Raw genomic sequence first — 55090 nt, forward strand, 5'->3', positions numbered from 1 at the left:
TTCCAGAAGGAAGGCTGATGGGCGCGCCCGCGCCAGAGGCAGGCGGCGTCAAGACGCTCTACGACGCGGCGCAGATCTCCACGCGGGTGAACGAACTCGCCGCGCAGATCGCTGACGCCAAGCTCCAGCGGCTCGTCATCGTAGCCGTTCTGAAGGGCAGCTTCATCTTCGCCGCCGACCTCATCCGGGCGCTCCATGTCCGCGGCCTCGCGCCTGAGATCGATTTCATCTTTCTTGCAAGCTACGGCGCCGGGACGACATCCCAAGGCAGCGTCAAAGTGCTGCGCGATGTCGGCACGCCGCTTTCGGGCCGGGACGTTATCCTGGTGGACGACATTCTCGATTCGGGGCGCACGCTGGCCTTCGCCAAGGATCTGCTGCAGCAGCGCGGGGCAAACCGCGTGATGACCTGCGTGCTCATCGACAAGCAGGGTGTGGAGCGGGTCGTGCCCATCGAGGCCGATCTCATCGGCTTTTCCTGTCCGCCCGAATTCGTGGTCGGCTACGGGATGGATCTCGCTCACCGCTATCGTGAGCTGCCCTTTATCGGGGTGGTTGCGGAGGAGACTGCCGCGGCTTTGGAGCCCGAGGCGACCGCCGATGCCCCGGAGAAGGCCGAGACCTGAGGGTCTGTCGCTTAGAGTAGGACCGTCCTAGTAGGACCGGATCAGCCGTTCCAGATATTCCAGCTCGATCATGGGGCGCTGGGGATCGCCCAGGCGACGCCTGAGCTCGTCCAGCACCTGGCGGGCGCGCTGGATGTCGATCTCGTCGGGCACCTTCACCGATAGGCCGTAATCGGGCTGATTGTTCTTGTTGGGACGGCCTAGGGGATCGCGGTTGGTCTGGCCTTGGGCCTGGCCCTGCTGCTGGGAATTGCTCTGCATGGCCTGCTCGGCCATGGATTTCGCCCCTTCACGCATATTGTCGAGCGCCATGCCCTGCTGTTGGGCGGCATTGCCGAGCTGGTTCTGACCCAGGGCATCCTGAGCATCACCCATTGAGTCTCCGGCATTGCCCAGCTCGCTCGGCGCCTCGGAGCCGCCGATCCGCATGGCGTCCATGAGCTGTTGGAGCTGATCCATCAGATCGCCCTGGCGCTGGGCGAGATCGTTGTTCTGGGGCCCTTGGCCCTGACCCTGCTGACCGCGCGGCCCTTCGCCTTGCTGACCTTGTTGTCCCTGCTGGCCTTGCTGCCCGGGCTGCTGCTGTTGGCCCTGCTGCTGCTGACCCATCTGGCCCATCTGCTGCTGGCCCTGGTTCTGGGGCGGCTGACCGAACAGCTCGGGGAACATCTGCCGGCCATACTGCATGGGCTGACCGGGCGGGCTGACCTCGAACTGCTCGTTCTGGCCGGGTCCCTGCTGCTGGTTCTTCTTGAAGGTCTCGTCCATCAGCTGCTGCTGCTGATTGATGAGATCGCCAAGCTTCTCCATGGCCTTCTGCATCTGTTGCTGCTTGGCGTTCTCGGAGAAGGTGCCGGTCTGCAGGCGATTGAGCACGTCCTCGAGTTGGGAGAGCATCTGCTCGGCCATCTCGTTGGAGCCGGCCTGGGCGAGCTTCTTGATGTTGTCCAGCATCTGATCGAGATTCTGCTGGGACATCATCTGCTCGCCGCTCTGGGGCTGGGCATCCTTCGGCAGATTGCCCTTCTCCTTCGCCTGCTGGGCGAGTTGCTGCATGTATTTCTCGAGCTTGTCGCGGAGGTTGTCGACGAGCTGCTCGATCTCCTCCGGCGAGGCGCCGTTCTTCAGCGCATCTTCTAGCGCCTTCTTGGCGGCCTTCATGGCCTGCTCGGCGGCCGGCAGATCGCCGTCCTCGATGCGGAGCGCGATATCCCAGAGTTGATTGGCCACGGTGATGAGGGAGTCGCGCGAGGTATCGTCCTCAAGACGCCAGTAGGCGCTGCGCAGGCCCAGAAAGACGCGGAAATCCTCGTTCACTTTGTCGGCGCCCAAAGTCAGCGCATCGAGGGCCAGGGCCACCTGATCGGCCTGATCTGGGTGGCGCACGAGATTGCGGCGCTGCTCGACGACCGCCTTGGCGAGCGGCTTGGTGAACTGCCGTTCCGGCAGGATGAACTCGTAGATCTCGCTGCGGCCTTCCTGACCGGCCTGGTCCTTGGCGACCAGGGTCATGGCGACGCGCAGGCCCGCCCAGGGGTGCGCGGTCAGATCCGTGGTGGAGGTGCCGGCAGCCTGCTTGGCGTTCGCCTTGGGCAGCTTCAGCGCCATTTCCGGCGGATCGAAGAGCGGGTCCTTGTCCGGGTCAATGCCGGAGAGAGCGATGGGGAAGCTGCCGTCTTCGGTCTGCTGCAAGAGCTCGAATTCGGCCGCGGCGCTGGCGACGCCGAAATCGTCGGAGGCTTCGTAAGTGAGGCGAAGCGCGCTGCGGGGCGTCTTGGTGGGCTCGCCCTTGAGGTTGACGGTGGGGGCGAGATCGTCAGCCAGGGAGAACTGCCAGCTCGCCGCGGTCTGACGGTCGATCTCGACCGTGGCCGTAGCCGATTTCTTCAGCGGCACGTGAAATTCGATGAGCCCATCGCGGCCTTTCTCCGGCTCGATGGTCTTAGGCTTGCTGGCCTTCGCTTCCTTGCGGTCCTTGCCGTTATTGCCTTCCTTGACGATCGGGCCTTCGGTCAGGGTCAGCCGCACGGGCTCGCCTTCCGGCGCGTGGGCCCGGACGATCAGCTCGCTGCGCTCCGGCACGGTGAGGGCACGAAAGACCTCCGCGCCGGCGCCGACGCTTTCGCTGCCGTCGGCCAGCACGATGGGCGCTTCGCCCGTATAGACCGGCGGGGTCACCCAGGCGTCGAGGCGGAGCAGGGCTTGGGATTCGGTGGGCGCGAGCACGAAGGCCTGTTTGATGCGGTTGAAGGTGTCGGGCCCGGCGATGACGATGGCGACGAAGACCATGAGCAGCAGGCCGGCGCGCACCGCATAAGGATCACGGCGGTCGTTGCGGGGCTCGGGCCAGGAGGGCCGCAGCTTCTGCAGCAGATTGGCGAGGCGGCGGCGATGGGCGGCCCAGAGCGCGTCGGTCTCGGGATCGGCGTAACCGGAGATCGTGTCTTCGTAGGAGGACGCCGGACGATGCTTCACCCCGGCATTGCGCTCAAGCCGGCGGACGGCTTCCTGACGGGAGGGCCATGAGAGGCGGGCGAGGGGGAAGAGCGAGGCGAGCAGCGCGATGGCGAACGCGGCGAGGGCCACGCGATGGGCCATGGGCGGGAAATAGGCCCAGAGCTGCAGCAAGCTCATCACCAGGAATGCGCCGACGACGATGCCGGGCCAGAGCAGGGCTTCCCAGATGCGTTCGGCCGTCATGGCGAGCCAGCTCAAGGTGACGCGGCTTTCGAAGCTGCGCGAGAGCGCAGCGTCGGCTTCCGCCCGCTCGCGCATTTCTCTCCGGGTCTTGAGGCTGTTCTTCCGTCTGGATACCACCGGCATCCTCTCTAGGTAACGCGCAAGGGGGCTATGACGCGCAAGCGAGCTTAGCTGCACTTTCGCTTCGGCCAAAGCCGAACTCGCGCAGATGTGATGGGCTGAATGCCGCGTTCTTCGCTTTGCGGATTACGCCTTCAGCCAGTCCGGCATGCGTTCGGCCGCCAGCATCGTCTCGTAGGTCGGACGGGGCCGGGTCGCGGCATAGCGGTCGCCCGAAACCAGCACCTCCGGAACGGCCAAGCGACTATTATATTGGGACGACAATACGGCGCCGTAAGCCCCCGCCGTCATCACCGCCAGCAGATCGCCGGGAGCGAGCTTCGGCAGAGTGCGATCCTGGGCGAGGAAGTCGCCGCTTTCGCACACAGGCCCCACGATATCGGTGGTCTCCATGGGCGTGTCGGCCGTCGGCTCCTGGACGGGCCAGATCTCGTGATAGGCCTCGTAGAGGGTCGGGCGCATGAGATCGTTCATGGCCGCGTCCACGATGGTGAAGCTCTTGGCCGCGCCTTCCTTCTCGTAGATCACCCGGGTGACGAGGATGCCTGCATTGCCCGCGATCATGCGACCCGGCTCGAAGAGAAGGCGGCAATCGAGGCTCTTCACGCTTTCGCGCACCAGGGCTGCGTAATCGAGGGGCAAGGGCGGGGCGGGGGCGTCACTGCGATAGGGAATGCCCAGCCCGCCGCCGAGATTGACGAAATTGATGGTGAAGCCGTCGGCGCGGAGCTTCCGGACCAGCTCGGTCAGCAGCGCGAAGGCGTTGCGGAACGGCTCCAGATCGGTGATCTGACTACCGATATGCATATGCACGCCTTCCGCCTCGATCCCCGGCAGGTCGCGGGCGAGGCCGTACAGCTCGAGCGCCTGATCGAAGGGGATGCCGAACTTGTTCTCCGCGCGGCCCGTGGCGATCTTGTGATGGGTCTTGGCGTCTACATCCGGATTGACCCGCAGCGCGATGCGAGCGGTGACGCCCTGCGCATCGGCCACCTCACTCAAGGCCCGGAGCTCGGCTTCGGATTCCACGTTGAAGGCGAAGATGCCTTCCTGGAGCGCGTAGGCCATCTCGTCCTTGGTCTTGCCGACGCCTGAGAAGACGATGCGCTCCGGCTCGACGCCGACGGTGCGGGCACGGCGGAGCTCGCCTTCGGAGACGACATCCATGCCGGCCCCGGCGGCAGCCAGGGTCGCCAGCACGCCGAGATTGGAGTTGGCCTTCACGGAATAGCAGACGAGCGCGTCAAAGCCGTCGAAGGCCTCCGCGAAGACGCGGTAGTGGCGCTGAAGCGTCGCTGTGGAATAGCAGTAGAACGGGGTGCCCACCTCCTCCGCGAGATCGACGAGACTGACCTCCTCGGCGTGGAGCACGCCCCGCCGGTAGGCGAAGTGGTGCATCTTATCGGCTCGGAAGCGCTATTCGAGGAACCCGTCGATGATCAGGCGGCGGTCGGGCGCCTTCTGCATTTTGGTTTCGGGATCGGCCTGGGTCGTCGGCACGGGCGAGGGCGGACGCTCCAGCGAGCCCTTACGGCCGCAGGCGCTGAGACCCACGCTCATCAGCAGAGCGACAATGACGAGAAGGCGCCACGCGCTGTCCATGGTCTTGAGTCCCATGGTTCTGCCCTTCCGATCCGGTTTCGTTCGGCGCGTCACGCGAAGGACGCGGCCAGCTTCAGACTATCTGTATCAGATACTGCCTTGTTCTATCCTGTCGGGGCCTCTTTCGCCAACCGCTTTATCCAGCGCTTCGCCTCGCGGCGCACATTGGACGGGGCGGTTCCGCCATAGCTTTTGCGGCTTTTGACGGAGGCTGCGACGGAAAGCACGGAATAGACGTCCTCTGTGATCTTGGAATCGATGGCCTGAAGATCGCTTAACTCCAGTTTCGCCAGCGGTTTTCCCTTCTCTTCGGCAAGCGCGACGATGCGTCCCGTGACGTGGTGGGCGTCGCGGAAGGGAAGTCCTGCCTCGCGCACCAGCCAGTCCGCCAGGTCGGTGGCGGTGGAGAAACCCTGGCCGGCGGCGCGCTTCATGGCCTTCTTGTTGGGCTCCATATCGCCCACCATCCCGGCCATGGCCGCGATGCCGAGCTTCAGGGAGGCGAGGGCGTCGAAGACGGGCTCCTTGTCCTCCTGCATGTCCTTGGCATAGGCGAGCGGCAGGCCCTTCATCACCATGAGAAGCGACTGGAAGGCGCCGGCGATGCGGCCCGTCTTGGCGCGGATCAGCTCGGCGGCGTCGGGGTTGCGCTTCTGGGGCATGATGGACGAGCCGGTGGAGAAGCGGTCCGACAGCTTGGCGAAGGAAAACTGCGCCGAGGCCCAGTTGACGATCTCCTCGGCGAGCCGGGAGAGATGCATGGCCGCGATGGTCGCCGCAGCCATGGTCTCCAGTGCGAAGTCCCGGTCTGAGACAGCGTCCAGGGAGTTGGCCGTGGGCCGGTCGAATTGAAGTGCCTTCGCGGTCATCTCTCGGTCGATGGGAAAGCCCGTGCCGGCGAGCGCCGCGGAGCCAAGGGGCGATTCGTTGAGCCGTGTGCGGGCATCGGCGAAGCGGCCCCGGTCGCGGCTCAGCATCTCCACATAGGCGAGGCAGTGATGGCCGAAGGTCACTGGCTGGGCGGTTTGGAGATGGGTGAAGCCCGGCATGACCGTTGCGGCGTGCTCCACGGCCTGCTCGGCCAGCGCCAGCTGCAGGGCGGCGAGACCGGCATCGATCTCGTCGATCTCGTCGCGGACATAGAGCCGGAAATCGGTCGCCACCTGGTCGTTGCGCGAGCGCGCGGTGTGGAGCTTGCCGGCGGTGGGGCCGATCAGCTCCTTCAGCCGGTTCTCGATATTGAGGTGGATGTCTTCGAGTTCTCGCGAGAAGTTGAATTCCCCCGCCTCGATCTCCTTTGCGATGGTGTCGAGCCCGCCCACGATCTGCCGCTCTTCGTCGGCAGAGATGATGCCGGTGGCGGCAAGCATGGCGGCATGGGCTTTCGAGGCCAGAATGTCCTGGCGCCACAGCCGCTTGTCGAAGCCGATGGAGGCGTTTATCTCCTCCATGATCTGGGCGGGGCTTAAATCAAACCGGCCGCCCCACATGGTATTGGCCATTTGTTGAGCCTTACTCCATTGGGCGAAGCCAAAAACAGGCGAGGAACCAAGTGAGCGACAGCAAGAGCCAGGGCCGAAAGCCATCGCCGCTCGGGATTGGGGTCGTCGCGCTTATAGCGGCGATTGCGGGTTTTGGCATTATTTTTTGGGTTTTTGGACCGAAAAACCCTGAATCCGACGTGAAAACGGCCGATTCGGCCGAATCCGCCGCAGACACGCCTGCGGCTTCGAGCAAGGGAAGCGGCCCGCTTGCCGGTCTCAACAAGGGCGATATGGCGGCCTTCGTGATCAAGAAGGAGCCGGAGCCTCTGCCGCCCATGCCCATGGAAGGGGCGGACGGCAAAGAGGTCGCCATGGCCGACTTCAAAGGCAAGGTCGTGCTTCTGAACATCTGGGCGACCTGGTGCCATCCCTGCCGTGAGGAGATGCCGGCGCTGGACAAGCTTCAGAAGGAACTCGGCGGCGAGGATTTCGAGGTCGTGGCGATGAATATCGACCGCGGCAGCCCGGACAAGGCGAAGGACTTCCTGAAAGAGGTGAAGGCTGAGAACCTCGCCTTCTATCGCGACCCGTCCAGCAAGCTCTTCACCAAGCTCAAGGCCGTGGGCATGCCGACCACCTTGCTCGTCAACCGCGACGGCGAGGAGATGGGCCGCTTGGTCGGGCCAGCGGAATGGGATTCGCCGGAAGCCGTGCGTCTGATCAAGGCAGCGATTGCCGCGAATGGCGATGCGGCGGACCCCGGCGACGCCCCGGAAACCCAGTAGAGGCGAGGGGGCGGTCGTGATCTATCTCCGCCTCTTTTCGCGCTCCCTTCTCATTGCTCTTTGCGCAGCCGGCGTGATTTCCGCCTGCACGGATGCGCCTCCTGTCAGAGAGGTGCGCGCCGGCACGGCGCTGGAGAAAGCACCAGCGCTCGATCCGGCCCAGGCGCGCGATGCGATCAATGTCTACAGAAAAGCGAAGGGGCTCAAGCCGCTCGCCGTGAGTGCGAAGCTGAACAAGGCGGCCATGGTGCAGGCAGAGGATATCGCCAAGCGCGGTCGTCTCGATCACAACGGCTCGGACGGGTCCACCGCCGGCGATCGCGTGAAGCGTGCCGGTTACGACTCGGCTCTCACGGCGGAGAATATCGCGGCCGGACAAAGAAGCTTCGAAGAGGTGTTCCAGGGCTGGAAGAAGAGCCCCGCTCATAACCGCAATCTGCTGTTAGCGGACGCCAAAGATATGGGAATCGCGGTGGCGTTCGCGCCGAACAGCGGATTCAAGGTTTTCTGGGCCCTGGTGCTGGCAGCGCCGCCGAGCGCAGAAACCAGGTCCAACTGGGAATAGGACCAACTGGCACCGGGGTGGATTAACCCCCGCAGATCTCCCGCCTGAGATGAGCAGGCTGATCGCTGAGCGAGGCCTGCATGGCGAGCCCGTCGAGGGTCGTGCCGAAGAGGGATTTCCAGAAATAGCGCTTGAAGCCGTTCTCAAGGAGATCGGTGACGCGGTCGCGCCTGGCCGGCACGGAGACCTCACCCAGCACCACGGCCACGAGGCGGCGGCCATCTCGGGTGGCGCTGGCAACGATGTTGAAGCCGGAATCGCAGATGAAGCCGGTCTTCATGCCGTCGGCGCCTTCGAAGTCGCGCAGCAGACCGTTATGGGTCCGCAGGATCTTGTCGCCCACCTTCACGTGGCGGAGCTTGAAGATGTCGGCGTATTCGGGAAATTGCAGGATGATCGCCCGGGCGAGACGGCCCATGTCGCGGGCCGTGGTCACCTGATTCTCGTTGGGCAGGCCGTTGGCGTTGGCAAAGCGGGTGTTGGTCATGCCCAGATGCTGGGCTGCCGCATTCATGCGGACCACGAAGGCCTGCTCGCTTCCGCCACCGAGCGCCTCCGCCAGCATGACGGCCACGTCGTTGGCGGACTTCACGATGATGATCTTGATGGCAACTTCCAGAGTCAGCTCGCCGCCGACCGGCAAGCCTAGCTTGGTGGGCGCCTGAGACTGGGCGTGAGCAGAGCATTGGATCTTCGTGTCCATGGTCACCCGGCCCGCCCGCAGATCGGAGAAGGCAATATAGGCGGTCATCAGCTTGGTGAGCGATGCGGGGAACCACGGCACATCCGGGTCCTCGGCGTAGAACACGGTGCCGTTATAGGGCTCGAAGACGAGCGCCGGACCGGCATGGGCGAGATTTGGGGGCAGCAGCAGCGCTACGGTGAGCAGCGCGGCGGCAAGACGTCTTAGCATCATCAAAGCTTCCCTCACCGGGGCCTTACTCGGCATCGCCGCGATCGGCCCGGGCGCTATTCGCTTGGGGACCTGCCGTCTGGCTGAGGCGCGTGGCGCTCGCTCAGCCTCCGAGGCACCCCGTGTCTTACGAACACAGACGAGTCCGGACACAGATAAGTCGGACGGCTCGGCATCACAGGCTTCGTTCGCTTCGATCTCAGCCCCGAACACCCTCGAAGCAACCGGCGAACGCCGAACAGCGGCAAATCAATTGCCGCTGGATGCGAAGACTAGCGGTTGGGCCTCAATCTTCAACTGTGAAGTTGCTGCTTCGACCGCGTCTTCTTGTACTTACGGCTTGTCGACCAGAATCGCCCGGAAGTCGTTCACATTGGTGCGGGTCGGGCCGGTCACGACAAGGTCGCCGATGGCGGAGAAGAAGTTGTAGCCGTTGTTGTCGGCCAGATAATCCTTGGCGCTCACACCCTTCTCGGCGGCGCGCTCCAGACTGTCGGGGGTGAGGATGGCGCCGGCATTGTCTTCGGTGCCGTCGATGCCGTCGGTGTCGGCGGCAAGGGCATAGATTCCCTCATGGCCGTCGAGTGCCACAGTGAGCGCCAGCAGGAATTCCGCGTTGCGTCCGCCGCGGCCGTTGCCCTTCACGGTGACGGTGGTCTCGCCGCCGGAGATCAGCACGCACGGTGCTTTCGTGGGCTGGCCGAACTCGGCGACCTGCCGGGCGATCCCGGCATGAACCAGGGCCACGTCGGAGGCCTCGCCCTCGATGCAGTTTGACAGGATCATCGGCGTATAGCCTGCCTCTTCGGCCACCTTTGCCGCGGCCTCCAGGGAATCCTGGGGCGTCGCGATCATGATGTTCTCAACGGATGCCAGGCGCGGATCGCCGGGCTTTGGCGTCTCGTTCGCCTCGTCCTGGAGCACGGCGAGGACATTGTCCGGAATGTCGATGTCGTACTTCTTCAGGATGGCGATGGCGTCGGCGCCGCTGGACGGATCGGCGACGGTGGGGCCAGAGGCGATGATCGAAGGATCGTCGTTCGGCACGTCGGAGATCATCAGCGAGACGACCTTCGCCGGTGCCGCGGCCATGGCCAGGCGGCCGCCCTTCACGGCGGAAAGATGCTTCCGCACGGAGTTCATCTCGCCGATGGTGGCGCCCGACCGCAGCAGGGCCTTGTTGATCGCCTGCTTGTCTTCGAGGCTCACACCTTCGGCCGGCATGGCAAGCAGCGCCGAGCCGCCGCCGGAGATCAGGCAAAGCACGAGATCGTCCTCGGTCAGGCCTCCGACCATCTTCAAAATACGGGTCGCGGCCTCGCGGCCTGCGCTGTCGGGCACGGGGTGGCCGGCCTCGATCACCTCGATCTTTTCGGTCGGGAGTCCATGGGCGTACCGGGTCACGACGAGGCCTTCCAGGGGCCCGTCCCAATGGTCCTCGACGGCCTTGGCCATGGCGCCTCCGGCCTTGCCGGCGCCGATCACCACCGTCTTGCCCTTGGGCGGTTCCGGCAGATGCTCAGGCACGCAGACGGCAGGAGAGGCTGCCTCCACGGCAGCAGCAAACATCGAGTTCAGAAGCTCTTGCGGTGTCATGGATATTACTATCGAGGGTATATTCAAGGAGATAGTCCCGGCACTTAGGCGAGGTAGAAACTGCACATAGGATTGTCAGAAGGCAAGCGCTTGAATTAAGTTGCAACCCTTGATAACAGCCCCGCCTTCGAAGTGGGCAACGAATAAGGTTGAGTGGGGGAGGAAGCGTATGTCTAAAGGCTCGAACGAGCAGCACGTCAATCCGAAATCCGATATCGAGATTTCGCAAGAGGCGGATATGCGGCCGATCATCGAGGTCGCGGAAGAAAAGCTCGGCCTCACGCCGGACGATCTGCTGCCCTACGGCCACTACAAGGCCAAGGTCTCCCTCGACTACATCGAGAGCATCAAGGACAAGCCCGACGGCAAGCTGATCCTGGTCACCGCGATCACGCCGACGCCCGCCGGCGAGGGCAAGACCACGACGACGGTCGGCCTCGGCGATGCCCTTAACCACATCGGCAAGAAGGCGATGATCTGCGTGCGCGAGCCTTCGCTCGGCCCCTGCTTCGGCATGAAGGGCGGCGCGGCCGGTGGCGGCTATGCCCAGGTCGTGCCCATGGAGGACATCAACCTCCACTTCACCGGCGATTTCCATGCGATCGGCGCGGCGAACAACCTGCTCGCGGCCATGATCGATAACCACATCTACTGGGGCAACAAACTCGACATCGACTCCCGGCGCGTCACCTGGCGCCGCGGCATCGACATGAACGACCGCGCGCTCCGCAACATCGTGACCTCGCTGGGCGGGGCGGCCAACGGCTTCCCGCGTGAGGCCGGCTTCGACATCGTCGTGGCCTCCGAGGTGATGGCGATCTTCTGCCTGGCCACGGATCTGGCCGATCTGCAGCGCCGGCTCGGCAACATCCAAGTGGGCCAGACCCGCGACAAGAAGCCCGTCATGGCCAAGGAGCTGGAGGCTCCCGGCGCCATGGCCGCGCTTCTGCGCGATGCGCTGGCGCCCAACATGGTGCAGACGCTTGAGAACAATCCTGCCTTCGTTCATGGCGGCCCGTTCGCCAATATCGCCCATGGCTGCAACTCGGTGATCGCCACCAAGGCGGCGCTGAAGATGTCCGATTATGTGGTGACGGAGGCCGGTTTCGGCGCCGATCTCGGCGCGGAGAAGTTCCTCGACATCAAGTGCCGCAAGGCTGGGCTTTCGCCCGACTGCATCGTGGTGGTCGCGACGATCCGTGCGCTCAAGATGCATGGCGGCGTCGCCAAGGACGATCTGAAGGCGGAGAATGTCGAGGCGGTCGAGAAGGGCTTCTCCAACCTCAAGAAGCACGTCGAGAACATGCGCAAATACGGCGTGCCGGTGCTCGTGTCCGTGAACCGGTTCTCCGGCGACACGGAAGCGGAGATGGCCAAGCTGCAGGAGCTTTGCGACACCATCGACGTCGAGTGCGAGCTTTCCGATCACTGGGCCAATGGCGGTCCGGGCGCGGCCAATGTGGCGGAAGCGGTGGTCCGCATCTGCGACGAGGGCAAGGCCGACTTCAAGCCGCTCTATCCGGATGAGACCCCGCTCTGGGAGAAGATCCAGACCGTGGCGAAGGAAATCTACGGTGCGGACGACGTCACGGCCGACAAGAGTGTGATGAACCGCATCAAGGAGCTGGAGGACCAGGGCTTCGGGCACTTCCCGATCTGCGTGGCCAAGACCCAGTACAGCTTCTCCACCAATCCGGATGCCAAGGGCGCGCCGACGGGATTCACTATCCCAGTGCGCGAGATCAGGCTGTCGGCGGGCGCGGAGTTCATCGTGGTGATCTGCGGTGACATCATGACCATGCCCGGCCTGCCGCGGGTTCCGGCGGCCAACAACATCAAGCTCGACGAGCAGGGTCACATCACCGGCCTCTTCTAGAGGCCGGGTTGGAACTCAAGGGGTTGCCAGTTTCGGCGCCCGACGCTACCACGCTTGCCCTTCAGCGTGGCTGCAAGCTATAGGTACGCCGAAATTTCGTCGGAGGAGGCAATGCCCGAAGGATTCCGGCCGGGACGCAATTTCCTGTTCGTCCCAGGCCCTACAAACTTGCCGGAGAGCGTCCTGCGGGCCATGCATGTGCCCAGCGAGGATCACCGCTCGCCGCGGTTCCCGGAGCTGACCAAGCCTCTGTTCGAGGATCTGAAGAAGATCTTCAAGAGCAAGGACGGCCAAGCGTTCATTTTCCCGTCCAGCGGTACCGGCGCTTGGGAAGCGGCCATCACCAATACCCTGTCGCCGGGCGACAAGGTGCTGGCGCCGCGCTTCGGCCAGTTCAGCCACCTCTGGATTCAGCTTGCCCGCCGTCACGGCCTGGATGTGATCGTTCAGGAAGAGGAGTGGGGCACGGGCGCCGATCCGGAGAAGATCGAGGCCGCGCTCTCCGAAGACAAGGCCCACGAGATCAAGGCGGTCCTGATCGTCCATAACGAGACGGCGACCGGCGTGACCTCCGACGTGGCTGCGGTTCGCAAGGCGATCGATGCCGCCTCCCACCCGGCGATGCTGTTCGTCGACGGCGTGAGCTCGATCGGCTCGATCGATTTCCGCATGGACGAGTGGGGCGTCGACATGGCTATCACCGGCTCTCAGAAGGGTCTGATGCTGCCGGCGGGTCTCGGCATTCTGTGCGCGAGCCAGAAGGCGCTTTCCATGCGCGATAGCGCGAAATGCGCCCGTGGCTATTTCGAGCTCGGCGACTACATCGCCGCCAACGAGAACGGCTATTTCCCGTATACGCCGGCGGTGGCGCTGCTGCACGGGCTGCGGGCGTCGCTCGACCGTCTGTTCGCCGAGGGGCTGGACAATGTCTTCGCCCGGCACCATCGCCTGGCCGGCGCGGTTCGCGCGGCGGTCGATGCGTGGGGCCTGGAACTCTGTGCCAAAGAGCCGAAATGGCACTCCGACACGGTCTCGGCGATCATGGTGCCGGAAGGCGTCAACGGCGGCGACGTCATCAAGATCGCCTTCGAGCGCTACAATCTTTCGCTCGGCGCCGGCCTGTCCGAGGTGGCGGGCAAGCTTTTCCGTATCGGTCATCTGGGCGATTTGAATGAGCTCATGGTGTTGAGCGGCGTCACGGGCGCCGAGATGGCGATGGCGGATGCCGGCATCGACGTCACGCTGGGCAAGGGCGTGGCGGCGGCGCAGGAGCACCTGCGCAAACCGCACGATCAGCAGCAAAGCAGGATCGCGGCGGAATAATCGACTTTATGTTTAGGATGGCCGGTTCCGGGCGAAGCGCGAAAATGCGTCACCGGGACCGATTAGGAGCAACACGCGTAAGCGAGTAACCCGGGGGGTATCCAAGGTGGCACACAAGATCGTCTTCCTCGATCGCGAGACTCTCGACGCCAACGTTCGGGCGCCGAACTTCGAGCACGAGTACGAAGAATATGACGTGACCACGGTCGATCAGATCGTGGATCGCCTGAAGGGCGCCGACATCGCCATCATCAATAAGGTGCCGATGCGCGAGGAGACCCTGAAGCAGCTTCCGGATCTGAAGCTGATCGCGGTCGCCGCGACCGGCACCGACGTGATCGACAAGGATTACTGCAAGGCGAACGGCATCACGATCGTCAACATCCGGAACTACGCCTACAACACGGTGCCGGAGCATGTGATCGCGCTGATGTTCGCGCTGCGCCGGAGCCTGGTTCCCTATGTGCTGTCGGTGCGCGACGGCGACTGGAACAAGGCGCGCCAGTTCTGCTATTTCGACTATCCCATCTACGACATCGCCGGTTCGACTCTGGGCATCGTCGGCTTCGGCGCCCTGGGCCAGTCCATCGCCAAGCGCGCCGAGGCCCTGGGCATGAAGGTGCTCGCCTACGATGTGGCGCCGAAGGACGGCCTGGTCGATCTGGAGACCATCTATAAAGAGGCCGACGTCATCACGCTGCACGCTCCGCTGACTCCGGACACCCGGAACATGATCGGCGAGAAAGAGCTTAAGATGATGAAATCGAACGCGATCCTGATCAACACGGCGCGCGGCGGCCTGGTGGACGAAGAAGCGCTGGTTCAGGCGCTGAAGGATGGCGAGATCGGCGGTGCCGGCTTCGACGTGGTGACCAAGGAGCCGCCGAAAGAGGGCAATGTCCTGATCGACGCGAACCTGCCGAACCTGATCGTGACGCCCCACGTGGCGTGGGCGAGCCAGGAGGCGATGCAGGTCCTGGCGGATCAGCTGGTCGACAATATCGAGGCATTCGTCGCCGGCAATCCACAGAACGTCGTCGAGTAGAAGAGGCCTATAAGAGGCGATAGGCCGACAACGCGTATTCAGGAAGGGTATTATGGATAAGTTGCTGTTTATGTTCGACACGGACCCGCATCCCAGCGTGTTCGATACCGTGGTGGCCTATGACGGCGGCGCCGACCGTGTGGCCGGTTATGCGGATGTGACGCCCGACAATGTGGGCGCACTGGTCGACGGGACGATCTACACCCGCGGCGGCGACGAGAAGAAGAATACCGCGATCTTCATCGGCGGCGGCTCCATGGCAAAGGGCGAGGAGCTGCTGGAATGCGTGAAGAAGCGCTTCTTCGCCAATTTCCGCGTCTCTGTGATGCTGGATTCCAACGGCTCCAACACGACGGCCGCAGCCGGTGTGGCGCTGCTGGCCAAGACCGGCGACCTGAAGGGCAAGAAGGCCGTGGTGCTTGCGGGCACCGGTCCGGTCGGCATGCGTGCCGGCGCCATGCTCGCCAGCGAGGGCTGCGAGGTGGTGCTGACGTCGCGCAAGCAGGACCGCGCCGATGCGGCCGCTAAGCAGATCTCTGAGCGTTTCGACGTGAAATGCTCCGGCTTCGAGGCGTCCAATCCGGATCAGTTCGCCGAGGCCGTGAAGGACGCCAATATCGTGTTCGCCGCCGGCGGCATCGGTATCGAGCTCCTGAAGGAAGACGCCTGGAAGGACAATCCGAATATCGAGCTGATCGCCGACTGCAACGCGCAGCCGCCGCTCGGTGTCGAGGGGCTCGAGGCGACCGACAAGGGCAAAGAGCGCCACGGCAAGACCGTGTTCGGCGCGCTCGGCATCGGCGGGCTTAAGCTCAAACTTCACCGTGCGCTGATCGGCAAGCTCTTCGAGTCGCAGGACAACGTCTTCGACGCCGAAGAGATCTACGCTGCCGCAAAAGAGATGGCGTGAGGTCCGGCGTGAAAGGCGAGATCAAAGACAGCTCGATCGAGACGTTCCTGGAGGAGCTGGCGTCCCACGCGGCCACTCCGGGCGGCGGCAGCGCTGCGGCCATCATGGGCGCCATGGGCGCGGCCCTGATCAGCATGGTCTGCAACCTCACCATCGGTAAGAAGAAGTATGCCGAGGTGGAGGACGAGATGAAGGCCGTGCTGGAGAAGTCGGAATCCTTGCGGGTTGCGCTGACCGGCATGATCGCAGACGATGTGATGGCATTCGATCAGGTGATGGGAGCCTATGGAATGCCCAAGGAGACGGACGAAGAGAAGGAAGCGCGGAGCGAGGCTCTCCAGGCGGCACTCAAGACCGCCACGGATGTTCCGCTGCGTTGCTGCAAGGTCTCGCGCGAGGTCATCGACCTCGCTCAGCTTGTCTCCGACAAAGGTAATCTCAACGTGATCAGCGATGCTGGCGTCGCTGTTCTCGCAGGCAATGCGGCGCTGCGCAGTGCAGCGTTGAACGTCTTGACCAACGCGAAGATGATAAAGGATAAGGACTTCGCTCAGGCCAAGCTCAAGGAATTGGAAGAGCTTCTTTCCGGTGCAGAGGCAGCGACGGAGGGAGCTTATGGAGTCGTCGAGGGTAAGCTAAGCTAGGCTCACTCGAAGGGCTCGCCGACCAGTCAAGGGAGGACGACAAGGTGGACGTACACGAGTATCAGGCGAAGGAACTGCTGTCGCAGTTCGGGGTGGTTGTTCCGAAAGGCGCCGTGGCCTTCAGTCCCGACCAGGCGGTCTATGCGGCCACCGAGCTTGGCGGTTCGTTCTGGGCGGTAAAGGCTCAGGTTCATGCGGGTGCGCGCGGCAAGGCCGGCGGCATCAAGCTTTGCAAGACCTACCACGAGGTCCGCGACGCGGCCGCCGATCTTCTGGGCAAGAACCTGGTGACCAACCAGACCGGTCCCGAGGGCAAGCCCGTGCAGCGCGTCTATGTGGAGCTGGCCGAGCCCTTCGAACAGGAATTCTATCTCGGCTTCGTGCTCGACCGTAAGGCGGAGCGCATCCGGGTGATCGCCTCCAAGGAAGGCGGCATGGAGATCGAGGAGATCGCCGACGAGAATCCGGACGCGATCATCCAGGTCATCGTCGAGCCGGCCGTGGGTCTCCAGTCCTTCCAGGCCCGCGAGATCGCCTTCGATCTCGGCCTCAACATCAAGCAGGTGCAGCGCGCCACCCAGCTCATCATGAACGCCTATCGCGCTTTCCGCGATTGCGACGCCATGATGCTGGAGATCAACCCGCTTGTCGTGACCAAGGACGACCGCGTTGTAGCGCTCGACGCCAAAATGTCGTTCGACGATAACGCGCTGTTCCGCCGTTCCAACGTGGCAGACATGCACGATCCGTCTCAGGAGGATCCGCGCGAGGCGAAGGCCCAGGAGCACAATCTCAACTATATCGGTCTCGACGGCGAGATCGGCTGCATCGTGAACGGTGCGGGCCTCGCCATGGCGACCATGGACATGATCAAGCATGCCGGCGGCAACCCGGCCAACTTTCTGGACGTGGGCGGTGGCGCCTCGCCGGAGCGTATCGCGACCGCGCTGAAGCTGGTGCTGTCGGACGAGAACGTGAAGGCGATCCTGGTGAACATCTTCGCCGGCATCAATCGCTGCGACTGGGTCGCCAAGGGCGTGGTCCAGGCCTGCGAAACCGTCGACATCAAGGTGCCGCTGGTGGTTCGCCTGGCCGGCACCAATGTCGAAGAGGGACAGAAGATCCTGGCCGACAGCGGTCTCGATCTGATCACCGCCGATACCCTGGCGGAAGCAGCACAAAAAGCGGTCGAAGCTTGCGGCGCCAGCCCCGAGCTCGAAGCGGCATCGGCGTAACGGGAGGCAGCGTCATGAGTATTCTTATCGATGAGAAGACGCCGATCGTCGTGCAAGGCATGACCGGCGACAAGGGCAGCTTCCACACCAAGGAAATGCTGGATTACGGCAGCAACATCGTTGCCGGCGTGACCCCCGGCAAGGGCGGCACGGAGCATCACGGTGTGCCGGTGTTCAACACCATGAAGGAAGCCGTGCGGGAGACCGGGGCGACGACCTCGATCACCTTCGTGGCGCCGGCGTTCTGCGCCGATGCGATCATGGAAGCGGCCGATGCGGGCATCCGGCTGATCTGCTCGATCACCGACGGCATCCCGGCTCAGGACATGATGCGGGTGAAGCGCTATCTCTACCGCTACCCGAAAGAGAAGCGGCCGATGATGGTCGGCCCGAACTGTGCCGGCATCATTTCGCCCGGCAAGTGCATGCTCGGCATCATGCCCGGCCACATCTATCTCAAGGGCTCCATCGGCGTGATCTCGCGCTCCGGCACCCTGGGTTATGAGGCGGCGGCGCAGCTGAAAGAGCATGGGCTCGGCATCTCCACCTCCGTCGGCATCGGCGGCGATCCGATCAACGGCTCGTCCTTCCTGGATCACCTCCAGCTGTTCGAGGACGACCCGGAGACGGAAGCCGTTCTGATGATCGGCGAGATCGGCGGTCCGCAGGAAGCGGAAGCCTCGGAGTGGATCCAGAAGAACATGAAGAAGCCCGTCGTCGGCTTCGTCGCAGGTCTCACGGCGCCGAAGGGCCGCCGCATGGGTCATGCGGGCGCGATCATCTCGAAAGAGGGCGATAGCGCAGCCGAGAAGGCGGAGATCATGAAGGCCTGCGGTCTGACCGTTGCGCCGAATCCGAGCGAGTTCGGCTCGACCATGGCGAAGGTTCTCCAAAACGGAGGCCGTCAGGTCGCGTAAGGCATTACGGCCGGCCGGGCATCGGTGAAACCGATGCTTGGCCGGCGGTGTTTTCCAAGACCGGAAGGGGCTAGCTCAGGGACGATCCAGAGACGTGGGCACGACTGCCTGCATGGGTGAGCTATTTCCGGGGATCTGAAACGATCGTTGCAGTCGGGAGGCTCACCAGTTCCATGGACCGGGATCTGAACCAGACGTCACGCTCCGCCGAGCCGGCGGGCAAGCTACCGATCATTTCCGGGACGTCTGCGCAAGAGGCGGCGGACATCCTCTTCAAGCTGCTGCTCGACGTCACGCGGCAGCATCAGCCCGAAATCGAATCCGTTCTCAGGGGCGGGTCGAACTTCTCCGAGCTCAGCCCGGAGCTGATGTCGCGTGCCCTGCAGGCGCAAGGAATCTGGTTCCAGCTCCTGTCCATCGCCGAACAGAACGCGGCCATGCGCAGCCGCCGTCATATCGAAAAGACGCGCGGTCGCGACGAGCTGAAGGGCACCTTTGCCAGTGTGCTGTCGGAGGCCGCGCGGGACGGGATCGATGCGTCGGAGATCCAGCACCTCCTGAAGAACCTGCGCATCCGGCCCGTGATCACCGCCCATCCCACCGAAGCGAAGCGCGTCACAGTGCTGGAGAAGCTCCGCAAGGTCTATCTGTTGCTGCGCGAGCTGGAGCTGACCCGTTGGACGGAGCGGGAGCGGCGGCGCCATCTGGATGCGCTGCGCGATCAGGTCGAACTGATCTGGATGACCGGCGAGCTGCATCTGGAGAAGCCGACGGTCGACAAGGAAGTTTCCTGGGGCCTGCACTTCTTCGACGAGACGATCTTCGACCGTGCGCCGGAGATGCTGCATGAGTTCTGCGAGGTGCTGGAGCAGTACTACCCGCACCAGGATTTCGAGATCCCGCCGTTCTTCCAGTTCGGCTCGTGGATCGGCGGCGACCGGGACGGCAATCCCTTCGTCACCTCGGACGTGACCCGCGTCACGCTGAAGGAGAATGCCCTGGCCAGCATGCGCTACTATCGCGGCCGGCTGAACGATCTGGTGCGGATGCTGTCCATCAGCAAGCGCGTCAGCCCGATCTCGGACAAGTTTGCCAAGGCGCTGGAAGCGGAGCTCGCGGCCAGCGGACGCGAAGCGCAGATCGAAGCGCGCAATCCCGGCGAGGCGTACCGCCAGTATCTGACCTGCGCCTTGCGGAAGCTGGAAGCCACGATCGCCCGCACGGAGCACAATAAGCAGCCGGACGGGCCTTACTATACCAATGCGGATGAGCTGATCGCCGATCTGAGGACCCTGGAGACGGCGCTGATCGATGCCAACTCCGCCTCGATCGCCGTGGACATGGTGCGCCCCGTGCGCCGGGCGGTCGAGATCTTCCGCTTCTCGACGGTGCGGCTCGATCTCCGCGAGAACTCCACGCGGACCACGGGTGCGCTGCAGTCCCTTTGGAAGGTGATCGAGGGCAAGGACGGCGGGGAGCCGCCTGCGCCGGATTCCGACGAGTGGAAGAAATGGCTGGTCACCGAGCTCGGCCGACCCAAGCACTCTGAGCGCGACCTGGATGCGCTGTCCGAAGATGCGGCCGAGACGCTCTCCACGCTGCGGCTCGTGGCCGAGATGCGCGAAGGCCTCGACCGCGAGGCGTTCGGCGGCTTCATCCTCTCCATGACGACATCCGTGGCCGATATCCTGGGCGTCTATCTCCTCGCTAAGGAAGCCGGCGTGTTCCTGGATGCCCAGGGCACGGAGATCTGCCCGCTGCCAATCGTACCGCTGTTCGAGACGATCGAGGATTTGCGTGCGGCGCCGGCCATCATGAAGGAGCTGCTCGACGTGCCGGTGGTGCGCCGGAGCACGCGCTGGCAGGGCGGCGTGCAGGAAGTGATGATTGGCTATTCCGACTCCAACAAGGATGGCGGCTTCGTCGCCTCCAACTGGGAGCTTTCCAAGGCTCAGTCGCGCCTGACCAAGCTTTCCGACGACGCGGGCATTCCGATCGCGTTCTTCCACGGGCGCGGCGGCTCGGTCTCCCGTGGCGGTGCGCCGACGGGGCGGGCGATTGCGGCTCAGCCGGCAGGCTCCATCCGCGGCCGTTTCCGGATTACGGAGCAGGGCGAGGTGGTCTCCTTTAAATACGCCAATAAGGGCACGGCGCTCTATCAGATGGAGCTGCTTGGTGCTTCCGTCTTCGCGCACGCGCTGAAGTCGGAGCGGGAAGAGGCGCTGGTGCCGCGGGCGGAGTTCGAAGACGCCATGGAGGCGCTCTCCGGGGCCTCCCGGGCCGCCTACAGCAAGTTCCTGACCCACCCGGATCTGGTGACCTATTTCCAGGCGGCGAGCCCGCTGGAGGAGATCTCGCTACTCAATATCGGCTCGCGTCCGTCGCGCCGCTTCGGCGCCAAGTCGCTGAGCGATCTGCGGGCGATCCCGTGGGTGTTCGCCTGGTCGCAGAACCGCCACGCCATCACCGGCTGGTACGGTGTCGGCAGCGGTATCAAGAGCTTCCTGGAGGTGCGGGGCGATAGCGGCGAAAAGCTGCTGCGCCGCATGTTCTCAGATTCCCGTCTGTTCCGGCTGGTGATGGACGAGGTTGAGAAGATGCTCCTGATCGTCGATCTCTCCGTGGGCCGCAGCTATGCGAGCCTGGTTTCGGACGAGAAGGCGCGGGATGCCATCTTCTCCATGATCGAACGGGAATACCGCCTGACCACCGAAATGGTCCTGCGGATCAGCGGCGACGACCAAATCGCCGAACGTTTTCCTGATTTCAGCCGGTCCCTGAAAGGCCGCTTGCCGACCATCAACGAGGTCAACCGCGAGCAGGTCGAACTGCTGAGGCGCTTCCGAAGCGCCGAAACTGAGAGCGAGCGGGAGGAATATAAAGTCCCGCTGCTCATGTCGATCAACTGTATTGCCGCTGGTCTGGGAGCCACCGGTTAGGTTCAAAACGGAAAGGAAAAGTACGCATGAGTTTCACGATCATCGAGCAGGCGAGGCCCCGCCTTCACCGCTCCGAGCTGGCCGTGCCGGGCTCCAATACGAGCTTGTTCGAAAAGGCGGCCAAGTCCGCTGCCGACGTCATCTTCCTCGACGTTGAGGATGCCGTTGCGCCGGACGACAAGGAGCAAGCCCGGAAGAACATCATCGAGGCCCTGAACGACATCGACTGGGGCGACAAGACCATGATGATCCGCATCAATGGTCTCGATACGCATTACGCGTATCGCGACGTCATCGATGTGATCGAGAAGGCACCGCGCCTCGACATGGTGCTGATCCCCAAGGTCGGCGTTCCGTCGGATGTCTATGCCATCGACATGCTGATCACCCAGGTGGAGCAGGCGATCGGCCGCGAGGAGAACCCGGTCGGCATCGAGGTGCTGATCGAGACCGCGCTCGGCATGGCGAACGTGGAAGCCATCGCTCAGTCCAGCAAGCGTCTGGAGGCCATGTCCTTCGGCGTTGCCGACTACGCCGCTTCGACCCGCGCGCGCACCGTCGGCATCGGCGGCCCGCACCCGGATTACGGCGTGCTGACCGACAAGAAGGAAGGCGAGGACGATTCCCAGCGCGAGTACTACTGGGGCGACCCGTGGCACTTCGCTCTGTCGCGCATGATGATCGCCTGCCGCGCTTACGGTCTTCGTCCGATCGACGGTCCGTTCGGCGACTATTCCGATCCGGAAGGCTTCAAGTCGGCGGCGCGCCGCGCGGCCGTGCTCGGACTGGAAGGCAAGTGGGCCATTCATCCGTCGCAGATCGACCTCGCCAACGAGGTGTTTAGCCCGTCGGATGAAGAGGTCAACAAGGCCCAGCGCATCCTCGACGCCATGGAAGAGGCCCGTAAGGCCGGCCGCGGCGCCGTCTCGCTGGACGGCCGCCTGATCGACATCGCGTCGATCCGTCAGGCCCAGGCCCTCATGGACAAGGCCAACGCGATCAAGAAGTAAGGTCTTCTCTCACTTGAGAGACGCGAAAGGGCGGGCCCGCGGGTCCGCCCTTTTTTGTTGGCTCAGGCCGGCTCGTCTTAGCCTAGCCTTGTTGGAATCTGAGGCCACAGTTCTTCTGCACCGAGACCTGCTGAATTGTCTGAAATTCACCCTTGAGGCGCGCAAGCTCGGCCGTTTGAGCATCGTCGCCATTCACAAGGAACGCCGCAGGCCAGAAGACGATGACCGCCGCCGTTGTGGTGACCGTGTCTCGAGTGCGTTTTTTGTTCTGCACTCCGGACAGTTCAGCGGCACGCTGCGATACACGCTCCGCTTCGGCTGCCAATTGCTGGCAGTTGTAAGGCTGGTAGGTCAGAGGCGAGACGTAGGCCGCTGGAACGTCCTCCGCCTTCTTGGCGCAACTGCCTACCAGGAAACCAATCAGCGCGAGCACGACCAGCGCGGTACGCGAAACCATAACTACCCCCAAAACGCGATACATAAGTGCGACGCACACCTTGCAAATTGCATTCTGCGGAGTCACGCCCTTTTAGTTGTCAGATTCTAGTTTTTGGAGAGCGTGATGAAAATGCCCGCTGCTGAGGCCGGTTCTCTACAGACTGACCTTCCAAAGGGGCTGCAGAGCCAAGAGCTCTTCGACGTTCTGGTCGAAAAGGGCGATGTGCGGGTCGAGCGGATCGTCTCCACCGGCCAGGCGACGCCGGAGGACGATTGGTACGACCAGGAGACGGACGAGTTCGTGCTGCTGGTCTCAGGCGCTGCGGCGCTGGAGATCGAAGGGGAGGCGGATGAACGCGAGCTCGGCCCCGGCGACTGGGTCATGCTGCCGGCCCATTGCCGCCACCGGGTGGCCTGGACCCAGAGCGAGCCGCCCACCGTCTGGCTCGCCGTGCATTTCTAGGAAGCAGCTGAGCGTAGGCCGATCCTTCGAGGCTCGACGCGTGACGCATCGAGCGTTTCCGGATGATGGTCTCTTTGCACGCACATTGCCGAGAGGCCAAGCCGCAAAAGAAATGGGGGGCCGCGCCGGGCCCCCCAGATCTGTCCCTCGAATTTTGAGGCGTGAGGCTTACGCCGCAGCAGTCTCCGCGCCCGAGGCCTCGACTTCCGAAATGGTCTTCAGGATCTGAGAAGCGATGGCGTAGGGGTCGCCCTGGGAGTTCGGGCGGCGATCCTCGAGATAGCCCTTGTAGTCGTTCTTCACGAAGGAGTGGGGCACGCGGATCGAAGCGCCGCGATCGGCCACGCCATAGGAGAACTTGTTCCATGGCGCCGTCTCGTGCTTGCCGGTCAGGCGCATGTGGTTGTCCGGACCGTAGACGGCGATGTGGTCTTCCAGGTTCTTCTCGAACTGGGCCATCAGCGCCTCGAAATACTCCTTGCCGCCGACTTCACGCAGATAGGCAGTGGAGAAGTTGGCGTGCATGCCGGAGCCGTTCCAGTCGGTGTCGCCCAGCGGCTTGCAGTGGTATTCGATGTCGATGCCGTATTTCTCGGTCAGCCGCTCCAGCAGGTAGCGGGCCATCCACATTTCGTCGGCGGCCTTCTTGGAGCCCTTGCCGAAGATCTGGAATTCCCACTGGCCCTTGGCCACCTCGGCGTTGATGCCTTCGTGGTTGATGCCGGCCTTCAGGCAGAGATTGAGGTGCTCCTCGACAATCTCGCGGGCGACGGAACCGACGCTCGAATAGCCGACGCCGGTGTAATACTTGCCTTGCGGCTCCGGATAGCCATCAGCCGGGAAGCCGAGCGGGCGGCCGTCCTTATAGAAGAAGTACTCCTGCTCGAAGCCGAACCAGGCGTCGTCGTCATCCAGGATGGTGGCGCGCTTGTTGGACGGGTGCGGAGTGCCATCGGGCAGCATCACTTCGCACATGACCAGCACGCCATTTTCGCGCGCGGCATCAGGGAAGACGCGGACCGGCTTCAGGATGCAATCGGAGTTGCTGCCGTCGGCCTGCTCAGTGGAGCTGCCGTCAAAACCCCAGAGCGGAAGATCATCGAGGGACGGAAACGTCTCATATTCTTTGATCTGGGTCTTTCCACGAAGATTCGGTACCGGTTCGTAGCCATCGAGCCAAATGTACTCGAGCTTATACTTGGTCATTAGCTTATCCCTTGTCTGCTGAAAGCGCAGTGCGCCATCCCTAGCCCTAGCGGCCGCTGAGCTCAGGGCCTCGTTGACCCCCCTCCAGACGCATTAAATGTGCCAAACCGGCCGCGATTTACTGCCTCAGCCGCCCTTTGAGCCAGGTCTGGCCGGACACCGGGCGGCGCCGTTTCACATTTGTTTAATAAACAAAAGGACTTCGGGGTTTCGGACGGGGGCGCGACGCGCCAGGAGGCCGCACCGGGCAGGCGCTAAAAAAGAGTCAGTTTTGCTGTCCTACCCGAATGCCGAATGGGCAGGCAGAATAAAGTACGCTGAAATATTGGGCGAATGGCCATTTTCTTATGCAAAAGGATGAGGCGACTCCTATATACGGGAACTTACCCCTGTGTCGGCGGAGTTGTTTGCTGGCGGGAGTATTGAAGAAAGGAAATAGCTATGAATGCTTTTAGGGAGAGCGCTGAGATAATTCAGTTCCCTGCTGGCGGACGTGCTGGCTTCGAGCGGCGCGAACGTCGAGCGGCTGTGGAGCAGGGTTACACTGCTCACGTCGAGATGGCGTCGGGTGGCGCCTGGTATCACGAAGAAGCGATCCGGGAAGCCAACCGTGCCAACAACAGCTGACGTAGACCGATGTTGCCGCGAAAGCGGCTGCAAATCGTGAAGAGGGTCGTGCTTCGATAAAAGCCCGGCCCTCTTTTTTTGTCTGGAGTTCGCACCTCTCTCCTCTGCAACTGTCGAATCGACATCGCAAGGCAGTCGCCATAAGGTTTTTCCGTTCTTGGCTGTGGGGGGTCTCGTGAAACGTTTATTCTTCTCTTTCGTCGTTCTCGGTCTGGCTTGGGCCTATGCGATGCCGGCCAACGCCGAGTCCTGCCAGGCGGAGGTGGATGCCATCGTCAAGAGCACCACCACGGATCTGTTGCGCCAGGCGATCGCAGACAAGCCGGAGCTCGCCGAGCTCGAGGAAAAAGAGCTGGTCTTGCGGAGTGGGCAGACTTTGCTCACGGCACCGCGCGGAGACATCAAGGCTTACGGGTGGATGATGCTGCTTTGGTATGGCGGTCCCGAGGGGCGCAATATCGTGGTGGAGTCCGGCCCCACGCTGGAGACCGAGGAGGCTCGGGCGCATCTCTATTATGTGATGGCGCTTTGGCAGCTGCGCGCCGACGACCCTGAGACCGCCGCCAAGGGGCGGGATCTGCTGTCCCAGGTGCGCGATACGGGCAAGGTGACCTTCGCGCCCGACGAGATGTGGACGCTGTTCCTCGAAGAGTGCTCCCTGCCGGAGTAGCGCAATACGATTGCGTGCCGCAAAAGCCCGACATACCGGCGAACGCCGGTATCCAATCGTAGACTCTTTCCCGCGGTGCTAGATCCCGGCTTTCGCCGGGATAACGCCGAGTGTGAGATGAGCTCTCTGGAATTACCGGCGGAACGCGCCCTTGAACCCCGATTCCTCCCTCGTCTTGTCCGAGTGCCGGTTGACCGCTGGTCTGCGCCGTAGCAGGAAATGAGCATGATAGAGCGAGCATCAGAGACTGCCGGCACAGAACACTCCGATGGCCAAGAGGCGGACGACGCGGCCCCCCAGCAGGCGGAGAACCCGGTTAAATATTCCATGTCGCCGGGGCTTTCGGGTTTTCTCGGGGCCAACAGGATTTCGCTGGCGATCTCGTCCTACCAGTCCGGCAAGTTCTACCTGCTCGGCCAGAATACCGATGGCGGGCTGCTGGTGGACGAGCGGCTGTTCCGCAAGGCGATGGGCATCGCGGTTCCGGACAAGGACACGCTGCTGCTGGCCACGCTGTTTCAGATCATGCGGTTCAAGAACGTTCTCGGCCCGGACCAGCAGGTCAATAATCTGTTCGATCACTGCTATGTGCCGCGGCAGATCTACGTCACCGGCGAGCTGGACGCCCACGATGTCGGTCAGCTGAAGGACGGGCGGATCGTCTTCGTCAACACGCTCTTTAACTGCCTCGCCACGCCGTCGGACCGGCACAGCTTCACACCCATCTGGAAGCCGCCCTTCATCTCGAAGATCGTCAAGGAAGACCGCTGCCATCTAAACGGTCTGGCCATGGAAGACGGGGTGCCCCGCTATGTCACGGCAGTGAGCAAGTCCGACACGATCGACGGCTGGCGCGATAGGCGCTTCGACGGCGGCATCCTGATCGATGTCCAGAAGAACGAGGTGGTGCTGGAGGGGCTGGCCATGCCCCATTCGCCGCGGCTCTATGACGGGAAGCTCTGGGTGCTTAATTCCGGCACCGGCGAACTCGGCTGGGTCGAGGGGTTGGAGGATGGAAAGGCCGAATTCAAGCCGTTCGTCTTCTGCCCCGGCTTCGTGCGGGGGCTCGCCTTCCACGGGAACTATGCCTTCGTCGGCCTGTCCAAGCCGCGTTACGAACGCTTCGAAGGGCTAGCGTTGGACGAGCGTCTGCGGGAAGCGGATTCCGAACCCTGGTGCGGCGTCCAGGTGATCGATCTGAAGACCGGGGCGTGCGCCCACTGGTTCCGCATCGACGGCGCCATCGGGGAGCTCTACGACCTTGCCATCGTGCCAGGCGTGATACGGGGCATGTCCTTGAGCTTCGCCACCAACGAGATCATGGGGCTGATCACCCACGATCCGCTGGAGGAGGGGGCGTAAGAGACGGCCTGCTGGCGACCGGTCGCCGCACCGGTATCGCCCGAAACCGCTTCCACCGCACCCATCTCGCCTGACTGGCTCAAGCTCAAATCGCTGAAATCTTGCGGTTTTCCGGCTGCAATGACTGCATGACCTAGCATATCATTGATACGATCAATGCTCACTATGCATAGAACGTTGTTTTAGCCAATGCTCTTTGGCGGCAACATCGGGGCATGAGCGCAAACGATACGCCTTCGGCTCCTTTGGCCGCGCAGCAGAGCGGTGAGCCACTCGACGTCGCCGATCTCGACGGGGTGTGGCAGCGCACGCTGCTGCTTCAGCCGGACGGTACCTCCGACACATCGACGGAGGTCTATTGGCTCCAGCTCAATACGCTGTTCGGGGATATCCGGTCTCCGGCCGCCATCGGTCCGAAAGATGGCCAAGTGCGGCGGTGCCTGTGCGCGTTCGCCGGGACATTGCGCAAGCGCGACGGCGAGATCTTCCACTGGGATCAGGATTGGGATTGCGGACTGCCGGCCGATGGCTGGCCCGACGAAGGATTCTTGCGCTGGGAAGGCGAGGTCCTGCGCGAGGACGGGGTTCACGAGCCCTATATCGAACATTGGAAGCTGGTGGCCGAGCCTGGCGAAGACGATTTCGCCTGCTGGCTCGATGACGCTTCCGGGAAACGCGCCGGGCTGCTGATCCGCATGGGCGCCTTCGCCTACTGCGTCTCGCAGACGAGCGACAATCCCGAGACCTTGCGATTTCTTCTTTTCAAGCAGAACGCCGACGGCTGGTTTCTGGCCGCGACGAATGGAGGGGACGACCCCGCCGGTGCCGGCCTCACATCAAGAGGCCTGACTTGGCCCCAGGTGCTCGATCTGGCCGGCATCAAAAAGCCTGAAGCTGAAGAGGGTGAAGCGGACGACCGGTCACTCTCGATGAATTTCGAAATTCAAGGAGCGTGAGAACCATGAGTTCTTTTCAGGAAATTCCCGTCATCGACATCACCGATCTGGGATCGGACGATGCAGAAAAGCATAAGGCGGTCGTCGCCGCGATCCGCGATGCAGCCGAGAATGTCGGCTTTCTGACCGTGACCGGTCACGGCATCCCGCAAGAGACCATCGACGGTCTCCTCTCCGAGACGAAGAAGTTCTTCGCCCTGCCGGAAGAGGAGAAGATGAAGGCCTATATCGGCAACTCCACCAATCACCGGGGCTACGTGCCGGAAGGCGAGGAAGTCTTCGCCAGCGGCAGCAAGGACATGAAGGAAGCGTTCGATCTTTCGGTCGATCTTCCGGCCGACGACCCGGACTACGTGGCGGGCAATCCTATGCTCGGTCCCAATCAATGGCCCGAGGGCAGGCCCGAGTTCAAAGAGAAGGTGATGGCGTATTACAACGCTGCCTTCGAGCTCGGGCAGCGCCTGACGCGCGGCTTCTCCGAAGCGCTCGGCCTGGAGCCTGAAGCGCTCGACAAGTATTTTGAGAAGCCGCCGTCACAGCTTCGCTTGATCCATTACCCCTACAATCCGGATGCGCCGGAAGACCGGCCCGGTATCGGGTCTCATACGGACTACGAGGCCTTCACCCTGCTGCTGCCCACGGCACCGGGTCTTGAGGTCATGAACGACGAAGGCGAGTGGATCGACGCGCCACCGGTGCCGGGCGGGATCGTCATCAATATCGGCGACATGATGGAGGTCTGGTCGAACGGCCTCTTCACCGCCACCTCCCATCGGGTGCGCAAGGTGAAGGAAGAACGCTACTCCTTCCCGCTGTTCTACTCCTGCGGCTACTGGACCGTGGTCGAGCCGCTGCCGCAGTTCGTCGACGAGGATCATCCGCCGGCCTATGAGCCGGTCACCGCGGGCGAGCATCTGCACGCCCAGACGGTGCAGACCTTCACCTATCTCAAAGACAGGCTGGCCCGGGGCGAGATCACGCTTCCGGAGAATAGCCGCGCCTTGTCGTCCTTCGGTCAGGAAGCGAAACGGAAGGCCTCGTGACGACAGACACAGCATCTGTCCTGAACCAACCAAGCTCCGTCGGAGCGGGGGTGCTGCCGGGTTTCCTGCCCAAGCTGGAGATCTACGGCACCATCTCGGCCCGGCGGCGCATCCTCCTCGGCATCCTCGGGGTCATCTCGTTTCTGACCCTGTGGAGCCTGGCGAGCTGGCTGGAGTTCGTGTCGCCGCGCCTGCTTCCGCCGCCCTGGAAGGTGGTGGCGGCGCTCTACGAGCTGCTGCAGAAGGGCTTCGTCTACGACATCCTCACCAGCGTCTATCGCATCCTGTTCAGCTTCGCGCTCGCCGTGGCCTTCGCCTATCCGATGGGCTTGCTGATCGGCACATCGGCGTCGGTCTCCGGCTTTTTCGCGCCGCTGGTCTCGGCGTTCCGCTATCTGCCTGCGCCGGCCTTCGTGCCGCTGCTCTTGATGTGGCTCGGCGCCGGCGATGGCCAGAAGATCGCGCTGCTCTTCCTCGGCGTTGTCTGGTTCCTCATCACCATCATCGCCGACCATGTACGGGCCGTGCCGCGGGACTTCGTCGATACGTCGCGCACACTCGGTGCCGATACGCGGCAGATCTACTTCACCGTCATCGCGCCGGCCTCCTGGCCGCGGGTCTGGGATGCGTTACGCCAGATGCTGGCGGTGAGCTGGACCTATCTCGTCATCGCCGAGATCGTCGCCGCCACGGATGGCATCGGCGCCATGATGATGCGCGCCCAGCGCTTTGTTCGCGTCGACGACGTGATGGCCGGGATCCTGACCATCGGCATCCTCGGCGTCTTCTTCGATTTCCTTTTCCGCTTTGTCGGCAAGCGACTGTTCGTTCACGAGACGATCGAGCAGGAGCGCGGCTGACATGAATACCGTCTCGTCAAACAGGAGTAAGCCAGTGTCCAAACCATTCCTTGCGTCCCGCTTGAAGCGTCTGGTGGCGCTTCCCGCTCTGCTCGCTTTCGCGCTTGTGCTGGGATTCAGCCCGATCAATTCCGCCAAGGCCGCCGACCCGACGCCGGTCCGCGTGGCGATGTTCTCCTGGCCGGGCTACGCCTTCTGGTTCCTCGCCAAGGAGAAGAACTTCGTTCCGGAGATCGAACTCGATATCCAGATCATCGAGGACCCCTATCAGAGCTTCGGCCTGATGCAGGCGGGGCAGCTGGATGTTGCGTCCAGCACCGCCGAATACGGACCGCTGGCGGCTGCCGAAGGCAACGACATCCGCCTCGTCGCCTACACGAACCCGTCCCACGGTACGGACCAGATCATCGTACGGCCGGAAATCGAGTCGGCGAAGGATCTGAAGGGCAAGAGCGTTGCCGTCATGGAAGGCGGCCTGACCCAGATCTTCATGGGCATCTGGCTTGAGCAGAACGGCGTCTCCATCAAGGACGTGACCTTCAACAACCTGATCATGGACGACGCCATGGCGGCGATGATCTCCGGTCAGGTCGATGGCGGCGAGTTCTGGGAGCCTTATGCGAAGAACGTGAAGGAGAACCTGGAAGGCGCCAAGCTGATGGCCGATTCCTCCACGCCGTTCTGGAGTAAGAACGGTCTGCTGGCGGACGCCATGTATATGCGCAAGGGCTTCATCGAAGAGGATGACGGCAAGATCGCCGCGCTCACCCTGAAAGCCTATTTCGAGGCGGTGAAGTTCTGGCGCGAGAACCCCGAGGAAGCCAACGAGATCATGGCCAAGGCCCTGCAGTTCGAGATCGAGGATGTCGAGCTGGTCGTCGGTGACGGGTCCGAGGTCGGCGGCATCGTGATCTACGGCTTTTCCGACAGCGCCAAGTTCATGGGCGCCATGGACGGCGATCCCGAACTCGAAGAGCTCGGCCAGCACAACGGCCAGATCAAGGATCACTACGATCTGGTTTCCGACTGGTGGGTGAAGTTCAATCTCATCGACGAGAAGCCCGCCTTCGAGGATGGCGTTTCCATGAAGCCGATGCAGGTGCTGGTCGACAGCGGTTACGAGGGCGAATGACCTCCAAGACGCTCAAAGACGCGGGCAAGCCGGTTGCGGAGGACTCCTTCGCCGCTCAGCTCCTGAAGGGAGATGGCGGCGGGAGCGAGACCAAGGGGCAGACTTGCCTGCGGGTCGTCGACGTCTCGAAGGTCTTCCCGGCTTCCGGGTCCGCCTCCGAGCCGATTACCGCGCTTGAGCCGACGAGCTTCGACGTGCCCGAAGGAAGCATCACCGTGCTGCTCGGGCCGTCGGGCTGCGGCAAGTCCACGATGCTGCGCATGGTGGCCGGGCTGACGGAGCCGACCTCCGGCTTTATCGAGCTGGAGGGAAAGCGCGTCGAAGGGCCGGGCGCGGACCGGGGGATGGTGTTCCAGAGCTACACCTCTTTCCCCTGGCTGACCGTGCGCCAGAATGTGGAGTACGGCCTGCGGATCGGCGGCGTCGATCGCCGGATGCGCCGGTCCGAGGCCGAAGAATTTCTGCATCTCGTCGGGCTCACGGAGTTTGCCGACGTCTATCCGAGCCAGCTCTCCGGCGGCATGCGCCAGCGCGTGGCGCTCGCCCGGGCCATGGCGCCGGGACCGAAGATCCTGCTTCTCGACGAGCCCTACGGCGCGCTCGACTACGAGACCCGGTGGAAGATGCAGGATCTGCTTTTGGAGATCGTGGACAAGACGGGGCTCACCGCCCTGATGGTGACCCACGATATCGAAGAGGCGCTCTATCTGGCCGACAAGGTGGCGATCTTCAAGCCGCATCCCGGCCGCTTGGCGGAGGTGGTCTATCCGGACGTTGGCCGCGACGAGCATGAGGGCAAGGAGACCCTCATCGTCTCGGAGGCCTTCATTCACTGGCAGAAGCATCTTCTGGCGGGCCTGCGCCACTAAGGCGCGAAGCGCTTCTCTCCAGCCATCCTGTTCCGGCTTGCCCGTTCGGGTAAGATCGCTGCCGCAATGACCTTCATTGCAAGGCACAGGATCTGAGCGATGCATCCGAACGAAATGTTGTGGCGGCGGCTGGACTGGAATTTGATCCGGCTGTTCCACGAGATCGTCCAGCATGGCGGCGTGTCGGCCGCGGCGCGCAATCTCGGCCGTCAGCAGCCGGCCACCAGCCAGGCGCTGTCCCGGCTCGAGGACCAGCTTGGCGTGAAGCTTTGCGAGCGCGGACCTGCGGGCTTCTCGGTGACGCCTGAAGGCAAGATCATCTTCGAGATCGCCTCTGAGATGGTCGAGCTGATGCGTCAGGCGCCGGATCTGCTCGCCCAGACGGCGGGGTCGGTGCGCGGGTCCTTGCGGGTCGCGATCATGACCCAGGTGATCGATCCGGAGTTCGATGCGGTGCTGCAGGCGATCGCGCGGCGTCATCCGTTGCTGGAGATCACCATCGATACCGCGCCCTGGCAGACGATCCTGGACCGGGTGCGGGTGGGCGATGCGGATCTCGGCCTGTCCTACGTGCAGATCCTCGATCAGGTGCTGAGCTACGAGCCGCTGATGAGCGAAACCCAGCAGCTCTATTGCAGCACGACCCATCCGCTCTACGGGCGGAGTTTCGACAATCCACGCGCGCTTTCAAACGAGAGCTTCTTCCTCACCGGGCGGGACGAGCCCCTGGAGCTGGTGAACTATCGCCGGCAATACGAGCTGGGAAAGAAGGTCCGGGGCGGGTCGGAGGATCTGGGCGAGCTAAAGCGGCTGATCTTCACCGGTGCTGCGATCGGCTTCCTGCCGACCCGTGTGGCGGAGGCCGATGTGAAGGCGCGCAAGCTTTGGCCGTTGCTCACCGATTCCCTGCTGCCGACCTATCCCGTCTACATCGTGACGCGGCCCGTTCAGTCGCGCAGCCAGCCTGCCCAACTCACCCTCGACGAGGCGCGGCGGCGCCTGCGGGCGGTCGGCCCCGGACGGGCGTAGGAAAAGCTGCTCGCGGTCAGCTAGGCTTCTTTCTTCGCCCGCTCGATGGCTTCGGTGATCAGCTTCTTGGCCTGCTCGGCATCGTGCCAGCCACCGATCTCCACCCACTTGCCGGGCTCTAGATCCTTGTAGTGCTGGAAGAAGTGGCGGATCTGGTCGAGCAGGGTCTTGGGCATGTCGGTATAGTTGGTGACATGCTCGTAGCGGCGGGTCAGCTTCGGGGTCGGTACGGCGACGATCTTCTCGTCCAGACCGGAATCGTCCTCCATCATCAGAACGCCGATGGGCCGGACATTGATGACGGCGCCGGGAAAGATCGGCCGGGTGCTGGCGACCAGCACGTCGATGGGGTCGCCATCTTCCGACAGGGTGTGGGGCACGAAGCCGTAATTCCCCGGATAGCGCATGGGGGTGTAGAGGAAGCGGTCGACGAAGAGGGTGCCGGCTTCCTTGTCGAGCTCGTATTTGATCGGCTCGCCGCCGATGGGGACCTCGACCACGCAATTCACGTCTTCGGGCGGGTTCTTGCCGATGGGGACCGCATCTAGGCGCATGGTTTCGCTTCTCTCGTTTTCTTGAATGACCGGGCCGGATAAAACGTGGCTGCGCCCTGCAATGCAAGGCGCTTGCTCCAAGCCGCCAGGGTTTTGCGCCGAAACGCGGCGATTTTGCGCACCGGCTCTCCCCCTCTCAAGGTGCGCCTCGGCGATGTCTGCTCCCCTCTGGAAACCTCGCTTCGTGTCAGGTGACCGCTGACCCCTCGGAGCGCGCCGCCCAACTTGTCCCCGTCCCACTTACACCGCTGACAATGGGAGCGGCATGATGGTCGTCGGATGAAAGGTCAGGCTCGATGGGACGTGGGGCAAAACTCGATAAGACGCGCCACGGCGTTGCGTTAGGTCGAGGAAGTGCCGTGTGTTGTAAGGCGTTCGAGGCGTATCTGCGGTACGGGACGCCGATCGATTTGGCGGCAAAGGCGGCGGCCAAAGAGGCGCACCCGACCACCCACTATATTTGGCGAACCCAGCGCGACGGCAAGGTGCGGCCCTCCCACCGGGAGAACGCGGGCAAGATCTTCGCCTGGGACGATCCTCCGCCGACCGGTCATCCGGGCGAGGATTACGGCTGCCGCTGCTGGGCGGAGCCTTACGCTCCCGCCGCCCAAGAGTATTTCACCATCACGATGCAGGATGTCTCCGACGAGGGGTCCCCCTGGGGAAGCGCCGACTTCGTCTATCACTATTTCTTTGGCGGCGGGCGGACGGTCACGCTGCGAGAGACGGGGACTTTGCGTGCGGTGGTCGCGGAATTCCGGAAGCTGGCGGTCGATGTTCCCACCAAGCTGCCGGGACAGATCGCCGACAAGGCGCGCGAGGGTTCCAGTGGGAGCTTCGAGGACCGCTTCGGCAGGTCGTACCAGATGCAAAAGATCGTCTTCAGCCTCGGTGACACGACTATCGAAGGCCCTTTCAAGGGAGCTGCAAAGAAAACACACGCTATGCTAGAATTGAATGGTGAAATCACTTTCGAGCAGAGCGACAAGTTTCGGGACCCGGTCGATGTGGAAGAGATACTTAAGCCCTTCCTTGAACGGATCGATATGCTGATCAGGCAGGCCGAAGCCGACAATATCGTCGGGTCGGGGGCGATACAGATCTACGTAGAAGCACTCTTGGGGAGGACTTGCCTTGGGATTAGGCCCAATTCCCGCTCTTCTCAGTCATTACATCGGAGCCCGGATCAGAGAAATCTTGAGAGATCCGGACAGCATCCCCACCGAGCCAGGCGGGACGCCATACGATATTGTCGATCAGTGGCGCGGGACGTTTTCGGGCAGAGTGTTGATGGACTGAGACAAGAGCCAGTTCAAATATGAAGGTTAGTAGACTTCTGGGGTGGATCGCTAGATTTATTCGAAACGTGCTGATTTTTTGTTTTGTACTAGCACTCCTCGGCGCTTCCTATATTGCGTGGGTATATGCTGGAAGGCGCGGAGACTGCATCGTGCTCCCGAATGGATACCTGCTCGGGTATGCGATGACGATACCGTCTCACGCATATGCTTCCGACGACATGATCTTGAGAGATCCGTCAGGGACGATAATTGTGAGAACGGATTACGATATCCGTCTGAAGCGTGTGCCCGGGAAGCCGAACCACGTAGAGGTGATCTATCGTGGCGGTGCGATGGAGATGGACGGCACCGAAATGATGCCGCTGGTTTGGGACAGATTTCCCTCCGCTCGCAATGAGCGAAAATGGAATGAGCCCAGGCCTGGATACCCAGATTCATTGGGTATCATTTATACGAGTTTTTGGGACATCTATCTGGCTCTGAAACCCAGTCCCGATTTTGAAAAGGTCAGCTGCGGCACGCCGTGGTTCGATTGGGGCGATTCAACACGCCAGTACTGCGCGCCTGGAGACTGCCAGTAGCGATTGTGGGTATCGCCATTCGAGTGATGTCGTCGGCGACGAGTGGCGCGCCTTCGTCTAACGCATGTAGGTATAGCTGGCGCAGATGCCGGGCTGATCCATTTCGTCGGAGGCGGGCGGCACGTCGTTGGTGTCGAAGACCTTGAGATAGAGGGTCTCATCATCGCCGTCGGCTTTCGGGCGGCCGAAGACCAGGAAGGTCGGCGGCTGATTTCCGCAGAGCTTGTTCCCATTCAGCAGCGTCGGGTTGGCCTCAGGGGTCACCACGAAGACGCCGGGCTCGTCGTCGCCAACGGGGCGGAGGCCCAGGCTCTCTCCATTCTTGAAGGTGATCTTCTCGTCTTCCACGGTGATGTCGCCGGTGATGGACATGGCCGTGGTGCTGACAGCTTCCCATTCTTCAGCCGCCTGGGCAGGCGCGGCTGCGAAGGCGAATGACAGGGCCGCCGAAGCGGCGATCAAGAGTCGTGGTGAGGGAAACATGAGAACTCCTTAGGCGATGAGGTTGGGGGGGGGATCAGTTAGCGGAGTTGAAGGTGCAGGTCACGCCGCCGCCAGCCTTGTCTTTCACCTGGGCCACGTCGATCTCGCAATCGAGATTGGCGAGGGCGTACCAGACATTGCCGGCGCCCGGATCGGGCTCCACGCCTTCCTCGGCCAGGGTGGCGAGAAGTTCGTGAGCGGCGCGACCCTTCAGGGTCGTGTCCTTGCCGCCGAAGGTGAGGGTGCAGTCATGGGCGGTCAGGTCGATATTGCTCGTATGGCATTTGATCGCCTTGGCCGTGACGGCGATCTTCTCAGCCTTCTTTGACGGGAAGCTTGTGTTGCCGTCGAGGAGCTTGGCCAGCGCCTGCTTGTCCGCGTCGCCGAGGTCAGGCGAAAGCTGGCCGACGATGGCGGCAAGCGCCAGCGCGCCGGAGTCGCTCACTTCAGTTGCCGATGCAGTGCTCGAGGGAACAAGCAGCAACGTGAGGACGGGGATCAGCGCTATCGGCCTCATGGCGACACCTTCCGAGATCACGAACGTGAACGGGAAGCCTAGCGGCCGACGCTGAGGAGTTCATTAAGATTGGCGGCCGGATTTAGCCGGTTCGCATCGGATATTTCGGGAGATGGTGCCCCAGGCCTGACTCGAACAGGCACGTCCTTGCGGACAGCAGATTTTGAGTCTGCCGCGTCTACCATTCCGCCACTGGGGCAAGCCGCGCGGATCATGCTTTAAGCCTTGCAGCCGGTCAATGGCGCGACCTGTCGTCTTCCCGTAACAATTGTTGCTTGCCGCCATTCGATCTCCGGGCAATTCTGGGGCACCGGGGGAAAGGCAGGACAATAGTGATGGCGTTGAATTTTTCGGGCATGCGGGCGGGGTTGGTCCTGGCGGTATTCCTCTGGGCAAGTGCCGCTTTTCTTCCTGCCGCCCATGCGGACGAAGCCGAAATCCCGGAATCCCTCTTCACGTCGGTCGGCCATCTGAAGGTCGAGACCGCCGTGGACGGGCTCAACTATCCCTGGAGCCTGGTCTTCCTTCCCGATGGCGAGATGCTGGTTTCGGAGAAGCATCCGGGGCGGCTGCGCCGGATCTCCAAGACGGGCAAGATCTCGCCGCCCATCAAGGGGCTGCCCGAGAACATCTACGCCAAGGGCAATGGCGGGCTGCAGGGCCTGGCGCTCGACCCCGATTTCAAGACCAACAAATACGTCTATTTCGCCTTCGCCGAGCACGACGAGGACAATCCGGAGAATGCTGCGATTTCGGTGGCTCGCGGCAAGCTTGGCAAGGACCGGCTCACGGATGTGGAGATCCTGTTCCGCCAGGGGCCGCGCTTCGAGGACGACCGGGAGTTCGGTGGGCGGTTGGCCTTCCTGCCGGACGGCACGCTTCTGGTGATGACCGGCGACCGCTATCAGCACGAGCTGGTGCAGGACACGAGCAACACGCTGGGCAAGGTGATCCGCATCAACCGTGACGGCAGCGTGCCGGACGACAACCCCTTCGTCGGCAAAAAGGGATACGACCCGCGGATCTATTCCCTCGGCCACCGGAATATCGGTGGCGGCATCATTCATCCCAAGACGGGCAAGCTGTGGATTGAAGAGTTCGGACCGATCGGCGGCGATGAGATCAACGTGGTCGAGCCGGGCAAGAACTATGGCTGGCCGCTCGCCAATTGGGGCGTGCACTACACGCGGGAAGACATTCCCGATCCCACGACCCGGCCGGACCTGGCAGCGCCCATCTATTTCTGGAATCCGTCCATCTCGCCTTCGGGCATGGTGTTCTACACGGGCGACGAGATCCCGGGCTGGAAGAACAGTCTGGTGGTCGGGGGGCTCGCGTCTCAGTCGGCCACCCATCTCACCTTGAAAGGCGAGCGGGTGATCTCCGATGAGCGGATGGATTTCGGGGTGCGCATCCGCGACGTGGCGCAAGGGCCGGACGGTGCGCTTTATCTCCTGACGGACCAGCGCGCGCCCGACGGGCGCATTCTGCGCCTGACCCTGGAGAAGCCCACCGCGGAGACCAAGGCGGCGAGCACACTGGAGACGACCAAGCAGTAGCCGGCCATCTTCAGCGCGAGTGAACGGCCGATCAGCCGTTCACGTGCTTCTCGATCTCATCGACGGGAAGATTGACGAGATCCTTGTCGATCTGGGTGTCGATGACCTTCGTCACCTTGTCGGTGAGATGATCGCGAATGCGGCCCAGGGCGCGGGGCGGGGCGACGAGCACGAGATGTTTGATCTCGTGAGTGTCGATCATTCCGTCCAGCTTTTCGGCGATCTTACCTAAGAACTCGATTTCCGCACGCTCGTGCCAATCGGTCTGTTCCATGGCGCTCCGCCCCGTAACGGCGGATTCCTGCACGCGTCCGGGCTTATCCGTGCCCAACTCGTGGGTGGCGGCATGTTCTTCTTCGAAGACCTCGACGACCTTCAGGTTAATGAGCTCGGCATCGCCTTCGTTCTGTAACATCAGGGCTTTAGACCCGTCACAAACGACCACCCATCCCTTCCAGGGAATTCCGTGCCTGGCCATACCACCTCCCGTTTTTCAGTTTCCGTTGTCGGTCTTCTCATTTGCGGTGCGGGGAATGGATATGCAAGCCCGCGATTGTCCGCGTCGGACTGACGCGTTCCGAAGGCGGCCAATCTTCATGATCTTTTGAAGGTATGAGGGCAGGACGGCAGGGTGGGGGAACAACCGACGGGAGTTTTCGACGATGAATGCACCGATCACCAATGCCCCGACCGGAAAGCCTTACGAGGCGACCCCGCCTAAAGAGGTGTCGCGGCCGTTTCATGCGCCGTTCGGGCATATGGAGCATCAGAGCTTCCGGGCGCTGGACCGCATGGCCAATGCCTGGGTGGCGCGGGCGACCGGCGGGATCTCGCCGCAAGCGCTGAATCTCGCTTTCGCCGACTGGGCACTGCATCTCGCGGCCGCCCCGGGCAAGCAGATGGAGTCGGTCGTCGAAGGCTGGCAGAAGGCGACAGAGCTTGCCGCCTTCGCCGCCGAATCCCTTTACGACGCGCAGACGTCCACTCCCGCCGAGGCTGCTCCGGGCGATCACAGGTTCGACCGGGATGGGTGGCTGAAAGACCCCTACCGGCTTTGGGCGCAAAGTATTCTGCTCATCGAGGAGTGGTTGAACGGGGTGACCCGCGGCGTGCCGGGTGTCTCCCGCCATCACGAGAACGTCGTCTCCTTCACCCTGCGCCAGTGGCTGGATGTCTGGTCGCCGAACAACATCCCTTGGGCGAACCCGGAAGTGGTCGAGCGGACACGCGCGACCGGCGGGTCGAACCTGCTCTCCGGTTTCCAGAACTGGCTAGAGGATTGGAGCCGTCAGGTCTCGGGCCAGCCGCCGGTGGGGACCGAGGCTTTCCAGCCGGGCCGGGACGTGGCGGTGACCCCGGGCAAGGTGGTCTACCGCAATCATCTGATCGAGCTGATCCAGTATTCGCCGCAGACGGACGCCGTGGCGGCGGAGCCTGTGCTGATCGTGCCGGCCTGGATCATGAAGTATTACATCCTCGACCTTTCGCCCCATAACTCCTTGGTGCGCTACTTGGTCGAGAAGGGGCACACGGTGTTCTGCATCTCCTGGCGCAATGTCACGGAGGAGGACCGCGACCTCTCGCTCGAAGACTACCGGCGCATGGGCGTGATGGCGGCGCTGGATGCGGTCTCGGAGATCGTGCCGGACCGGAAGGTGCATGCTGCCGGCTATTGCCTGGGCGGCACCTTGCTGGCGCTGGCCGCGGGCGCCATGGCTGAGGCCCGGGACAACCGGCTGGCCAGCATGACGCTATTCGCCGCGCAAACGGATTTCACAGAGCCCGGCGAGCTAGAGCTCTTCATCGACGACAGCCAGGTCTCGTTCCTGGAAGGCATGATGTGGGATCAGGGCGTGCTGGAATCCCATCAAATGGCCGGAACGTTCCAGCTGCTGCGCTCCAACGACCTGATCTGGTCGCGCATGGTGCACGATTATCTGATGGGCGAGCGGGCGCCGATGATCGACCTGATGGCGTGGAACGCCGATGCGACCCGCATGCCGTTCAAGATGCATTCGGATTATCTGCGCAAGCTCTTCCTGCGGAACGAGCTGGCGACGGGCTCCTATGTGGTCGACGGCCGGCCTGTGGCGCTGCAGAATCTCCGGGTGCCCATCTTCGGGGTCGGCACGGAGCGCGACCATGTCGCCCCTTGGCACTCGGCCTACAAGATTCATTACTTGGTTGAGACGGACGTGACCTTCGTGCTGACCAGCGGCGGGCACAATGCGGGCATCGTGAGCGAGCCTGGCCACAAGCACCGCCATTTCCGGCTGCGGGAAACCAACGTCACCGATCCGGTGCTGAGCGCGGAGGAATGGTTCGATGCGACCACGCCGCAAGAGGGCTCCTGGTGGCCGGAATGGGAAGCCTGGCTGACGGCGAATTCGAGCCCGGACAAGGTGGCGCCGCCCTCCATGGGCGCACCGGAGCGCGGCTATCCCGTGCTCGGCGATGCGCCCGGCACCTACGTGCTGCAGCGCTGAACCCAAGCCGCAATGAAGCGCGCGAACCGAAACCAAACGGGCGAAAAGATGAGTGTCGAGATGACAAAGCCTTTGCTGCGCAACCGGACCTTCGACGAGATCGCGGTCGGCGATAGCGCTTCGCTTGTCCGGGTCGTCGGCGAGGACGACATCAAGATGTTCGCCGCCGTCTCCGGCGATGTGAGCCCCGCCAATCTCGATGCGCAATACGCGGCGCGCGCCCAGGACGGTCATGTGGTGGCCCACGGCATGTGGACCGGCAGCTTGATCGCGAGCCTGCTGGGCACGGAGCTGCCGGGGCCGGGCACGGTCTATGTGGCCCAGGACATGAGCTTCAAGGCCGCCGTGGCCCCGGGCGACACGATCACCGCGACGGTCACGGTCAAGGAGAAGCTGGCGGAAGGCCATCGCGTCATCCTCGATACGGAATGCGTCAACCAGCAAGGTGAAACCGTGCTGTCGGGACTCGCCACGGTGATCGCGCCCACGGAAAAGATGACCATGGCGCGCATGGCCGTGCCCGACGTCACGCTGAACCGCCACGACCGGTATGAGCGCTTCATCGAGAAGGCCAAGCAGCCGCCGCCCCTGGCCACGGCAGTCGTGCATCCGTGCAGTGCCGGCGCCCTTCAGGCGGCGATCGAGGCGCGGGACGAAGGGTTGATCGCCCCGATTCTGGTGGGCCCTGAGCAGAAGATTCGAGAGGCGGCGGAGAAGGCCGAGCTGTCGCTGGACGGCATTCGCATCGAATGCACCGAGCACAGCCATGCGGCCGCGGCGCTTGCCGTGCAGCTTGCCGCCAATGGTGAGGCGGACGCCCTGATGAAGGGCAGCCTGCACACCAACGAGCTTCTGGGTGCCGTGGTGGCGCCGGACTCAGGCCTGCGGACCGACCGGCGCATCAGCCATGTCTATGTGCTGAACGTGCCCCATTATCCGAAGCCGCTGGTGGTGACCGACGCGGCCATCAATATCGCGCCGACGCTGGCCCAGAAGAAGGACATCTGCCAGAACGCCATCGACTTCATGCATCGCCTGGGCAATGAGCAGCCTTTGGTGGCGGTGCTGGCGGCGGTGGAGACGGTCGATCCGGCCATGCAGGCAACCCTCGATGCGGCGGCGCTCACGGTGATGGCCAAGCGGGGGCAGATCACCGGTGCGCTGGTGGAAGGACCCCTCGCCTTCGACAATGCGATCAGCCCCGATGCGGCGCGGATCAAGGGCATCGATTCCCCGGTCGCCGGAAAGGCGGATATCCTGGTGGTGCCCGATCTCGAGGCCGGCAACATGCTCGCCAAGCAGCTCATCTATCTGGGCGGCGCCGATGCGGCAGGGCTGGTGCTGGGTGCGCGTGTGCCGATCATTTTGACCAGCCGCGCCGATACGGTGAAGGTAAGGCTGGCCTCAAGCGCGCTTGCCAAGCTCGCGGGCGTGGAACGGCCGGCCGGTTTCCCAGGCGAATAACGGGGCGTCATGACGGGACATATCCTGCTCACCTTCAATCCCGGCTCCTCCACCATCAAGCTCGGCCTCTATCACTTCGAGAAGGGGCATCCGGAACGGTTCGGCGGCGGGGCGATCGATCTGCGCGATGCGCCGTTGCGCCTGCGGATCTCGGAAGAGGGGCGACAAGAGGAGATCCCGCTTCAGGCCGAGATCACCGAAGATTTGCATGATGTCGTGGCCGAGGTGCTCGATTGGCTGAAGCATCATTTCCCGGCCGGCGAGATCACCGGGGTGGGCCATCGCGTGGTGCATGGTGGCGATCTCTTTACCGGCCCTGCGCTGATCACTGAAGAGGTGGAAGACAAAATCGCCGAGCTGACGCCGCTGGCGCCGCTCCACCAGCCCAAGAGCCTGCGGCTGATCCGGGCGGTTCGGAAGCTCTGGCCGGATGTTCCGCAGACGGCGTCTTTCGATACCGCGTTCCATCAGCATCAGTCGGATGTGGTGCGCCGCTTCGCTATTCCCCGTGAGTTGTTCGACGAAGGCATCAAGCGCTACGGCTTTCACGGGCTGTCCTACGCCTCCATAGCCAAACGGCTTCAAAAGGAAGCGCCGGAGCTGGCCAAGGGCAAGGTCGTGGTCGCCCATCTGGGCAGCGGGGCGAGCCTGTGCGGGCTGGACGGCGGCGTGAGCCGGGACACCAGCATGGGGTTCTCCACTCTCGACGGCATTCCCATGGCGACCCGGTGCGGGGCGCTGGATCCTGGCGTGCTGCTGCATCTCCTGGAAGAGCAGGATATGCCGCTGAGCGAGCTGGACGACATGCTCTATCACCGCTCGGGCCTGCTGGGGCTTTCGGGCATCAGCGCCGATTCCCGCGATCTGGTGGAGAGCGATGCGCCCGCTGCTGGCGAGGCGCTGCAGGTCTTCGCCCATCGCATCGCCCAGACCGTCGCGGCTCTCGCCACGACCTTGGGCGGCATTCAGGGGCTCGTCTTCACCGCCGGGATCGGTCAGCATCAGCCGCTGGTGCGGTCTCTCGTCTGCGGCCATCTCAGCTGGATGGGTGTTGCGATCGACGCGGAAGCGAATAGCGAGAACCGTTCGCGGATCGACGGCTCGGGCGCTAAGGTCGCCGTGCTGGTCATGCCGACGGACGAAGAGCAGGTGATCGCCGAGGAGGCGCTCGCGGTTCTGCCCGGATAATTCTTCAAGGCAAGGCTGCAAAGTAACACTGGTCCCAACCAGCGATGGACAGGGACGATGTGCGTCGCTAATGAGGCGCGATGCTCAGACGCCTCTACGACAAGATCATCGCGCTCGCGGCCACGCCTTATGCCTTTGTCGTTCTGGGCGCGGTCTCGTTCGCCGAGAGCTCCTTCTTCCCAATTCCGCCCGATGTGGTGCTTGTGCCCATGGTGCTGGCGGAGCCTGCCAAGGCGCGGCTCTACGCGCTTTGGTGCACGGTCACCTCCGTGGCGGGCGGGCTGGTCGGCTATGCCATCGGCGCGCTGCTCTGGGATACGGTGGGCGCGTGGCTGATCCAGGCCTATGGCTATGGCGACAGCTTCGACACCTTCCGGGAGGCCTATGCGGAGTGGGGTGCCTGGATCATCCTGATCAAGGGTCTCACGCCCATCCCCTACAAGCTGGTAACCATCGCGTCCGGCTTCGCGGGCTACGACATCTGGGCGTTCATCATCCTCTCGCTGATTACGCGCGGCGCCCGGTTCTTTATCGTCGCCGAACTGCTACGCTATTTCGGCGAGCCGATCCGCGAGTTCATCGAGAAGCGGCTGACCCTGGTGACCACGGTGTTCATGGTCACGGTGGTCGGCGGCGTCGTTCTGGCCAGGTATGTGTTCTGATGATGACCCGACTCAAAGCCCGCGGGCCGCTGGCGATCTCCAGCCTGCTCGTTTGCGCAATCGCCCTGATCACGATCCTGAGCGCTCTGGCGTTCGAGCATATCGGCGGCTATCCGCCATGCCATCTCTGTCTGCAGGAGCGCTACGCCTACTACTTCGCGGTGCCGGCGGCGGCGTTCGTCTTCGGGATGACGACCAATTGGGCCGGCTTGGCGCGGGTCCTGCTGGGCATCGTCGCGCTTGCCTTCGCCATCAACGTGGCGGTGAGCGTCTACCATGTGGGTGTGGAGTTCAAATGGTGGGAAGGCCCTGCGGCCTGCACCGGCGGGGCGGCTTCCGGCGATTGGCAAGAGCTTGCCGAGCAGCTTCGCCAGACAAGTGTGGTGCGCTGCGACGAGCCGGCGCTGACGGTGCTCGGGCTTTCGCTTGCCGCGTGGAACGGCATCGTGTCGCTGATCCTGATGGCGATTGCCGGATGGGGCGTGGCCGTGACGCGGTCGGCCAGCGAAGAGCATTACGACCTCTAGCGAGACTGCGCTTCCTGATAGAGCAGGGGCCTACGGCTCCAGCTCGGTATCCCAGTAGAGATAGTCGATCCAGCTTTCATGCAGGTAGTTGGGCGGGAAGAGCCGCCCGTTGCGGTGAAGCTGAAAGACCGTCGGCCGGTGGGGCTGCTGATGCGGCCACATGCCGGATTTCGACGGCATCTCCCCGCCCTTCCTGAGATTACAGGGCGCGCAGGCCGTCACCACGTTGTCCCAGCGGGTCAGGCCGCCGCGGGAACGCGGGATCAGATGATCGAAGGTGAGATCCTTCGACGCGCCGCAATACTGGCAGATGAAGCGGTCGCGCAGGAACACGTTAAACCGCGTGAAGGCCGGGTAGAGCGCAGGACGGACGTAGCTCTTCAGGGAGACCACGCTGGGCAGCTTCATCTGGAAGGATGGGGAGTGCACCGACCGGTCGTATTCGGAGACGATGTTCACCCGATCCAGGAACACCGCTTTGACGGTTTCCTGCCAGGGCCACAGGGATAGGGGATAGTAGCTCAGGGGACGATAGTCGGCGTTCAGCACAAGGGCTGGGAACGAGCCGGACGATGCGGATGCGAGTGCTGCGGTCAAGGTCCTCAGTCCTCGATAGTCACCCGTCGCACTCGGGTCCCTTAAACATGGGCGGCATACTATAGGGCCGTGTCAGATATGTGAAGAACCCTAGATAATGTCGTTAAAACATGTCTACTCCCCAGAACTGGTTGCTCACCGTTTTCGTATGAAGAGTTTGAGCACGTCTTGCGGATGACCCATCGGCGTCCGGGAACGCTCGCGAAAATGGAGGTTACCCCATGAATTTCATCTTGAAGGCCGCGCTGGCGGCTTTGGCTCTTCTGCTGCTCCCGGTCTTTGCCGGAGAAGTCGCCGTGGCGAAGGAACAGCCCATGACGCCGGCCATGCAGAAATGCCTGAACGGGCTCAATAGCTGCCGTTCTCCCTGTTTCGGCAGGCGGGTGCCTGGGCCGTGCCTGACCATCTGCAAGGCGGAATACCGCCAGTGCAAGCGTCAGGCGCAGTAGCCGGTCGGGCTGTGTCCGGGCGCCGCTAGGAGGCGGTCTGAGGCGTCAGAGCGTTCTTGAGGAAGCCGCCGCCCAGCATCAGACCTTCCTGGTCGATGCCGTGGCCGACCCCCTTGGCGATGTGGGATTCGACCGACAGGCCTAAGGCGGTGAGGTGCTCGCGGGCCATGGTGAGGGCTTCCACGGGGATGACCTGATCCATATCGCCGTGGATGAGCAGGATGTTCGGGCCCTTCTCGCCGATATCGGCGGCGAACTCGGATTCGGCCAGAGCGCCGGAATATCCCAGAATCGCCTTCGGCGGCTTCTCCCTGGAGAGACCGACCGCCAGGGACATCATGGTGCCCTGGCTGAAGCCCACCAGCGCCAGGGAGCCTTCGGCCAGGCTGTAGCGCTTCAGTTCGGAATCGATGAAGCCGTTCAGGATCGGTTTCGCCTCGGCGACGCCCCGGGAATATTCCTCGGCATCGCGGAAGCTCAGCGGGAACCACTCGCGGCCCATGGGTGACATGGCGCAGGCGTTGGGCGCATTGGGCGAGACGAAGGCGGCATCGGGCAGGAGCGGTGCCCAGGACCGCCCCAGACCGATCAGGTCGTTGCCGTCGGCCCCGTAGCCATGCAGCAGGATAACCAGCTGCTTGGCCGGGCCGCCTGAGGCCGGCTCAATGCGCGGCCCATCGAGTTCGGTAAGCGACATGAGGCTCGCCTACCGGCAATCGTGGAAAATGTGAAGCCGCATTTGCTCGCTTAGTCCTCCGGAAGCTCGTCGGCAGGGTGGGCGTTGAGCTGCCCGTAATTCTGCACGCCGATCTCCTTGATGAGGCTCAGCTGAGCTTCGAGGTAGTCGATATGGCCTTCCTCGTCGGCCAGCAGCTCCTCGAAGAGGTCCTTGGTAACGTAGTCCTCTTCCTTCCGGCAGTAGGCGCGGGCCTCCATGTAGAGGGCGCGGGCGCCGTATTCCGCCTTCAGATCGCACTCAAGGACTTCCTTGATGTTCTGGCCGATCATCAGCGGGTCGACATGCTGCAGGTTCGGAAAGCCCTCCAGGAAGATGATCCGCGTCACCAGCTTGTCGGCGTGGTGCATCTCCTCGATGGACTCCGCCCGCTCTTTCTGGGCGAGCCGCGTGAAGCCCCAATCCTCCAGCATGCGGTAATGCAGCCAATACTGGTTGACCGCGGTCAGCTCGGAGGTGAGCGCCTTGTTCAAATATTCGATTACGCCAGGATTTCCCTTCATGCTTCCTCTCTCTCAAATCTCAACCGTGTCCTAGAGTGGGCCCTAATAGGACCTTCCGCGAGGTCTCCCAGTTCCCAGGCGGACGGCGAGCGACGTTTGAGCGCTCGGGTCCTCGTCGTCATAAGCGACCATCAGCTTGGTTATCAATGGCAAACAATTGCCACAGGACGGACGCTTGCCGAGATATTTGTATATCAGTCCGGGCGTCAGCACGACCAAAGGATCGGCTGTGCGCAGGGCCTGCACCGCATCCTCGATGTCTTGGCTGGAGATCATTGAGCAGGAACAGACGATCATGGGGTTCGTTCGAGGTCTCGATCTTTCCTTTGCGGGCTCCGGCGGTCCGGAGGGGCCGGTCCTGAGAGTCTCTCAGGCAGCCTTCTTACGGCGCAGCGCGTCGTTGGACCATAGCAACCGGGCGACGACGGCGGGCCAGGGCCGCCGGGATTCGCCGATCCCGGTCATGTCGGCTGTATAGGTCCGTTTCTCAAGTACAAGGGATGGGATCGCTTTACCACATCCCGGCAAGAGTATTGCCAAGCGGCCTTAACCGATACTTTGGTGCTCCGCGCGTAAGGTCCTTCCCCGCGTTTCAAGGGAGCAGTCTATGCGGTCGGGCGACAGCGAGCCAGATCACAACAAACCGGGTCACGGTGAGGCGGAGCGTGGCGATGCTGCGCATTGCAGCGCAGCCGGTGATGGCGCGCCTCATGCTGACGGTGATCGCGCGGGTCAAAACCACACCGAGAATGACCACACCGAAAATCACCACGCTGAAAAAGACCATATGCAGCAGCTGTCGGAAGGGCGCGTGCTCTCCCGGGCGGCGCTGACGGAAGCGCTGTTTCTGGAGCAGGCGGCGCGGGCGAAGGCGGAAGCTGCGGACAATGCCAAATCGCGGCTGCTGGCGCTGGTGAGCCACGAGCTGCGCACGCCCATGGGTGCCGTGATCGCTATGTCGGATCTGCTGCTCTCCAGCCCTCTGGAGGACACTCAGCGGCGCTACGCCGAGACGTTGCAGAGCTCGGCGCGGGGGCTGTTGGCGCTGCTCAACGAAATTCTGGATTTCTCCAAGCTCGAGGCGGGGCATTTCGAGGTTGAGAGCGAGCCCTTCGATCTGTTCGCTTTGCTGAACGACCTCTCCGGCGATCTGAAGGTGCGGGCGCAAGACAAGGCGATTTCCGCCGAGATCGATATCGCCGAGGATTGCCCCTGCTGGGTACGCGGCGATGGCGGGCGCTTGCGCCAGATCCTGACGAACCTCATCGACAATGCGGTCAAGTTCACGTCAGAGGGCGCGGTGACCCTGTCGGTTTCGGCTGCGGACCGGGACGATGCGGTCTGGCTGCGCTTCGGCGTCAGCGACACGGGCATCGGTATGAACGAGGGGGACCGCTCCCGGATCTTTCAGCCTTACGTCCAGATCGATCCGAAGATCGCCGCCGATTACGGCGGAACGGGTCTTGGGCTCTTCATCGCCCGTAAGCTGGCGGAGCTGATGGGTGGCTCGCTCACCTGCGAGAGCAAGCCGGGCGAGGGGTCGCGGTTCTGGCTCAATGTGCCCATGCACTGGGCCGATGCGCCGCAAGACGACGAGACAGATGGGTTCTCCGGCGAGCGGCCGCTTGCAGGCACCGTGCTCGTGGTGGAGGACAATGCCGTCAACCGGATGCTGATCGGCGCTTATCTCGACGAGTTCGGCGTGGAGCACGAGATGGCCGCCAGCGGCGCGGAAGCCTTGCGGCTCCTGGATCAGCGCTGCTTCGATCTCGTGCTGATGGATATCATGATGCCGGAGATGGACGGTCTGGAGACCACCAGGCGCATCCGCGCCCTGCCGGGGAAGGCGGGCCAGGTCCCGGTGATCGCGCTCACGGCCAACGCCATGAAGGGCGACCGCGAGACCTATCTCGAGGCGGGCATGAACGCCTATCTCTCAAAGCCGATCCGCGGCCGCGAGCTCTATGATGAGATCGCAGGTTATCTCACGCCGGAGTCGAAGGACGACGCTTGCGAGTCGCGTGCCGAACGTCTGTCGCCCTAGACGTTATCCAGCAGCACGCCGGCCAGCAGGATCAGATATGCGATCAGCAGAAGCCCCAGCGCGTAAGGCGTGAAGAACGGCAGCGGCACGACCTGGCCGATGATGACGAGGATCGCGATGACCACGGAGACGAGGAACGTCTCGCGGCGCGGTGCGGATGTCTTGAAGTTCATGGATGCCCCCCAGAGATCGCAGCAGCGGAGCGCTGCCTGCGTCGGTTGAGGGTAGCGGATTCTTCCAGAAAGCAAAGGGCGGGATGTGGATTGCACCCCGCTCAAAATGCGGACGTCATCCCTGCGGAAGCAGGGGTCCAGCAGCCTTCGTGTGACGGCCTCATGGTTCGAGACACGCTCCCTTCAGGAGCGCCCTCACCATGATGGGGGGCCGCTGCAGATTGTTGCGGGAAGCTGGTCGCGGTGACGCAGTAGACCGCCTCATCCTGAGGGCGAGCGAAACTCGCGTCTCGAAGGAGAGGCGGTCGGTGCTTTGAGGCTCGGCGCATGCGCCGGGCACCTCAGCATGACGGCGTTTGCGGTATCCCGCTATTCGGCCGCGGCGGGCTGCTTCTCGGGATCGTCCAGCCCGCGCTCAACCAAGTCGATCATGCCGTTCATGATGTCGTTGAGCTGGAAATCCTTAGGCGTGTAGATGGCCGAGGCCCCGCACTGCTTGAGCACGTTCTCGTCCGCCTGCGGGATGATGCCGCCGACCACGACGGGGATATTGCCCAGCCCCTCGTTGCGCAGGCGCTGAACTACGTCGCGAACCAGCGCCACGTGGGAGCCGGACAGGATCGACAATCCCACCACATGGGCGCCGGACTCCTTCACCTGCTCGACGATCTGCGCCGGGGTCAGGCGGATGCCGTCATAGACGACCTCCATGCCGCAATCCTTGGCGCGGACGGCGATCTGCTCGGCACCGTTGGAATGGCCGTCGAGGCCGGGCTTGCCGACCACGAAGGTGAGACGTTCGCCGAGCTTCTCGGAGACCGCATCGACGCGCTTCCTGACCTGCTCCAGGCGGGCCTCGTCCATCTTGTGGGCGGCGCCCATGCCCGTGGGTGCCCGGTACTCGCCAAAAACCTCGCGCAGGATCTGGCCCCATTCGCCCGTAGTCACGCCGGCTTTGGCGGCGGCGATGGAGGGCTCCATGATGTTGCGGCCCTCTTGGGCGGCGGATTTCAGCTCACGCAGGGCGTCCTGAACGGCCTGATCGTCACGTTGCTTGCGCCATTCCTCAAGGGCGGCGACCTGCTCCATCTCCACATGCTCAGGCACGGTGAAGATGTCGTTCTCGCCGGCGGCGAGCGGCGACTCCTCGGTCTCGGTGTATTTGTTGACGCCGACCAGAACCAACTCGCCCGTCTCGATCGCTTCGATGCGCGCGGCGTTGGAAGCGATCAGGCTGTCCTTCATGTAGTCGATGGCCTTCATGGCGCCGCCCATCTCGTCGATCTTGGCGAGCTCGGCGCGGGCCTCTTCCATGAGCTCGGCGACCTTGGCCTCGATCTCCTCGGAGCCGTCGAAGATGTCGCCGTATTCCAGAAGATCGGTCTCGAAGGCGAGGATCTGCTGGAGGCGCAGGGACCATTGCTGATCCCACGGGCGGGGCAGGCCGAGCGCCTCGTTCCAGGCCGGAAGCTGCACGGCGCGGGCGCGGGCCTTCTTCGACAGCACCACGGCCAGCATGGCGAGCTGGATGCGGTAGACGTTGTTCTCCGGCTGCTGCTCGGTCAGGCCGAGCGAGTTCACCTGGACGCCGTAGCGGAAGCGGCGGAACTTGGGGTCCTCGACGCCGTAGCGGTTCTTGGTGATGTCGTCCCAAAGCTCGACGAAGGACCGCATCTTGCACATCTCGGTGATGAAGCGGACGCCGGCGTTGACGAAGAAGGAGATGCGGCCCACGACCTGGGGCATCTTCTCAGGCGAGATCTCACCGGAATTCTTCACCTCGTCGAGCACGGCCTGGGCAGTGGCGAGCGCAAAGGCGAGCTCCTGGATCGGCGTCGCGCCGGCCTCCTGCAGGTGGTAGGAGCACACGTTCATGGGGTTCCATTTCGGAACCTCCTGAGAGGTGTAGACGATCATGTCCTTGATCATGCGCAAGGACGGATCGGGCGGAAAAACGTAGGTCCCGCGGGAGAGATACTCCTTCAAAATGTCGTTCTGGGTGGTGCCCTGGAGCTGGTCGCGGGGCACGCCCTGCTCGTCGGCGAGCGCGATATAGAGCGACAGCAGCCAGGCGGCCGTCGCGTTGATGGTCATGGACGTGTTCATCTCGCCGAGCGGGATGTTGTCCAGCAGCTCGCGCATGTCGCCGAGATGAGAGATGGAGACGCCGACCTTGCCGACCTCGCCGCGGGCGAGGACATGGTCGGAATCGTAGCCCGTCTGAGTGGGAAGATCGAAGGCGATGGAAAGGCCGGTCTGCCCCTTGGCCAGGTTCTTCCGATAAAGCTCGTTCGAAGCCTTTGCCGAGGAATGGCCGGCATAGGTGCGGAACATCCACGGCCGGTCCCGCTTGACTTCCTCAACGTTCTTCTCGCCCGCTCCCATCGATCCTCACTCCCGCATCTCAACTGCACATTCGATTGATCCGGCCCCGGCGGCGGAATGCGCGGGGCTAGGCCGTCTTTTCTGTCATCGGCGCGCCATTATAGCAAATAAATCAGGCGCGACCGAACTCCGCGCTCCCGTGAGCCAGGGCATGAAACGCGGCTGAGAGCACGAAAAAGGCGGCGCAAGGATCTTGCACCGCCTTTTTAGCGTCTCGTCAGCCTCTGGCTTCGAGGCTAGTCCGTGGAGGGGTCGCCAACCTCCTCATTATCCATCGAGCTGTCTTCTTCCTCGACAGCATCCGGATCGCTCTTCTGCATCATGCCGTCATCGGCAGACGTGTCAGGGGCGACGGTGCCCTCTTCCATCTCGCCATCATCCATGCGGCCTTCCGGGTTGCTCGTCGTGTGAGCCGGGCTGTCGTCTGTGGCAGTGTCCGGCGCGGCGGCATCAGGCTTCATCTCGCCGTCGCCGGCAGCTTCTTCAGCCATGGAATCGCTTTCAGCGACCACGATCGTTCCGGTTGCCGTAACGGTGTCGGCGCTGGCGGGGCTTGCAAATGCAAAAGCCGCCGCGGCCAAGGCAGTGGTCATGAGCCATTTGGTGTTCTCGGTCTTCATCGAGCGTCTCCTTTATTCGTTTTAAGTTTTTTCTGATTGGCGTGCGGGGGCGCGGAGCGACGTGCTATTTCGGATCGCTCTCCATGGTCTTGCCGGGCATCTCCGCTTCGCCCATGGCGCCGTCATCGTCACCGGTCTCCAGATCTTCCTGGATAGCCTCGTCTTCCATGTTTTCGTCGCTGGACATGCTCGGGTCGCTATCCATGGTCTTCGGCGCCGTTGCGTCCTCGGCCACGCGATAGCTGCCGGCCGGCAGATTGTCGTTCTGGGCGTAGGCGGGAATGGCGATGCCGAAGGTGAGAATGCTGGTGGTGGCCAGTATGGCGATCTTACCGTTCATTGTGGCGTTCCTTCCGTCTGCGTTCTGGGTCTTCCCCTGGGGGAGGGGTCGGGGGTGCATCGGGGGATGCAGATGGGATTTGAACGCCCCCCTTATCGGGCCGGTTCCTCGTGCCGGAACACCAAGTTGTGAGGAGGGTTTATTTGCGGTGCAGAAAGAGGGGGCATTGCAAAGCTCTGGGCATCGGCCAGAGTTTTTGCTAACCCTCCACCCCGGCGTCAGGAAACCTTCGCCTCTCCTCCGCGGGCGACAAGGTTTTCCGGGCGATCCGTCTGAGGATTTTTCCGCGGGTTTCTGCGCATATCCCGTCCTTCGCTGGAAAGCTTTTCACAGCGGATGGCGACGGAAATTGCCGCACCGCAATAAAGCGTTTATGTCTTTAGCCGGGGGAGGAATGGATGAGTGAGATGTCGCTAGCCTCAGTTTCCGGGGAGGAAGCGGAAGTCAAAGATCTCTACGAGATCGGCGAAATCCCTCCGCTCGGACATGTGCCGAAGAATATGTACGCCTGGGCCATCCGCCGCGACCGGCAGGGACCGCCCAACGAAGCGATGCAGCTCGAGGTGCTTCCGACATGGGAACTCGATTCCCATGATGTGCTCGTCCTCGTGATGGCCGCCGGCGTGAACTACAACGGCGTGTGGGCCTCGCTCGGCAAGCCGATCTCCATGTTCGACGTCCACAAGAACGATTTCCACGTCGCGGGCTCGGATGCCTCGGGCATCGTCTGGGCCGTCGGCTCCAAGGTGAAGCGCTGGAAAGTGGGCGACGAGGTCGTCATCCACTGTAACCAGGACGACGGCGATGACGAGGAATGCAACGGCGGCGACCCGATGTTCTCGCCGTCTCAGCGGATCTGGGGCTATGAGACGCCGGACGGCTCCTTCGCCCAGTTCTGCCGCGTTCAGGACCGTCAGCTTCTGCCTCGGCCGAAGCACCTGACCTGGGAAGAGGCCGCCTGCTACACGCTGACGCTCGCCACCTCCTACCGGATGCTGTTCGGCCATCGGCCGCATACGCTGAAGCCGGGCCACAACGTGCTGGTCTGGGGCGCTTCGGGCGGTCTGGGCTCCATGGCGATCCAGCTTTGCGCGACCGCGGGCGCCAACGCCATCGGCATCGTGTCCGACGACGACAAGCGCGACTTCGTGATGTCGCTCGGCGCCAAGGGCGTGATCAACCGCAAGGACTTCAATTGCTGGGGCCAGATGCCCAAGGTCGGCACGCCGGAATACGACGAGTGGAACAAGGAAGTCCGCAAGTTCGGCAAGGCGATCTGGGAGATCACGGGCAAGGGCGTGAACGTCGATTGCGTGTTCGAGCATCCGGGTGAGGCGACCTTCCCGGTCTCCTGCTTCGTGGTGAAGCGCGGCGGCATGGTGGTCTTCTGTGCCGGCACGACGGGCTACAACCTGACCATGGATGCCCGCTATGTCTGGATGCATCAGAAGCGCATCCAGGGCTCCCACTTCGCGCATCTTCTGCAGGCCAGCCAGGCCAACCGGCTTATGATCGAGCGCCGCATCGATCCCTGCATGTCGGAGGTGTTCCCGTGGGATCAGATCCCGAAGGCCCATATGCGCATGTGGAACAACGAGCATCAGCCCGGCAACATGGCGGTGCTGGTCAATGCGCCGACCACGGGCCTGCGGTCCTTCGAGGACGTGCTCGAAGCCTCCAAGGAGATGGAGAGCTAGAAGCCTCTCCTTCCTACAAGACGAATTTTGAGAACGCCGGGCCTTCGGGTGCCGGCGTTTTCTTTTGGTGAGGTTCCCTCAACGCCCTTGCGGTAGTTATTCTCATGCAACCGACGGGAGAGAAGCAATGGGCTATGAGATCCGGACCATGCCGTTTCACGAGGTGGAGACGACCCTCGAATGGGCGGCGCGGGAGGGCTGGAATCCCGGCCTCCACGATGCGGAGTGCTTCTACTCGATCGATCCGGACGGATTCTTCATGGGCGTGCTGGACGGGAAAGTCATCGCCCGGGCGGCGGTGCTGAACTACGACGAGAATTACGCCTTCGCCGGGCTTTATATCGTCGATCCCGAGTATCGCGCTCATGGCTACGGGATGCAGCTCGTCGAGGCGATGGTCGGCCATGCGGGGACGCGCAATATCGGTATCGATGGGGTCGTCGACATGCAGGAGAAGTACAAGCGGCTCGGCTACCGCTTCGCTCACCGGGATATCCGCTTCTCGCTCCAGAATGACGTGGAGGCGCCCATCGCGCCGGAGCTGACCCCGGTCGCTGACGTGCCGTTCGAGACCCTGGCGGCCTATGATCGAAAGCATTTCCCCGCACCCCGGGATACGTTCCTGAAATGCTGGATCACCCAGTCCAATGCGGTGGGGGTGGCCTTCATGGTGGGCGAGACGATGAAGGGCTATGGCGTGATCCGCCAATGCCAGCAGGGCTACAAGATCGGCCCGCTGTTCGCCGATACGCCGGAAATCGCCGAGGCGCTTTATGACGGCCTCTCTAACGTGGCGAAGGGCGAGCCGGTCCTGCTCGACATTCCGGACGCCAACGAAGCAGGCATGAAAATGGCCGCCAGGCGAGGCATGGTGCAGGTCTTCGAGTGCGCCCGGATGTATTTGAAGGGTGATCCGGGTCTGCCATTGGACCGTATCTTCGGGCTCACGAGCCTTGAGGCCGGCTAATACCGCTTGTCTGGCGGATATGCCGGAAATACCGCCTCATTTGACGATTTGTCCCGTTCCAGCGTATGGGACTTGGTTCACTTCGGCCGCGCCAGAGGGTATGTCTCTCCCGGCCGCACGTATTGCGCTGTTGGGAGGAGAATTGGTGAGCACCGCCGAGACCATGGAAACCGCTGAAGCTGAGCAACTGCCCGATCTTATCGCCAAGCTGAAAGGCGCCTCCGAGGCCGCCGTCGCGCTGTGCGAGAAAGCCACGAAATCTCTGGCTGCGAGCCTTGCGCCGAACGGCAAGGTGGATGGCGCCGCGCTGGT

At 63.0% G+C, this 55090-nt stretch carries 57 protein-coding genes and 1 tRNA gene (2 of these 58 only partly in view); 36 read left to right on the forward strand and 22 right to left on the reverse strand.

All coding sequences use genetic code 11. From position 1 onward, the window contains the following. Both ACFQ2F_RS02750 and hpt read left to right on the forward strand, forming a co-directional pair. Positions 1–18 carry the 3' portion of an FxLYD domain-containing protein gene (locus ACFQ2F_RS02750; protein WP_379090576.1) on the forward strand. 504 nt of this gene lie to the left of the window's left edge, so 18 of the gene's 522 nt are visible here — the last part of the coding sequence; its start codon lies off the left edge, out of view; the stop codon is at positions 16–18. Continuing rightward, a complete protein-coding gene (hpt, locus tag ACFQ2F_RS02755; protein ID WP_379085351.1) occupies positions 18–626 on the forward strand; it encodes a hypoxanthine phosphoribosyltransferase in 609 nt (202 codons plus the stop codon). Before ACFQ2F_RS02750 ends, hpt begins: the two co-directional genes overlap by 1 nt. A gap of 27 nt (positions 627–653) precedes the next feature. Here hpt and ACFQ2F_RS02760 read toward each other — a convergent pair whose 3' ends face one another. The 4 genes from ACFQ2F_RS02760 to argH form a co-directional block, all read right to left on the reverse strand. After that, complete coding sequence (locus ACFQ2F_RS02760; RefSeq protein ID WP_379085354.1) at positions 654–3401, reverse strand: TIGR02302 family protein; 2748 nt, start codon at positions 3399–3401, stop codon at positions 654–656. A gap of 171 nt (positions 3402–3572) precedes the next feature. Further along, positions 3573–4844, reverse strand: a complete 1272-nt coding sequence (gene lysA, locus ACFQ2F_RS02765) for a diaminopimelate decarboxylase (RefSeq protein ID WP_379085357.1) — start codon at positions 4842–4844, stop codon at positions 3573–3575. A gap of 18 nt (positions 4845–4862) precedes the next feature. Next, the gene (gene lptM / locus ACFQ2F_RS02770) at positions 4863–5063 is read right to left on the reverse strand and encodes an LPS translocon maturation chaperone LptM (RefSeq protein ID WP_379085360.1); all 201 of its coding nucleotides are present in this window, start codon (positions 5061–5063) and stop codon (positions 4863–4865) included. Between the two features lie 89 nt (positions 5064–5152). Continuing rightward, complete coding sequence (gene argH / locus ACFQ2F_RS02775) at positions 5153–6550, reverse strand: argininosuccinate lyase (RefSeq protein WP_379085363.1); 1398 nt, start codon at positions 6548–6550, stop codon at positions 5153–5155. A gap of 179 nt (positions 6551–6729) precedes the next feature. Between argH and ACFQ2F_RS02780 the strand changes: the two genes are divergently transcribed. Together ACFQ2F_RS02780 and ACFQ2F_RS02785 are read left to right on the forward strand one after the other, a co-directional pair. Beyond that, positions 6730–7317, forward strand: coding sequence for a TlpA disulfide reductase family protein (locus ACFQ2F_RS02780; protein ID WP_379085366.1), 588 nt, complete (start codon positions 6730–6732; stop codon positions 7315–7317). 16 nt (positions 7318–7333) lie between these two features. Then, complete coding sequence (locus tag ACFQ2F_RS02785; protein ID WP_379085369.1) at positions 7334–7882, forward strand: CAP domain-containing protein; 549 nt, start codon at positions 7334–7336, stop codon at positions 7880–7882. Positions 7883–7904: 22 nt separating this feature from the next. Here the strand turns inward: ACFQ2F_RS02785 and ACFQ2F_RS02790 are convergent, their stop codons facing one another. Next, positions 7905–8798, reverse strand: coding sequence for a D-alanyl-D-alanine carboxypeptidase family protein (locus ACFQ2F_RS02790; RefSeq protein WP_379085372.1), 894 nt, complete (start codon positions 8796–8798; stop codon positions 7905–7907). Between the two features lie 330 nt (positions 8799–9128). After that, positions 9129–10364 (reverse strand): glycerate kinase type-2 family protein, encoded by a 1236-nt coding sequence (locus ACFQ2F_RS02795; RefSeq protein WP_379085375.1) that lies wholly within the window; start codon positions 10362–10364, stop codon positions 9129–9131. A 196-nt stretch (positions 10365–10560) separates the two neighbouring features. Here ACFQ2F_RS02795 and ACFQ2F_RS02800 point away from each other — a divergent pair, with 196 nt between their 5' ends. The 9 genes from ACFQ2F_RS02800 to ACFQ2F_RS02840 all read left to right on the forward strand — a co-directional run bounded on the left by ACFQ2F_RS02800 (position 10561) and on the right by ACFQ2F_RS02840 (position 22290). After that, positions 10561–12267, forward strand: a complete 1707-nt coding sequence (locus ACFQ2F_RS02800) for a formate--tetrahydrofolate ligase (protein ID WP_379085378.1) — start codon at positions 10561–10563, stop codon at positions 12265–12267. Between the two features lie 111 nt (positions 12268–12378). Next, the gene (locus ACFQ2F_RS02805; protein ID WP_379085380.1) at positions 12379–13590 is read left to right on the forward strand and encodes an aminotransferase class V-fold PLP-dependent enzyme; all 1212 of its coding nucleotides are present in this window, start codon (positions 12379–12381) and stop codon (positions 13588–13590) included. 106 nt (positions 13591–13696) lie between these two features. After that, a complete protein-coding gene (locus tag ACFQ2F_RS02810; protein ID WP_379085382.1) occupies positions 13697–14635 on the forward strand; it encodes a D-2-hydroxyacid dehydrogenase in 939 nt (312 codons plus the stop codon). 49 nt (positions 14636–14684) lie between these two features. Next, positions 14685–15545 carry an NADP-dependent methylenetetrahydromethanopterin/methylenetetrahydrofolate dehydrogenase gene (locus tag ACFQ2F_RS02815; protein WP_379090578.1) on the forward strand — a complete coding sequence of 287 codons (861 nt, stop codon included), beginning with the start codon at positions 14685–14687 and terminating at the stop codon, positions 15543–15545. Beyond that, positions 15542–16189 (forward strand): methenyltetrahydrofolate cyclohydrolase, encoded by a 648-nt coding sequence (gene fchA / locus ACFQ2F_RS02820; RefSeq protein ID WP_449288916.1) that lies wholly within the window; start codon positions 15542–15544, stop codon positions 16187–16189. The genes ACFQ2F_RS02815 and fchA overlap by 4 nt, the downstream gene beginning before the upstream one ends. Positions 16190–16233: 44 nt before the next feature. Then, positions 16234–17424, forward strand: coding sequence for a malate--CoA ligase subunit beta (locus ACFQ2F_RS02825; RefSeq protein ID WP_379085385.1), 1191 nt, complete (start codon positions 16234–16236; stop codon positions 17422–17424). 14 nt (positions 17425–17438) lie between these two features. Continuing rightward, a complete protein-coding gene (gene sucD / locus ACFQ2F_RS02830) occupies positions 17439–18341 on the forward strand; it encodes a succinate--CoA ligase subunit alpha (RefSeq protein WP_379085387.1) in 903 nt (300 codons plus the stop codon). 173 nt (positions 18342–18514) lie between these two features. Next, positions 18515–21280, forward strand: a complete 2766-nt coding sequence (locus ACFQ2F_RS02835; RefSeq protein WP_379085390.1) for a phosphoenolpyruvate carboxylase — start codon at positions 18515–18517, stop codon at positions 21278–21280. A gap of 26 nt (positions 21281–21306) precedes the next feature. Continuing rightward, on the forward strand, positions 21307–22290 hold the full coding sequence (locus ACFQ2F_RS02840; RefSeq protein ID WP_379085395.1) for an HpcH/HpaI aldolase/citrate lyase family protein: 984 nt from the start codon (positions 21307–21309) through the stop codon (positions 22288–22290). 82 nt (positions 22291–22372) lie between these two features. Here the strand turns inward: ACFQ2F_RS02840 and ACFQ2F_RS02845 are convergent, their stop codons facing one another. Beyond that, positions 22373–22747, reverse strand: coding sequence for a hypothetical protein (locus tag ACFQ2F_RS02845; RefSeq protein ID WP_379085396.1), 375 nt, complete (start codon positions 22745–22747; stop codon positions 22373–22375). A gap of 111 nt (positions 22748–22858) precedes the next feature. On the opposite strand from ACFQ2F_RS02845, the gene ACFQ2F_RS02850 reads away from it, so the two are divergent. Further along, entirely contained in the window at positions 22859–23191 is a 333-nt protein-coding gene (locus ACFQ2F_RS02850; RefSeq protein WP_379085399.1) for a cupin domain-containing protein, read from the forward strand. A gap of 168 nt (positions 23192–23359) precedes the next feature. Here ACFQ2F_RS02850 and ACFQ2F_RS02855 read toward each other — a convergent pair whose 3' ends face one another. Further along, positions 23360–24397, reverse strand: a complete 1038-nt coding sequence (locus ACFQ2F_RS02855) for a glutamine synthetase beta-grasp domain-containing protein (protein WP_379085402.1) — start codon at positions 24395–24397, stop codon at positions 23360–23362. Positions 24398–24838: 441 nt separating this feature from the next. Here ACFQ2F_RS02855 and ACFQ2F_RS02860 point away from each other — a divergent pair, with 441 nt between their 5' ends. From ACFQ2F_RS02860 to ACFQ2F_RS02900, 9 genes are all read left to right on the forward strand, one after another. After that, entirely contained in the window at positions 24839–25024 is a 186-nt protein-coding gene (locus tag ACFQ2F_RS02860) for a DUF2735 domain-containing protein (RefSeq protein WP_379085406.1), read from the forward strand. 175 nt (positions 25025–25199) lie between these two features. Next, positions 25200–25694: a hypothetical protein gene (locus ACFQ2F_RS02865; protein WP_379085409.1), complete on the forward strand. Its 495-nt coding sequence runs from the start codon at positions 25200–25202 to the stop codon at positions 25692–25694. Positions 25695–25919: 225 nt separating this feature from the next. Further along, positions 25920–27056: a TIGR03032 family protein gene (locus ACFQ2F_RS02870; RefSeq protein ID WP_379085412.1), complete on the forward strand. Its 1137-nt coding sequence runs from the start codon at positions 25920–25922 to the stop codon at positions 27054–27056. Between the two features lie 215 nt (positions 27057–27271). Then, positions 27272–28012, forward strand: a complete 741-nt coding sequence (locus ACFQ2F_RS02875) for a hypothetical protein (RefSeq protein ID WP_379085415.1) — start codon at positions 27272–27274, stop codon at positions 28010–28012. Between the two features lie 5 nt (positions 28013–28017). Beyond that, the gene (locus ACFQ2F_RS02880) at positions 28018–29055 is read left to right on the forward strand and encodes an isopenicillin N synthase family dioxygenase (protein WP_379085418.1); all 1038 of its coding nucleotides are present in this window, start codon (positions 28018–28020) and stop codon (positions 29053–29055) included. Then, a complete protein-coding gene (locus ACFQ2F_RS02885; protein ID WP_379085421.1) occupies positions 29052–29915 on the forward strand; it encodes an ABC transporter permease in 864 nt (287 codons plus the stop codon). Before ACFQ2F_RS02880 ends, ACFQ2F_RS02885 begins: the two co-directional genes overlap by 4 nt. A 34-nt stretch (positions 29916–29949) precedes the next feature. After that, positions 29950–31047, forward strand: a complete 1098-nt coding sequence (locus ACFQ2F_RS02890; protein WP_379085424.1) for an ABC transporter substrate-binding protein — start codon at positions 29950–29952, stop codon at positions 31045–31047. After that, positions 31044–31916 carry an ABC transporter ATP-binding protein gene (locus tag ACFQ2F_RS02895; RefSeq protein WP_379085427.1) on the forward strand — a complete coding sequence of 291 codons (873 nt, stop codon included), beginning with the start codon at positions 31044–31046 and terminating at the stop codon, positions 31914–31916. Before ACFQ2F_RS02890 ends, ACFQ2F_RS02895 begins: the two co-directional genes overlap by 4 nt. Positions 31917–32015: 99 nt before the next feature. Continuing rightward, a complete protein-coding gene (locus ACFQ2F_RS02900) occupies positions 32016–32945 on the forward strand; it encodes a LysR family transcriptional regulator (RefSeq protein WP_379085430.1) in 930 nt (309 codons plus the stop codon). Positions 32946–32965: 20 nt separating this feature from the next. Here the strand turns inward: ACFQ2F_RS02900 and ppa are convergent, their stop codons facing one another. Then, positions 32966–33499 (reverse strand): inorganic diphosphatase, encoded by a 534-nt coding sequence (gene ppa / locus ACFQ2F_RS02905; RefSeq protein WP_379085433.1) that lies wholly within the window; start codon positions 33497–33499, stop codon positions 32966–32968. A gap of 359 nt (positions 33500–33858) precedes the next feature. On the opposite strand from ppa, the gene ACFQ2F_RS02910 reads away from it, so the two are divergent. Continuing rightward, positions 33859–34821, forward strand: coding sequence for a phage minor head protein (locus ACFQ2F_RS02910; protein ID WP_379085436.1), 963 nt, complete (start codon positions 33859–33861; stop codon positions 34819–34821). 230 nt (positions 34822–35051) lie between these two features. Beyond that, on the forward strand, positions 35052–35381 hold the full coding sequence (locus ACFQ2F_RS02915) for a hypothetical protein (protein ID WP_379085439.1): 330 nt from the start codon (positions 35052–35054) through the stop codon (positions 35379–35381). A gap of 57 nt (positions 35382–35438) precedes the next feature. Here ACFQ2F_RS02915 and ACFQ2F_RS02920 read toward each other — a convergent pair whose 3' ends face one another. The 3 genes from ACFQ2F_RS02920 to ACFQ2F_RS02930 all read right to left on the reverse strand — a co-directional run bounded on the left by ACFQ2F_RS02920 (position 35439) and on the right by ACFQ2F_RS02930 (position 36580). Then, positions 35439–35864 (reverse strand): hypothetical protein, encoded by a 426-nt coding sequence (locus ACFQ2F_RS02920; protein ID WP_379085442.1) that lies wholly within the window; start codon positions 35862–35864, stop codon positions 35439–35441. A gap of 34 nt (positions 35865–35898) precedes the next feature. After that, complete coding sequence (locus ACFQ2F_RS02925) at positions 35899–36309, reverse strand: hypothetical protein (protein WP_379085445.1); 411 nt, start codon at positions 36307–36309, stop codon at positions 35899–35901. A gap of 185 nt (positions 36310–36494) precedes the next feature. After that, positions 36495–36580 (reverse strand) — tRNA-Leu (locus ACFQ2F_RS02930). Between the two features lie 136 nt (positions 36581–36716). On the opposite strand from ACFQ2F_RS02930, the gene ACFQ2F_RS02935 reads away from it, so the two are divergent. Next, positions 36717–37940 (forward strand): PQQ-dependent sugar dehydrogenase, encoded by a 1224-nt coding sequence (locus ACFQ2F_RS02935; RefSeq protein ID WP_379085448.1) that lies wholly within the window; start codon positions 36717–36719, stop codon positions 37938–37940. A 31-nt stretch (positions 37941–37971) separates the two neighbouring features. Here the strand turns inward: ACFQ2F_RS02935 and ACFQ2F_RS02940 are convergent, their stop codons facing one another. Continuing rightward, positions 37972–38418 (reverse strand): baeRF12 domain-containing protein, encoded by a 447-nt coding sequence (locus ACFQ2F_RS02940; protein WP_379085451.1) that lies wholly within the window; start codon positions 38416–38418, stop codon positions 37972–37974. A 280-nt stretch (positions 38419–38698) separates the two neighbouring features. Between ACFQ2F_RS02940 and ACFQ2F_RS02945 the strand changes: the two genes are divergently transcribed. The 5 genes from ACFQ2F_RS02945 (at position 38699) to ACFQ2F_RS02965 (ending at position 44267) form a co-directional block, all read left to right on the forward strand. Continuing rightward, a complete protein-coding gene (locus tag ACFQ2F_RS02945; protein ID WP_379090582.1) occupies positions 38699–40426 on the forward strand; it encodes a PHA/PHB synthase family protein in 1728 nt (575 codons plus the stop codon). A 60-nt stretch (positions 40427–40486) separates the two neighbouring features. Then, the gene (locus ACFQ2F_RS02950) at positions 40487–41890 is read left to right on the forward strand and encodes a bifunctional enoyl-CoA hydratase/phosphate acetyltransferase (protein ID WP_379085455.1); all 1404 of its coding nucleotides are present in this window, start codon (positions 40487–40489) and stop codon (positions 41888–41890) included. A gap of 9 nt (positions 41891–41899) precedes the next feature. Continuing rightward, a complete protein-coding gene (locus tag ACFQ2F_RS02955) occupies positions 41900–43078 on the forward strand; it encodes an acetate/propionate family kinase (RefSeq protein WP_379085458.1) in 1179 nt (392 codons plus the stop codon). An 80-nt stretch (positions 43079–43158) separates the two neighbouring features. Further along, on the forward strand, positions 43159–43740 hold the full coding sequence (locus ACFQ2F_RS02960) for a YqaA family protein (protein ID WP_379085461.1): 582 nt from the start codon (positions 43159–43161) through the stop codon (positions 43738–43740). Between the two features lie 2 nt (positions 43741–43742). Beyond that, positions 43743–44267, forward strand: a complete 525-nt coding sequence (locus ACFQ2F_RS02965; RefSeq protein ID WP_379085463.1) for a disulfide bond formation protein B — start codon at positions 43743–43745, stop codon at positions 44265–44267. Positions 44268–44297: 30 nt separating this feature from the next. On the opposite strand, the gene ACFQ2F_RS02970 is transcribed toward ACFQ2F_RS02965, so the two are convergent. Next, positions 44298–44864: an HNH endonuclease gene (locus tag ACFQ2F_RS02970; RefSeq protein WP_379085466.1), complete on the reverse strand. Its 567-nt coding sequence runs from the start codon at positions 44862–44864 to the stop codon at positions 44298–44300. Positions 44865–45085: 221 nt separating this feature from the next. On the opposite strand from ACFQ2F_RS02970, the gene ACFQ2F_RS02975 reads away from it, so the two are divergent. Continuing rightward, positions 45086–45313 carry a hypothetical protein gene (locus ACFQ2F_RS02975; protein WP_379085469.1) on the forward strand — a complete coding sequence of 76 codons (228 nt, stop codon included), beginning with the start codon at positions 45086–45088 and terminating at the stop codon, positions 45311–45313. A gap of 25 nt (positions 45314–45338) precedes the next feature. Here the strand turns inward: ACFQ2F_RS02975 and ACFQ2F_RS02980 are convergent, their stop codons facing one another. From ACFQ2F_RS02980 to ACFQ2F_RS02995, 4 genes are all read right to left on the reverse strand, one after another. Continuing rightward, positions 45339–46010 carry an alpha/beta hydrolase gene (locus ACFQ2F_RS02980; protein WP_379085472.1) on the reverse strand — a complete coding sequence of 224 codons (672 nt, stop codon included), beginning with the start codon at positions 46008–46010 and terminating at the stop codon, positions 45339–45341. 50 nt (positions 46011–46060) lie between these two features. Then, positions 46061–46552, reverse strand: a complete 492-nt coding sequence (bfr, locus tag ACFQ2F_RS02985) for a bacterioferritin (protein ID WP_379085474.1) — start codon at positions 46550–46552, stop codon at positions 46061–46063. Between the two features lie 42 nt (positions 46553–46594). Beyond that, on the reverse strand, positions 46595–46849 hold the full coding sequence (locus ACFQ2F_RS02990; RefSeq protein ID WP_379085479.1) for a (2Fe-2S)-binding protein: 255 nt from the start codon (positions 46847–46849) through the stop codon (positions 46595–46597). A 295-nt stretch (positions 46850–47144) separates the two neighbouring features. Next, positions 47145–47339, reverse strand: a complete 195-nt coding sequence (locus ACFQ2F_RS02995; protein ID WP_379085482.1) for a hypothetical protein — start codon at positions 47337–47339, stop codon at positions 47145–47147. On the opposite strand from ACFQ2F_RS02995, the gene ACFQ2F_RS03000 reads away from it, so the two are divergent. Beyond that, a complete protein-coding gene (locus ACFQ2F_RS03000; protein ID WP_379085485.1) occupies positions 47340–48596 on the forward strand; it encodes an ATP-binding protein in 1257 nt (418 codons plus the stop codon). It begins immediately after the preceding gene. On the opposite strand, the gene ACFQ2F_RS03005 is transcribed toward ACFQ2F_RS03000, so the two are convergent. The 4 genes from ACFQ2F_RS03005 to ACFQ2F_RS03020 form a co-directional block, all read right to left on the reverse strand. After that, positions 48593–48769: a hypothetical protein gene (locus ACFQ2F_RS03005; protein ID WP_379085488.1), complete on the reverse strand. Its 177-nt coding sequence runs from the start codon at positions 48767–48769 to the stop codon at positions 48593–48595. The two genes, ACFQ2F_RS03000 and ACFQ2F_RS03005, sit on opposite strands and share 4 nt — an antisense overlap. 369 nt (positions 48770–49138) lie before the next feature. Beyond that, positions 49139–51154: a methylmalonyl-CoA mutase family protein gene (locus tag ACFQ2F_RS03010; protein ID WP_379085491.1), complete on the reverse strand. Its 2016-nt coding sequence runs from the start codon at positions 51152–51154 to the stop codon at positions 49139–49141. A 236-nt stretch (positions 51155–51390) separates the two neighbouring features. Beyond that, positions 51391–51774, reverse strand: coding sequence for a hypothetical protein (locus ACFQ2F_RS03015; protein ID WP_379085494.1), 384 nt, complete (start codon positions 51772–51774; stop codon positions 51391–51393). 64 nt (positions 51775–51838) lie between these two features. Then, the gene (locus ACFQ2F_RS03020) at positions 51839–52114 is read right to left on the reverse strand and encodes a hypothetical protein (protein WP_379085497.1); all 276 of its coding nucleotides are present in this window, start codon (positions 52112–52114) and stop codon (positions 51839–51841) included. Between the two features lie 398 nt (positions 52115–52512). On the opposite strand from ACFQ2F_RS03020, the gene ccrA reads away from it, so the two are divergent. The 3 genes from ccrA to ACFQ2F_RS03035 all read left to right on the forward strand — a co-directional run. Continuing rightward, on the forward strand, positions 52513–53811 hold the full coding sequence (gene ccrA / locus ACFQ2F_RS03025) for a crotonyl-CoA carboxylase/reductase (protein ID WP_379085500.1): 1299 nt from the start codon (positions 52513–52515) through the stop codon (positions 53809–53811). A gap of 127 nt (positions 53812–53938) precedes the next feature. Beyond that, entirely contained in the window at positions 53939–54778 is an 840-nt protein-coding gene (locus tag ACFQ2F_RS03030) for a GNAT family N-acetyltransferase (protein WP_379085503.1), read from the forward strand. Between the two features lie 163 nt (positions 54779–54941). Further along, positions 54942–55090 carry the start of an acyl-CoA dehydrogenase family protein gene (locus ACFQ2F_RS03035; protein ID WP_379090584.1) on the forward strand. Its footprint extends 1516 nt past the window's final position, so only the first 149 of its 1665 coding nucleotides appear in the window; the start codon lies at positions 54942–54944; its stop codon lies beyond the right edge, outside the window.

It is taken from the genome of Methyloligella solikamskensis (assembly GCF_042676065.1).
GTDB classification, from domain to species: Bacteria; Pseudomonadota; Alphaproteobacteria; order Rhizobiales; family Methyloligellaceae; genus Methyloligella; species Methyloligella solikamskensis.

What these genes read in the sequence shown, in the direction of transcription:
- hpt (WP_379085351.1), top strand. Translation starts at nt 18, where the DNA reads ATGGGCGCGCCCGCGCCAGAGGCAGGCGGCGTCAAGACGCTCTACGAC.
- ACFQ2F_RS02760 (WP_379085354.1), bottom strand. Translation starts at nt 3,401, where the DNA reads ATGCGCGAGCGGGCGGAAGCCGACGCTGCGCTCTCGCGCAGCTTCGAA.
- lysA (WP_379085357.1), bottom strand. Translation starts at nt 4,844, where the DNA reads ATGCACCACTTCGCCTACCGGCGGGGCGTGCTCCACGCCGAGGAGGTC.
- lptM (WP_379085360.1), bottom strand. Translation starts at nt 5,063, where the DNA reads ATGGGACTCAAGACCATGGACAGCGCGTGGCGCCTTCTCGTCATTGTC.
- argH (WP_379085363.1), bottom strand. Translation starts at nt 6,550, where the DNA reads ATGGCCAATACCATGTGGGGCGGCCGGTTTGATTTAAGCCCCGCCCAG.
- ACFQ2F_RS02790 (WP_379085372.1), bottom strand. Translation starts at nt 8,798, where the DNA reads ATGATGCTAAGACGTCTTGCCGCCGCGCTGCTCACCGTAGCGCTGCTG.
- ACFQ2F_RS02795 (WP_379085375.1), bottom strand. Translation starts at nt 10,364, where the DNA reads ATGTTTGCTGCTGCCGTGGAGGCAGCCTCTCCTGCCGTCTGCGTGCCT.
- ACFQ2F_RS02800 (WP_379085378.1), top strand. Translation starts at nt 10,561, where the DNA reads ATGTCTAAAGGCTCGAACGAGCAGCACGTCAATCCGAAATCCGATATC.
- ACFQ2F_RS02805 (WP_379085380.1), top strand. Translation starts at nt 12,379, where the DNA reads ATGCCCGAAGGATTCCGGCCGGGACGCAATTTCCTGTTCGTCCCAGGC.
- sucD (WP_379085387.1), top strand. Translation starts at nt 17,439, where the DNA reads ATGAGTATTCTTATCGATGAGAAGACGCCGATCGTCGTGCAAGGCATG.
- ACFQ2F_RS02835 (WP_379085390.1), top strand. Translation starts at nt 18,515, where the DNA reads ATGGACCGGGATCTGAACCAGACGTCACGCTCCGCCGAGCCGGCGGGC.
- ACFQ2F_RS02840 (WP_379085395.1), top strand. Translation starts at nt 21,307, where the DNA reads ATGAGTTTCACGATCATCGAGCAGGCGAGGCCCCGCCTTCACCGCTCC.
- ACFQ2F_RS02845 (WP_379085396.1), bottom strand. Translation starts at nt 22,747, where the DNA reads ATGGTTTCGCGTACCGCGCTGGTCGTGCTCGCGCTGATTGGTTTCCTG.
- ACFQ2F_RS02850 (WP_379085399.1), top strand. Translation starts at nt 22,859, where the DNA reads ATGCCCGCTGCTGAGGCCGGTTCTCTACAGACTGACCTTCCAAAGGGG.
- ACFQ2F_RS02855 (WP_379085402.1), bottom strand. Translation starts at nt 24,397, where the DNA reads ATGACCAAGTATAAGCTCGAGTACATTTGGCTCGATGGCTACGAACCG.
- ACFQ2F_RS02860 (WP_379085406.1), top strand. Translation starts at nt 24,839, where the DNA reads ATGAATGCTTTTAGGGAGAGCGCTGAGATAATTCAGTTCCCTGCTGGC.
- ACFQ2F_RS02870 (WP_379085412.1), top strand. Translation starts at nt 25,920, where the DNA reads ATGATAGAGCGAGCATCAGAGACTGCCGGCACAGAACACTCCGATGGC.
- ACFQ2F_RS02875 (WP_379085415.1), top strand. Translation starts at nt 27,272, where the DNA reads ATGAGCGCAAACGATACGCCTTCGGCTCCTTTGGCCGCGCAGCAGAGC.
- ACFQ2F_RS02880 (WP_379085418.1), top strand. Translation starts at nt 28,018, where the DNA reads ATGAGTTCTTTTCAGGAAATTCCCGTCATCGACATCACCGATCTGGGA.
- ACFQ2F_RS02895 (WP_379085427.1), top strand. Translation starts at nt 31,044, where the DNA reads ATGACCTCCAAGACGCTCAAAGACGCGGGCAAGCCGGTTGCGGAGGAC.
- ACFQ2F_RS02900 (WP_379085430.1), top strand. Translation starts at nt 32,016, where the DNA reads ATGCATCCGAACGAAATGTTGTGGCGGCGGCTGGACTGGAATTTGATC.
- ppa (WP_379085433.1), bottom strand. Translation starts at nt 33,499, where the DNA reads ATGCGCCTAGATGCGGTCCCCATCGGCAAGAACCCGCCCGAAGACGTG.
- ACFQ2F_RS02920 (WP_379085442.1), bottom strand. Translation starts at nt 35,864, where the DNA reads ATGTTTCCCTCACCACGACTCTTGATCGCCGCTTCGGCGGCCCTGTCA.
- ACFQ2F_RS02935 (WP_379085448.1), top strand. Translation starts at nt 36,717, where the DNA reads ATGGCGTTGAATTTTTCGGGCATGCGGGCGGGGTTGGTCCTGGCGGTA.
- ACFQ2F_RS02940 (WP_379085451.1), bottom strand. Translation starts at nt 38,418, where the DNA reads ATGGCCAGGCACGGAATTCCCTGGAAGGGATGGGTGGTCGTTTGTGAC.
- ACFQ2F_RS02945 (WP_379090582.1), top strand. Translation starts at nt 38,699, where the DNA reads ATGGAGCATCAGAGCTTCCGGGCGCTGGACCGCATGGCCAATGCCTGG.
- ACFQ2F_RS02950 (WP_379085455.1), top strand. Translation starts at nt 40,487, where the DNA reads ATGACAAAGCCTTTGCTGCGCAACCGGACCTTCGACGAGATCGCGGTC.
- ACFQ2F_RS02955 (WP_379085458.1), top strand. Translation starts at nt 41,900, where the DNA reads ATGACGGGACATATCCTGCTCACCTTCAATCCCGGCTCCTCCACCATC.
- ACFQ2F_RS02960 (WP_379085461.1), top strand. Translation starts at nt 43,159, where the DNA reads ATGCTCAGACGCCTCTACGACAAGATCATCGCGCTCGCGGCCACGCCT.
- ACFQ2F_RS02965 (WP_379085463.1), top strand. Translation starts at nt 43,743, where the DNA reads ATGACCCGACTCAAAGCCCGCGGGCCGCTGGCGATCTCCAGCCTGCTC.
- ACFQ2F_RS02975 (WP_379085469.1), top strand. Translation starts at nt 45,086, where the DNA reads ATGAATTTCATCTTGAAGGCCGCGCTGGCGGCTTTGGCTCTTCTGCTG.
- ACFQ2F_RS02980 (WP_379085472.1), bottom strand. Translation starts at nt 46,010, where the DNA reads ATGTCGCTTACCGAACTCGATGGGCCGCGCATTGAGCCGGCCTCAGGC.
- bfr (WP_379085474.1), bottom strand. Translation starts at nt 46,552, where the DNA reads ATGAAGGGAAATCCTGGCGTAATCGAATATTTGAACAAGGCGCTCACC.
- ACFQ2F_RS02990 (WP_379085479.1), bottom strand. Translation starts at nt 46,849, where the DNA reads ATGATCGTCTGTTCCTGCTCAATGATCTCCAGCCAAGACATCGAGGAT.
- ACFQ2F_RS02995 (WP_379085482.1), bottom strand. Translation starts at nt 47,339, where the DNA reads ATGGTCTTTTTCAGCGTGGTGATTTTCGGTGTGGTCATTCTCGGTGTG.
- ACFQ2F_RS03000 (WP_379085485.1), top strand. Translation starts at nt 47,340, where the DNA reads ATGCAGCAGCTGTCGGAAGGGCGCGTGCTCTCCCGGGCGGCGCTGACG.
- ACFQ2F_RS03005 (WP_379085488.1), bottom strand. Translation starts at nt 48,769, where the DNA reads ATGAACTTCAAGACATCCGCACCGCGCCGCGAGACGTTCCTCGTCTCC.
- ACFQ2F_RS03010 (WP_379085491.1), bottom strand. Translation starts at nt 51,154, where the DNA reads ATGGGAGCGGGCGAGAAGAACGTTGAGGAAGTCAAGCGGGACCGGCCG.
- ACFQ2F_RS03015 (WP_379085494.1), bottom strand. Translation starts at nt 51,774, where the DNA reads ATGAAGACCGAGAACACCAAATGGCTCATGACCACTGCCTTGGCCGCG.
- ACFQ2F_RS03020 (WP_379085497.1), bottom strand. Translation starts at nt 52,114, where the DNA reads ATGAACGGTAAGATCGCCATACTGGCCACCACCAGCATTCTCACCTTC.
- ccrA (WP_379085500.1), top strand. Translation starts at nt 52,513, where the DNA reads ATGAGTGAGATGTCGCTAGCCTCAGTTTCCGGGGAGGAAGCGGAAGTC.
- ACFQ2F_RS03030 (WP_379085503.1), top strand. Translation starts at nt 53,939, where the DNA reads ATGGGCTATGAGATCCGGACCATGCCGTTTCACGAGGTGGAGACGACC.